The 57,671-nt window shown below is 45.9% G+C and carries 35 protein-coding genes and 1 pseudogene (1 of these 36 running past the window's edge); 19 read left to right on the forward strand and 17 right to left on the reverse strand.

Going from position 1 to position 57,671, the window contains the following annotated elements; genetic code table 11:
* From NDI48_24780 to NDI48_24790, 3 genes are all read left to right on the forward strand, one after another.
* Positions 1-702 (forward strand): lamin tail domain-containing protein (locus NDI48_24780; GenBank protein MEP0834383.1); only part of this gene is annotated, 702 nt, incomplete at its 5' end.
* Between the two features lie 64 nt (positions 703-766).
* Positions 767-1,108 carry a hypothetical protein gene (locus NDI48_24785; protein MEP0834384.1) on the forward strand — a complete coding sequence of 114 codons (342 nt, stop codon included), beginning with the start codon at positions 767-769 and terminating at the stop codon, positions 1,106-1,108.
* A complete protein-coding gene (locus tag NDI48_24790) occupies positions 1,090-1,269 on the forward strand; it encodes a hypothetical protein (GenBank protein MEP0834385.1) in 180 nt (59 codons plus the stop codon). Before NDI48_24785 ends, NDI48_24790 begins: the two co-directional genes overlap by 19 nt.
* A 109-nt stretch (positions 1,270-1,378) precedes the next feature.
* On the opposite strand, the gene NDI48_24795 is transcribed toward NDI48_24790, so the two are convergent.
* Positions 1,379-2,506 carry a site-specific integrase gene (locus NDI48_24795; GenBank protein ID MEP0834386.1) on the reverse strand — a complete coding sequence of 376 codons (1,128 nt, stop codon included), beginning with the start codon at positions 2,504-2,506 and terminating at the stop codon, positions 1,379-1,381.
* A gap of 186 nt (positions 2,507-2,692) precedes the next feature.
* Between NDI48_24795 and NDI48_24800 the strand changes: the two genes are divergently transcribed.
* Positions 2,693-2,833 (forward strand): hypothetical protein, encoded by a 141-nt coding sequence (locus NDI48_24800; GenBank protein MEP0834387.1) that lies wholly within the window; start codon positions 2,693-2,695, stop codon positions 2,831-2,833.
* 537 nt (positions 2,834-3,370) lie between these two features.
* On the opposite strand, the gene NDI48_24805 is transcribed toward NDI48_24800, so the two are convergent.
* The 8 genes from NDI48_24805 to NDI48_24840 all read right to left on the reverse strand — a co-directional run bounded on the left by NDI48_24805 (position 3,371) and on the right by NDI48_24840 (position 10,867).
* Entirely contained in the window at positions 3,371-4,837 is a 1,467-nt protein-coding gene (locus NDI48_24805) for an SAVED domain-containing protein (protein MEP0834388.1), read from the reverse strand.
* 15 nt (positions 4,838-4,852) lie between these two features.
* On the reverse strand, positions 4,853-5,323 hold the full coding sequence (locus NDI48_24810; protein ID MEP0834389.1) for a hypothetical protein: 471 nt from the start codon (positions 5,321-5,323) through the stop codon (positions 4,853-4,855).
* On the reverse strand, positions 5,310-6,386 hold the full coding sequence (locus NDI48_24815; GenBank protein ID MEP0834390.1) for a nucleotidyltransferase: 1,077 nt from the start codon (positions 6,384-6,386) through the stop codon (positions 5,310-5,312). The genes NDI48_24810 and NDI48_24815 overlap by 14 nt, the downstream gene beginning before the upstream one ends.
* Positions 6,387-6,815: 429 nt before the next feature.
* Positions 6,816-7,208: a hypothetical protein gene (locus tag NDI48_24820; protein MEP0834391.1), complete on the reverse strand. Its 393-nt coding sequence runs from the start codon at positions 7,206-7,208 to the stop codon at positions 6,816-6,818.
* A gap of 309 nt (positions 7,209-7,517) precedes the next feature.
* Positions 7,518-7,823 carry a hypothetical protein gene (locus NDI48_24825; GenBank protein ID MEP0834392.1) on the reverse strand — a complete coding sequence of 102 codons (306 nt, stop codon included), beginning with the start codon at positions 7,821-7,823 and terminating at the stop codon, positions 7,518-7,520.
* Between the two features lie 1,024 nt (positions 7,824-8,847).
* Positions 8,848-9,393, reverse strand: coding sequence for a hypothetical protein (locus tag NDI48_24830; GenBank protein ID MEP0834393.1), 546 nt, complete (start codon positions 9,391-9,393; stop codon positions 8,848-8,850).
* 26 nt (positions 9,394-9,419) lie between these two features.
* Entirely contained in the window at positions 9,420-9,968 is a 549-nt protein-coding gene (locus NDI48_24835) for a GNAT family N-acetyltransferase (GenBank protein ID MEP0834394.1), read from the reverse strand.
* A gap of 440 nt (positions 9,969-10,408) precedes the next feature.
* A complete protein-coding gene (locus NDI48_24840; protein ID MEP0834395.1) occupies positions 10,409-10,867 on the reverse strand; it encodes a hypothetical protein in 459 nt (152 codons plus the stop codon).
* Between the two features lie 583 nt (positions 10,868-11,450).
* On the opposite strand from NDI48_24840, the gene NDI48_24845 reads away from it, so the two are divergent.
* The 5 genes from NDI48_24845 to NDI48_24865 all read left to right on the forward strand — a co-directional run bounded on the left by NDI48_24845 (position 11,451) and on the right by NDI48_24865 (position 29,503).
* Positions 11,451-11,876, forward strand: a complete 426-nt coding sequence (locus NDI48_24845; GenBank protein MEP0834396.1) for a hypothetical protein — start codon at positions 11,451-11,453, stop codon at positions 11,874-11,876.
* Positions 11,867-12,415: a hypothetical protein gene (locus NDI48_24850; GenBank protein MEP0834397.1), complete on the forward strand. Its 549-nt coding sequence runs from the start codon at positions 11,867-11,869 to the stop codon at positions 12,413-12,415. The genes NDI48_24845 and NDI48_24850 overlap by 10 nt, the downstream gene beginning before the upstream one ends.
* Before the next feature lie 1,038 nt (positions 12,416-13,453).
* Positions 13,454-16,861: an amino acid adenylation domain-containing protein gene (locus tag NDI48_24855; protein ID MEP0834398.1), complete on the forward strand. Its 3,408-nt coding sequence runs from the start codon at positions 13,454-13,456 to the stop codon at positions 16,859-16,861.
* Positions 16,858-27,939, forward strand: a complete 11,082-nt coding sequence (locus NDI48_24860) for a non-ribosomal peptide synthetase (protein MEP0834399.1) — start codon at positions 16,858-16,860, stop codon at positions 27,937-27,939. Before NDI48_24855 ends, NDI48_24860 begins: the two co-directional genes overlap by 4 nt.
* A gap of 283 nt (positions 27,940-28,222) precedes the next feature.
* The gene (locus tag NDI48_24865; GenBank protein MEP0834400.1) at positions 28,223-29,503 is read left to right on the forward strand and encodes an MFS transporter; all 1,281 of its coding nucleotides are present in this window, start codon (positions 28,223-28,225) and stop codon (positions 29,501-29,503) included.
* Between the two features lie 52 nt (positions 29,504-29,555).
* Here NDI48_24865 and NDI48_24870 read toward each other — a convergent pair whose 3' ends face one another.
* Positions 29,556-29,759: a hypothetical protein gene (locus tag NDI48_24870; GenBank protein MEP0834401.1), complete on the reverse strand. Its 204-nt coding sequence runs from the start codon at positions 29,757-29,759 to the stop codon at positions 29,556-29,558.
* A gap of 804 nt (positions 29,760-30,563) precedes the next feature.
* On the opposite strand from NDI48_24870, the gene NDI48_24875 reads away from it, so the two are divergent.
* Positions 30,564-31,355: a sigma-70 family RNA polymerase sigma factor gene (locus NDI48_24875; GenBank protein MEP0834402.1), complete on the forward strand. Its 792-nt coding sequence runs from the start codon at positions 30,564-30,566 to the stop codon at positions 31,353-31,355.
* On the opposite strand, the gene NDI48_24880 is transcribed toward NDI48_24875, so the two are convergent.
* From NDI48_24880 to NDI48_24910, 7 genes and pseudogenes are all read right to left on the reverse strand, one after another.
* A complete protein-coding gene (locus tag NDI48_24880; protein ID MEP0834403.1) occupies positions 31,321-33,048 on the reverse strand; it encodes an IS1634 family transposase in 1,728 nt (575 codons plus the stop codon). The genes NDI48_24875 and NDI48_24880 overlap by 35 nt on opposite strands.
* Before the next feature lie 41 nt (positions 33,049-33,089).
* A pseudogene (locus NDI48_24885) lies at positions 33,090-33,350 on the reverse strand (ATP-binding protein).
* Between the two features lie 351 nt (positions 33,351-33,701).
* The gene (locus tag NDI48_24890; protein MEP0834404.1) at positions 33,702-34,964 is read right to left on the reverse strand and encodes a hypothetical protein; all 1,263 of its coding nucleotides are present in this window, start codon (positions 34,962-34,964) and stop codon (positions 33,702-33,704) included.
* 42 nt (positions 34,965-35,006) lie between these two features.
* Positions 35,007-35,909 (reverse strand): ParA family protein, encoded by a 903-nt coding sequence (locus tag NDI48_24895; protein MEP0834405.1) that lies wholly within the window; start codon positions 35,907-35,909, stop codon positions 35,007-35,009.
* Positions 35,910-36,319: 410 nt separating this feature from the next.
* Positions 36,320-37,321: an ATP-dependent RecD-like DNA helicase gene (locus NDI48_24900; protein ID MEP0834406.1), complete on the reverse strand. Its 1,002-nt coding sequence runs from the start codon at positions 37,319-37,321 to the stop codon at positions 36,320-36,322.
* Positions 37,322-37,767: 446 nt separating this feature from the next.
* Positions 37,768-38,124 (reverse strand): hypothetical protein, encoded by a 357-nt coding sequence (locus tag NDI48_24905; protein MEP0834407.1) that lies wholly within the window; start codon positions 38,122-38,124, stop codon positions 37,768-37,770.
* 104 nt (positions 38,125-38,228) lie between these two features.
* On the reverse strand, positions 38,229-38,504 hold the full coding sequence (locus NDI48_24910) for a hypothetical protein (protein ID MEP0834408.1): 276 nt from the start codon (positions 38,502-38,504) through the stop codon (positions 38,229-38,231).
* A 155-nt stretch (positions 38,505-38,659) separates the two neighbouring features.
* On the opposite strand from NDI48_24910, the gene NDI48_24915 reads away from it, so the two are divergent.
* The 9 genes from NDI48_24915 to NDI48_24955 form a co-directional block, all read left to right on the forward strand.
* Entirely contained in the window at positions 38,660-42,385 is a 3,726-nt protein-coding gene (locus NDI48_24915; GenBank protein MEP0834409.1) for a CHAT domain-containing protein, read from the forward strand.
* A gap of 114 nt (positions 42,386-42,499) precedes the next feature.
* Entirely contained in the window at positions 42,500-45,961 is a 3,462-nt protein-coding gene (locus NDI48_24920; GenBank protein ID MEP0834410.1) for a CHAT domain-containing protein, read from the forward strand.
* A 73-nt stretch (positions 45,962-46,034) separates the two neighbouring features.
* A complete protein-coding gene (locus NDI48_24925; GenBank protein ID MEP0834411.1) occupies positions 46,035-46,376 on the forward strand; it encodes a hypothetical protein in 342 nt (113 codons plus the stop codon).
* A 5-nt stretch (positions 46,377-46,381) separates the two neighbouring features.
* Positions 46,382-47,923 carry a hypothetical protein gene (locus NDI48_24930; GenBank protein MEP0834412.1) on the forward strand — a complete coding sequence of 514 codons (1,542 nt, stop codon included), beginning with the start codon at positions 46,382-46,384 and terminating at the stop codon, positions 47,921-47,923.
* Between the two features lie 161 nt (positions 47,924-48,084).
* Positions 48,085-51,183 (forward strand): CHAT domain-containing tetratricopeptide repeat protein, encoded by a 3,099-nt coding sequence (locus NDI48_24935; GenBank protein MEP0834413.1) that lies wholly within the window; start codon positions 48,085-48,087, stop codon positions 51,181-51,183.
* Positions 51,180-54,521, forward strand: coding sequence for a CHAT domain-containing protein (locus tag NDI48_24940; GenBank protein ID MEP0834414.1), 3,342 nt, complete (start codon positions 51,180-51,182; stop codon positions 54,519-54,521). The genes NDI48_24935 and NDI48_24940 overlap by 4 nt, the downstream gene beginning before the upstream one ends.
* Before the next feature lie 544 nt (positions 54,522-55,065).
* Positions 55,066-56,706, forward strand: a complete 1,641-nt coding sequence (locus NDI48_24945) for a helix-turn-helix domain-containing protein (protein MEP0834415.1) — start codon at positions 55,066-55,068, stop codon at positions 56,704-56,706.
* 476 nt (positions 56,707-57,182) lie between these two features.
* Positions 57,183-57,338 (forward strand): hypothetical protein, encoded by a 156-nt coding sequence (locus NDI48_24950; GenBank protein MEP0834416.1) that lies wholly within the window; start codon positions 57,183-57,185, stop codon positions 57,336-57,338.
* Positions 57,331-57,671, forward strand: partial view of a hypothetical protein gene (locus NDI48_24955; protein ID MEP0834417.1) — the start only. It continues 3,226 nt past the right edge of the window; the window shows 341 of its 3,567 coding nt (coding positions 1-341); its start codon is at positions 57,331-57,333; the stop codon falls past the right edge of the window. Before NDI48_24950 ends, NDI48_24955 begins: the two co-directional genes overlap by 8 nt.

Consider the following 57,671-nt stretch of genomic DNA (forward strand, 5'->3'; position numbering starts at 1 on the left):
GGTCAATATGGCAGAGGTCAGGAAAACTTCCCAGAATCGGTCACAATTTCATTTAAGTGGGATGCCCCTGATTATGACCGTGGAGGCACTCGACCCTTAACTAAACCGATAGGTGGTTTTTTTGTTGGATGCAGCGTTGAAGGACTCATGGCGATCGGGGCAGTCCGTGCTCATATTGGCGCACGGGCACCAAAGGAAGCTGTAATCAATGGTGCTAGATATGACCTAAAAATGTTCCGAAGTGAAAACAATCAAAATATTCGGACTTTTTACCCTGTATATTTGGGACCAGCAGGAGACAATACAAATGCTTCCTCAGGAGGGACAACACGCCCAGATGTTGAACAGCCACCCATTCCCATTACTGTAGATAGCCCAGTGAGGATTATTGCGGCGTTGGTCAATCCTTTAGGAGACGATGAAGGGAAAGAGACGGTGACTTTGATTAACACTGGGTCAGCTAACGTTTCACTTGAGGGCTGGTTTCTGTTGGATGCGATGAACAACCGATATGTATTATCAGACCAATCCAACGTAATGTCTCCTGCCGCTACAACCACCATCACCTTGCCTAAAAACTCAATTCAATTATCAAACAAAGGCGGTGAGATTCGTTTGCTAAACCGTGACGGCAAAGTAGTGCATAGAGTTAGTTACACCAAAGTACAAGCTCAAGAGCAAGGGCGTACCCTTATTTTCTAGAGAGAGTTAAGGGAGCTAGCCTCATGTCCTGCCAATAAAAACTTGGCTGGCTTCCCTTCCATATTTGTTTCCTGGTCGCTTTGGCGGACATTTCTTGCCTGATTCAGCCGACAAAGCTTTGAGAAAAGTCTGTAAGCAAGTCGGGTTGATTGGCGTCAGCAGTCATAGCTTTAGACAGTTTCCCCGGAAGCCGCTTCGCAAATTCAAGCTTTACAGGCGGAAAAAGCATCGAGGACTGCAATTGAGCGAAAAAATCGACTTGCAGATAATCTATGCCCTCAAAGCGAAAAGAGGAAACAGTCTATTTACAAAAGTGCCTGCATTGAGAAACGCTGCGATAACGGACGACAAAGGAAGAATAAAGGTTGTGATTCACACCCGCCCCCCATGCCGCCGCGATCGCTGATGGCCGTGAAATCTTACAAGCCAAATCTAACTCGATCGCAGATTCGGAACATCCTAACCTCAACCGCGCTGGACATCGAAGCTGGTGGTTACGACAAGGATTCGGGTTACGGAATTGTCATGGCAAATCGCGCCCTGCAAAAAGCTCAGCAAATGCGTTAATTTCCTGCATCGGTCAAGCTGCTAAATGGGACTTAGACATTGGTCAGTTGAAAGGGTTCAATACCCTAAAACTGACAAAAGCGACAAAGAGTGTGATTCCTACAGGGTGTTACTCAAGGCGTGGTGGCAGGGGTCTGTCGGCTCTTTTGAGCAACCGCTCAAACGCTTGTTGATGATGTTGATAGCTGAGCCACGCATGGTAAGTTTGGCTGTGAATCGTTGCCGAATGTCCCATTTGTTGCGCCGCTAAGGGGATGTCTAATCCATAATGTATACTTCTAATCGCCCAACAATGGCGCAAGTCGTAAGGACGAAACGGAAGGCGCTGGCGCTGGAAATAGCGGGTGACCCGATGCCCCAAGTCTCTATTGGTTTTCCCCGTACATTGAGGAAGTTTAATATCAGTTAAATTAAACTGCTCCACCCATTCGGGATGCAACGGCCAGATTTTCCGCATCCCCGTTTTTCCCGACAAGACGGTCAAAACCCCCTCACTTGTTTTGAACCCTTCCAAGTCCAGATGAAACAGTTCGTGAGGGCGCAAACCATAGGTAGCCAGCATTCCAAAAGCCCACTGCCATGCCGGGTTAGAGAGTTGGTGATACCACTCGACAATCTCAGAATCGGTTGGCAGAGAGCGCGGGGAAACTTTTGTGGGGGAGTAGTTCCCCATATACCTTTTAGCCTCAAATTCAACTCCCGCCATTTGCGCTAATTTATCTAACGCTAAACAGGTCTTTTGACGCATTCTTGTGTCAGGACGAGTCGAAGCGATCGCACCTTTTAAAACTTCAACAGTAAGGGGCTTATCATAGGGCAGACTCTTAAAGACTTCTTGATAGTTAGTATTCCATGTGGTAACAGATTCTGGCGTTCTAGCGCGTCGAGTAAAGTAATCGCGTTCTAATTCATTAATCCAATCCCTAGTCGTTTTTGGAGACGGTTGTCTTTCTTGAAGATGACGCAAATAAGGCTCCCAAGAGAATTGTTGATCATCGAGAAGTTCTCCTACCTTACGAGCTTCTTTTTCGGCTCGGTGCAGCCCTTCCACTGTCGCATATAGACCGATAGCAATTTCTTGTTGATGAGGTTTAGTATTATTACTTAGAGGACGTGGGGGAAACGTACCGCGTAAATATAACCGATTGCCTTTTTGTTTAATTGTGACTCGAACCTTATCCGTCTTGAGTCGGGTGTTGACCCGATTCAGTAGGTCGATTAACTCTCCATCTTTCATTGAGTTTTTGTTGTTCAACTCCTCTCTCTAATTAAGGTATAATCGGTAAGGACAGCCAAGATAGGTCGCTGGGTTCAGTCGATGGCAAAAGCCCGTACACCCCGTGGCTTCCAGCTCCGCTCCAGCGAGCTTCAAACCTAACGAGCATGGGCAATTGCTTTTACATCCCCTAGACCGGGGGCATCTGTGAACTATACAGAGGGTCGCCGTGACTCCTTTGCGGAAATCCTGGTGCGATCGATTCTCAATCTATCTGAGTTTACGACATTCACTGCCCCGTTGGATACAAGCTTCCCGTTGCCGATCGCTTCCCTAATTTTTCCCTAACTCTAAGGTCTAAGCAGAATTGCTGAAAAAGAGGCACGAGGTAAAAGTATAAAACGCTACCTTGAACACGGAGGTTTTGCTCGGGGTCGATCCACTGATACGCCCTGGTGTTCGCCCCCAATTAAAATGCCTCCCATAAGGGCAATAACTCTTCAATATTATGTGTTTAATAAAGGAAGAAGAGCGGTAAAATTTTAGCTGTTCTTGAACGGAAGTCTAGATAAAAAAGTAGGCAGAGAATGGGAAAGTGGCGGGTATGGGTGAAGGCGGCGCTCGCCTCTGACCTTATTTCCCACAGAATCAAGAGTGAGTTCGTCGCCGTTTTTTCTAGGGAAAACGAGTAGATAGAGATTCGGCGCTAGCAATTACTCAGATTTTAGGTTTACTGGGATACTCCATTTCCCAATAAAGAGTAATTAGAGCCTTCTAGCCTTGTTATTAATAGAAGCATTTTTTTTAAAATAATGTAGATAAAATCTGTCAGGCTCGACGGCTTGAAAGCGATAGCTATCAGTCAACAATCTTTCATAATTACTATCAAACTGAATGAGTTGTGCAGCGTCCTGAAAATAACTGGCAGGTTCGAGAATACTGACTACCGCCAACCCATCCGTAGCAAACAATTGGTGCTGTTGCATCTAGCCGATGCCCCAGAAAAAGGGCAAGGTGAGCAGGACCACCGTAAAACAGGTGAATTGTTCTACTGTCAGCGGACAGCAAGTTCTGAACAACGATCTTCTTCACGCTCCCAACAACGACATTGGCTTGCTCTGGTGAGGTAATGGGGTGTTCTCCTCGAACATCAAGTAACGGCGCGTCTAACAATCCAAACCTTTCCAAGTTAGCTTTCACCTCAGGCAGGATATTACGATAGATACTGATGCTAACAACGAGGCGATCGCCCTTATCCCCTAAAGTTTGGTAAGCCAAAGGATAGGCTGGAGTTCCAGCGGTCGGATGAGAGTTGGTTGCCCAAATCTCGCCACGGTAATCCATTTCAATGGCGTAGCCCCGAACGGCAGAAAATACAGAGCCAATCGCTAGGCAAGCTGACACGCGCCGATTGCCCAAAAGCCTAATACGCTTAGTGTTGCGGTAATTCTCAATCCACGTCCGAGCGTCTTGGAGTTCAATCAGTAGTCGATCCCACTGCTCAGATGGAGCGATCGCACGAGTTTCACCACCAGAAAAAGGCGTCCAATCAAAGCGAAGCCCTGGATGAGTTGGGTTATCTTCTGGTGAGATTGCTGTGTAAATCAGAATAGAGCGGAGTGCTGGTTGCTGATGGGAAGGAATTTTTTCTCGTAATTCCTTCTCTAGCTCTTTACGGGTGATAGTTCGATTTTTCTTGTGCCGCACGAATGTCGCTAGGTGGTTGTAGATATTATCGATAGTTTTGGCTGACAAATCTCCGTATTCTTCAAGGTGGTCAGCTAAAGATTGCTTAAACACTGCTTCGCCATAAGGTTTTGCAGTATTCCAGTCGGTTTCAACTGTCACCTTCTCCAAAAGAAAAAGAGCATCCTGCTCTGTACGTCCCTTAGTTTGAACGAGTCGAACATACTCCTGTGTAGAGTTACTTTTAACACCATCCTGCTCCTCGTAAAAATCCTGAGAGCCGCGAACCCGATTTAGCCCGTTAATTAATGGTTGCAGTTCTTTGGAAGCCCCTGTTCCAATGAGGGTAAAACTTCCGTATGTCTCTGGACTGCCAGCATCTATTTTCTGAAATCGTTTAAGTTCAGTCCAAAACTCGGAGGGTTGGAGTACATGATCCTTCACTTCAATCAAGTCTTTAACGAAGCCACGATTAGGAACGAAAAATTTGGCTTCAACATCGCCAATACTTTCCTTCACCATCGCTGTGAAGCCTTCCTGAGCCAGCCAGACAGGGATACGGGCAAGGATAATGTGATCTTGAAAAGAAAATCCACCCTCCGCTATATCACCACCCCGTGACTGGGGTTCCAGAAGAGAGGGAATTAAACGATCATCTTCAGCCATACGTTCGAGCGCAACTCAGCTAATTTTTTCATCGCCCTCATTAGGGTTAGCATACCCACCTTGAAGGTTAGGATCGGCCGCATGGGATGATGGACCCAACCACTTTCCTGTATCGAGCCATAGTTCATAGTAGTAGAGCCATAATGCCGTCCAGGGAAGGATGGTTGTAGCAATAAGCATATCGCGTCGCCAAGGATTTTCCTTTGGGTAGTACAGGCAGAGCGTTCTATCGCTCCATAAGTGCGGGGCTTTGGGCGCTAGAGCAGGAGAAATGACTTTAACGCTAGGATAGGAACTGAGTTTGTACCGCACAGCCACACGATATTTTGGGGAGAGGGGACGAGGCTGAAGCGTCCCTCGCCACACCGCTACTCCATGCTCTCGTCTGTAAGTAAATCCTGGAAACCGATGCAGGATATGTAGACTTTGGAGCGCCAGGTTAATTGTGGGTCTCAGTTGGGAATATTCAAACTCACTCAGCCCCATGAAACTTAGTCGCTTGAGTTGCTGTGTAAAGACCGGAAGCGGGCTGACTCGGCAGAATCAATCCGGTAGAGCTAACGTAAGACTTTCCGGGAAATCCTGCACTAGCGAGTGTGGAAGCTGCGGTTTCAACCTCTGACGGGAAGTATTCTTCGCCAAAAATCTTCTGCCAATACGCGATCGCCTTTTCACGATCATCCGTTTCTAGTGCCTTCGTTGCCCATCGTCGCCCGTCATCAATGCGCCGCATGAACGTCTCAAAATGGCTGCGATCCCAATTCCAGGAAACGTTATGTCCCAGCATAGGATCGGGGATATTGGGGGTCGCATCACTGCTTATCCAGAGCAAGTGATCGTACTGGCAGTAGATGGCATCGAGCAGATCGTGGAACAGCACCCCAAGATCTTGCGATGTGTCCAAATTGCCGGATTGGATGTGATAAACCAGTAGGGCACCAAGCCAGTAACTCTTGGGCTTACGGGTTTTCATCTGGTAATTGCGGAAATGCTTTAGGAGAATTCCGAGCGGCTTGACTTTGCCGTCATGTTCTTTTTGTAGCTCGTTGAGCAGGTTAATGTAGCCGATCGGATGTGAGGCAATCCACTCATTGAAGCCGCGATCAGGCACGTAGATAACCTCCTCGAAGCCATCGGGCGCAATGCACGGAACGAAATCCAGATGAAAATCTTTGTTTTTGAAATACACATGGATGGAGCGCCGTGCCCGTTCGATATCAATTTCGGCATATCCTTCGTCCTCCAGGTATTCTGGCAAGCCATCCAGCAGGTTTTTCAAGTCCAGAATCAGTTGCTTGGCTTCCGGCTCATTTTTCTCAGGATCGCCAGGGACGTGAACCAGCGTATCTACATCTTTGACATCACCTGCACCCATTTTCTGAGGGTAGGAACCTGCAAGGCGAGTATGCGGGTAAACGGTTGGAAACTCCTTGCTTTGCTTAATGTACTCGCGCACTAACGGGGGGAGTTCTTGGGCTGCTTCAATACGGTGTTGAGGAGGGCGAACATTCTTTAGGAGTTCATCGAAATAAGTGCGGAGAGGGAACACGAAATTTTCCTTATGCGAAGCTTTCAGATTTAGTGTACCCACAGCAATAGAGGAAAGACACTATTAAAATCTAAAAAAATTGTTTAGTCATTATTAATAACAGTTTGTATTAATGACATTGAGAGATAGAATTGTTTTGAGAAACGCGAGCGCTCTGAGCGGTACCACATGGCTGAAAATCGGGAGTTTTACAGGGAGTTGGGTCGTCGCATTCGGCAAGCACGAGATCTGTTATGGTGTTAAATTTGTAGTCCAACACATTTAGAATTTATTCAGGTAAGATACGCATCTCTTTGTTACAGGAATTGGGACTTGCGCTGAATCGTGAAAAAATTTATTATCAACTTGATCGAAATACAGTAATATCGACAAACGTTAGGACGCGATCTGCGTGGCTGTGCAGCGAAGAGCGTAGATCGCATCCTTTAATTAGGCAGAGGCAATTGATTCAATGCTTTCTTCTTTTGCCACTGCAATTTCAATATCTAACTTTTGGGCAATTGTAGGAATGACTAATTGCTCGTTGGATTTGAGGACTTTCTTAATAGTCGCTGCCATCAGCTCTTTGGTCAGTTCTACACCGTTTCGTTTTTGCTGAATTCCTAACGGCTTGCACAGCTTTCTTAGTTGTACTTTGGTGAGTCCGTTGATTACCGTAAGTGCCTGTTCATACGATGAGGGCGTTACAGTAGGGGGAGCCTGCACTGGTTCTAATACCACTGCTACTGGATTGTTGATTACTGGCACGTTTTCCACTTCATGAGCTGGTTCATGAGCTGGTTCATGAGCTGGTGCCAGGGCTTCTACTGATTCTTCTAGCATGATAAATAGCAATCTTTATGCGTCATAACACAAGAAAAATTGAGCGAGAACCCCCGCTCAACCCCTTCTGAAAGTCGTAATTCTTCATGTCAATGCGTATCGGTTTTATCAACCATAATTCAACTGCAACAGTGTTCTATGAAAACCTCGTGTCCTGGTAACAGGACATAACGTATTTTGACTTTATTCATCACGTTGTTAAAATCCAGTCGGCTGGATTTTAACAACAGCACTACCCTCAGCATATAAGGCATTCTCTATCAAGAGAGAATGCCTTAACTCACCGCATGAAAGTAGAATTGATAAGAGTTAGTCTTCGAGGATCGTCAGCGCGACATTTTTGGAGCTTCTGAAGTGGCTTTCTCCCGGCTGGATTTGGTACGACCAGTGATACCAAGAATGTTCTGTCGAAGGTTTTACGATTTCAGACGTGTTGAAACCGATATTTACGCGATCGAGTAATGATTTGAGCGCTGGCAATTCTTTTGGCTCTAGATACATGGGCTTGCCGTCGTAGTCTTCGCGATTTAGCACGGCATTTATTAAGGAGACGATGCCATAGTCAAAATTTGCTACGGGCTGATGGTTTGGGTCATACGCTGTGAAAGTTGCCATAATTTTAAGATGATTGCGACGTTTTTTCATCATCTATGAAGGCGTTAGCCGCTTATTCCATGACGTGCTTTTTACACTATTACATAGCAATCGCTCTCTTTGGTCTTAATTGCTTGCAAGTTGTTTTTTAATTCCGTCAATTCCCCCTAAAACTAAGGAGGCTCTCAGGTTGGGCGTTTGTCCGCCCATAACTAAGTCTGAATATGAGGGTTGGTTCATCTACAACACGCGGCGGTTCTTGAAACTATCTTGACAAATTGATGGTTACGTTCAACGGAGAATTGGGAATATATCGAATAGGAAAAGACAATTCGCGATCCTGGATATATTGACCGTCAGCCGCTAGAAAGTGAACTACCTACAGCGATTGATAACCTAATTTAGGTCAATCTAATTCGTTGTTAAAATCCAGCCAACTGGATTTTAACAAGAGTCGGGCGATCGCGCTTCGTGCCAGATGTTCACAACCAGAATGCTGTAGGAGAAATCCGTAAGCGTTGCTCCGCGCACGTACCCGTGCGACGAGTCTGGGAGAGGGTGTCCGGTCAAAGAACCTCCCGGAAGTAGATGAATCTAACGCCCAATAGCGTTAAATGAGTGCAACCGGGGCGCGGGACCACAAGTAGCGGCGGGTTCATTCCCTGGCTGCAATAATGACTCGCTGCTCTTAAGAATTGGCTTTGAGTTCCCTTGCGGATTCCTCGATCAGCCACAGAATACTATTTTCCTTCTAAAACCCTAGTTTCAAGAGGGAATTTCGCCGTTTTGCCTCGGTGTTGAAGAGCTGTTGGAGGCTCGCTCTCGTATTACGCTCTTGTTCCTCCGCGATACCGATTGCATCCTCAAAATTGAGAATATTGCCAAAGGAGTCGCGACTCCAGCCTCAAAACTGGACGAGAGCATCTACGCTCCCCCGCCTACTACCTTTTGGGGTCAGCCAATTCCGGATTCATCTTCTGCTGCGTAAGTGTTCTACTACATCCCGACTGACTCGAACCTGCATTGGCAGTTAAATTACTTGCTCTCAGGCTGAAATTTTGGCAGGATCACCACGATGCATTACTTGCATTCGTATGGAATTGGCTGCACTATTGGCAATCATCTCCCAATCACTTTCGGTTAATAACACTGTAAGGAGCGATCGCAATGTATTGTGGTCGGAGATAAACTCATCTTTGTACAATTCGTCCTGCCTTAAAATCCCTTGAAGTACATTGATCGCATCGGGTGTAGGGGTTTGCAACCGCTCTATCAATCTCGCCCTTGCACTGGTGAGAGCGCTGTTGGTACCAACCCCCAGGTTCCATTCCTCTAAGAGCAGACGTACTTCACGATTAAGCGAGACGCGCAACTGAGTCAGACGACCCAGTAGAGTGGGGTTTTGTATAAACTTTCTCAAATTCGACCCCCAATCGAGTCCCGCTGCCACATTGCAGTCAGCTTCGTCTTCGAGGCGAGTTGCGATTAGCAGTGATTCCGGAGCAAATAGCAAATCTATTGCCTCTGTTATATTGACTATATTGACGATGTCCCCAACCGACTCGCGATTATTTTCCTGCTGTTGACTCATGATTGCTACCGCTACCCCCTTTATTGTTATCGTTGCCGCAAGGCTCCGTATTCAAAGTATGTCAAATTGTCATAGTCTTCTTCCGCACCGTAGTTAAACATCCCTTGGTTTTCATAGAACCGCTCGGCACCCTGTAATGAGTGCAGTCCTACTCTTCCTTCATATCCCAATTCGACACTGAGTAGTCTTGCATACCTGAGTAGAGCCGAACCTACACCTTTAAATCGCGGTGGATTTTGGATTTCTTTACGGTTCCAAGGAGCCGATGTTAGGGCTTCAATATATACTAAACGTTTACCGATTAAATCGCGGGAACCATGCAACTGTGTCTCTACCATCATCAGCCCTTGAGTGAGATCGAAACATTCAATAGCATAGCCAGAATGGTTCTCTTGCCTTGTAATAAAATCAAGTTTAAATACCCAGTCCCAAAACTTATCTTCTGTCTGGAACGTCCGTAACGACTCGCGCCAAAGATTCTCGTAATCATCGATGTGCTTTTGAGTTAATTCAACTATATATGCCTCAACAGGTGAATTATCTTCGCTGCGAATTAATTGAACTTTTAGTCGCACAACCTTCCTTACTTTGAGGACAGAACTCTCTAGTGTGAGGGAAAAATTATCTTGTTATTAGAGTATATATAAATGTTACATATTTGTACAACTGAGCTAGAGTTTCCTGAATGATGTACTCAGGAGCAAGCCCTCGTCATCAAGACTGTTAGATTTGCGATAGCGAAAGCGTTGCGGTAGCGACGCTCAAGAGCGTCAGCGCTGCCGCCTACGGCAGATCGCGCGTTAGCGCTTGGAAGTGAAAATCGAGAGGCATTGGCTAGAAGCGATCATTCGCTTCGTCTAGTGAAAAAGTGGGGGTAAAAACTATAGTAAAAACCGCACCCTACTTGTAAAGGCTGCGGTATGGAAAGTTGTTGGAAGATTGATGGATGTAGGGAGATAGCTAACGGGAGAAAGGCTTGGAGTGCTTTATTTCGGCAATGTTGGCTTTTAATAAATTAGACGGTGAGGAGCATTTTTCCTTGACCGTTTGTCGATTCGTTGCTGCCCGTTGTGATTAGGTCTTCTGGAGAGTTAAAGTCAGTAGAGTGTGATTCTTCGTTTGTGGGTTGGGTCGTCTCGCTAGAGTCTTCATAGTCAGCTTCGGAGTGGGGGTGAGGTTTCTGGTATGGCTTGAATAGCGCTTCTAATTCCTCAAACAATTGCTGTTTGACAATCTCTAGGGAATCAGGATTGCTGCTAGCTGCCAGCTCTAGGACTTTAGTCACTCCTTTTTTGGATGTTTCTATGGCTTTGCCCAGTTCTTTATCTATCTTGACCATTACTTTTATTCCTTCATTGCAGGTGTCTAGCTGTTGTTGCAGTTGGAGCCGTTGAAGAGCTAAAGATTCGTATTCTTTGACTAAATACGAAACTTGAGGATTTGAATCATTATCTTGCTGATTTTTCCTTGCCATGAGAATTGTTAGCTGTTAAGTAAAAAGGATAATGGTGTAGATGGACTGCACTAATTCTTTGCGATGCTCTACCGTTGGTGTTTTTGTTGTCCTTATCAAAGCGTTATCTGTTTTTCCAGTATGTCTTTAAAGGAGCGATCGCTTCACTCAATCGTAGGGAGTAACTCATAAGTTAGAGAAAAAAATTAGCTTAGCAGAGCATCCTTTCAGTTATCACTCAGGAGGTTGTGTCTGCCTTAGGTTAGAGGTGAATCTTCTACTAATTCTTTTTTCAATGGCAAAATCTTTAAAGTACTTGAACCAAGGTGGTTTAATTTTCAACGGCTGTGACTTTACGACTGACTGCTGCTGACAATTCTTGTCCTTGTCCTGTTAACAGGACACGCACCCGCTTGCACGTATCAAATTCCGCTCTAGCGGAATCTGGCGTCTCGTCAATATTCAGATTAAAGTTTGTAACGTTATATCTTGTTGTTCAGCAAGACGCTTTATTTTTTTATACCGATCGGGGTTAGTCAGCGTAGTCCCGGTACGCGAACTGGGGCAAGGCGACTGACGCGATCGCTTTTGAACTATTACCGCTATGGCCATTATTAAAAAATCCAAACCAGCCAGTAGTTACATCCCTAAAGATCCACCCGACGATCGACCAATGCCACCGGGAGAATCTCGCAATGGCTCCTCCCGGAAAGACGCGCAAGGATTAGGGCTAAAGCAGCCCGGTATAGAACAGCAGCCCCCGCAAGAGTGTTTTGCCTGCCGATGTAATCCCAAAGATAATTTTGTTGAAGCCGTCCGCTGTCGCAGCCAGGAAGCAGCGATGGATATGTGCGCCTATTGGTTGCAATGCGATCCCAATAATGAAGAGCTGTTTGCCTATTGGGCTGAAGCTAACCAAGCTGGGATTTTGGCTGACATTCTCAGATTTAAACACCCGTGTCTGGATGTGCCACAATCAACAAGGGAGGAACGTTTCCGCATTATCAAGAGCAGGATGCTATGGAGTTAAAGTTCATAGACCACTGTGCATCCCTGACAGAAGCTGGGTATCGGATTAGTTCAGCTAAGTTATTAGTCCGGTTCCTGAATAATTTTCTGCTGTTGCGATCGCCGTTCGACCCCAGATGGAGCGTTCCACTAACCAGTCTTGGTGGCGTAGAGCCAACCGCCTATTGGGAACGTATAACTAGCGAGTTGCACCATCTAGGCGTGCAAACCCCGACGCTAACTGGCATTTTAGAGCCAGATACCTCGGCGTTTCCCAAAACAGCCAGCTTGCAACTCATTTTTACAGCCTCTAGTTCAGCCGTTACTGTGCCGTTTGGCTACTCATGGTTTTGGTACTGCCCGTGGAGCAGATATCCTGATTCTGAGTTATTGGGTTTTATCTTAGAACAACTGTTTGAGGTCGTCAGAAAATCGACGGATATTGACTACACCGGAGCGGCTTGTCCCTTACCAGACAATCCGAGGCTGGAAGTTTTTGAAGCGCCGTCTTCCTTGTGGTTGTGGAAAGAGGGCGGTGGTGGAAGTTACCAAAGATATTGATAGCAGTGCAGCCTTGCTTGTCGAGTCTTACTGAGGACTCTGCGCTCTCGCATAGACGCAGGTTCTTCAATCGTCTAAGTTTCGTATAGCCTAATGCTTCCGACTCCTTAAAGTTTTGAAGACTTCTAGAGCGCCGGCCCAGTAATCGCGATTGGGGTTAGAAATTCACTTTATTCTCTGTTCAAAAATATAATTCACGGAAAATTTACGTATTACTGGTGTCGTTTTATTGACATCCTCCTTAAGAAAGATGTTAGATTAGTAGCGTAGATGACCAACTCATAATTAGAGTTTGAAAAAAAATGCTCACTTTGAATTTGAGAGCAAATTAAATGTTGAGCAAAATTTATATGGAGTTGATTGTCTTTGCTTAAGTGGTCAACGACTTTTGAAGGAAAAGTTGGGAAGTTATAGATATCAGGCTACTATAACAGAAGTTTTGATATCGCCCGACCCACTATTTTTTTGCCGATATTCGTGCAACCTTAACTCGATAGTTTATGCAACATCCGACTTTTCCGACTTTATAATCCGACTTCTCCGACTGACAAGGGCGGGGGAGAGGAAGCATCATAGAGATAAGATGCAGTCTCAAAACTTTTTGAAGCAATTAACTTTCCTTCCATAACTTCTGAACGATACGGTTGTAATCAGGGATTAACGCTACAAGGGACTTCTACTGAATTACTACCACACTGTGCAGAGGGTGCGCGAGCGCACGTCTCAGCGAGATTACGGATAATTTTTAGCTCGTGAAGCGTGATATCAGTAAATTCCCTATGGGCGAATTGATATCAGGATGGATAAAGTAGCTCAAGAACTCTTTGTTCTAGAAGTGAATGTCAACTGTGGCATTTTTTCTCAACCTTTATCTACGTTTTTAAATCCAGATGAAACCCCAGTCAAATAACTACTGTTAAAAATTATTATCAGGGCTTTTGTTTGTGATAGATAAAGGTGTCTTGTTGTTAGTGGTTGACCTACGAATTTGATTCAAATCTTAAAGGTTATCTGTAAAACCCAACTGAACTAAATTCAATGATTGAATATTTTAACAATTCACAAATCCAGATTGCCAATTCACAACAGCAACTTGACGGTGAACAGCTTTTGACAGATACAGAAAAACATAAGTTATTAGTCGAATGGAATGAAACGACTAGTGATTACCCTCAAGATAAGTGTATTCATGAACTCTTTGAAGCGACTGTTGAACGAACCCCAGAAGCGGTAGCAGTGGTCTTTGAAGGGGAACAACTGACCTATCGAGAACTGAACGCAAGGGCAAATCAGCTAGCACACTACCTCCAAGCGCTGGGCGTTGGGCCAGAAGTGCTAGTAGGTATCTGCGTAGAACGCTCTCTAGAAATGATAGTGGGACTCTTGGGTATCCTCAAAGCGGGTGGTGCATACGTTCCCCTCGATCCAGCTTATCCCTTTGAACGGCTGGGCTTCATGCTGGAAGATTCTTCTGTACCAGTGCTGCTCACTCAGTCGAAGCTAATCGAGAAACTTCCCCCACACTCTGCACGGGTCGTTTGTTTGGACTCGGACTGGAAAGAAATTGATTTCTATAGCAAGGAGAACCCTAGCAGCTGTGTCACCCCCGATAACCTGGCCTATGTCATCTACACATCAGGGTCTACAGGAAAACCGAAGGGCGTCTTATTGGCGCACTCTGGGATATGCAACCTAGCCATATCAACGATTCAGCTATTCGACGTGCAGCCAAAGAGCCGCATTCTTCAGTTTGCCTCCTTTAGTTTTGATGTTTCGGTTGGGGAGGTTGTCATGGCTCTGGTGTCGGGAGCGACACTGGTACTGGCGAAGCAGAGTTCTTTAATGCCGGGGTCTGCTTTGATTGAGCTGTGCAAGAGCTGTGCCATCACGACTGTTGCCTTACCACCAACAGTTTTGGCGGTGCTACCTGCCGAAGAGTTTCCGGCATTGCAGACAATTATCGCTACTGGGGAAGCTTGCAACACCAACCTCGTGGCGCGTTGGGCACCAGGGCGTCGGTTCTTCAATGCCTATGGGCCAACAGAAGCCACTGTTTGGGCCACCGTCGCTCTTTGCAGTGACGCAAGCCAAAAGCCCTCCATCGGACACCCCATTGCCAACACCAAAATCTATATTCTCGATACTGAGAACCAACCCGTACCGATAGGCGTTCCGGGAGAACTCCATATCGGCGGTGTTGGTTTAGCCCGAGGTTATCTTAACCGTCCCGATTTAACCGAGCAAAAGTTCATCCCTAATCCCTTTAGCGATGAATCTGGTTCTCGCCTCTACAAAACAGGAGACTTAGCTCGTTATCTCCCAGATGGCAATATCGAATATCTTGGTCGCATTGACAATCAGGTAAAAATTCGCGGATTCCGTATCGAACTCGGCGAAATTGAGGCAGTGTTGTCTCAACACCCAGCAGTTTTAGAAACTGTGGTCGTGGCGCGACAAGATGTTTCAGACCGCAAATATCTGGCAGCCTACATTGTCCCCAGGGACTCCGGGGTGATTTCTCGCAACGACCTGCGGAGTTTTCTCAAAGAGAAACTGCCCGTTCACATGATTCCAGGAGTGTTCGTGATGTTAGATGCCCTGCCATTAACACCGAATGGCAAGGTAGATCGTCAGGCGCTACATGAATATGGTGAAACGATTGAGCTAAATCCATCAGAAACTAATATATCTAATCTAAAAATGGATATTAATTCCCCAACTAAACACAGAGATACCGGATTAAAAACTACACCCTCAGATAGCATTCGCTCAACCTTACGTTCTTTGGTAGCGAAGTTGCTTCAAATAGAGAGCGATGAAATAGATGCCGCTGCCACTTTTTTAGAACTAGGAATTGATTCACTCCTTATTTTAGAAGCGATGCGAAGGATTGAAACCACTTGGGGAGTTCAGGTCGAAGCCCAACAGTTTTTTGAAGAATTAGAAACCATCGACGCTCTAGCTACCTACATCGAGCAAAATTTATCCTCAAAACAAGAGTACAAAATCTCGCAACAGCCTGAGTTAGAGTTGAGCAGCGTAACCCCAAAGCCTGCTACAGAGTCTGGTAAATCGCCCCAGCTGTTCGCTCAAACAAAAAGCTTGAATGCTGCTGTATCAGTCCCCAAAAGTAAAGCAATGAATAGACCCAATGAGAACGTAGAACCTGAGACGAATGTAGAAAGAATTATCTCGCAGCAACTTCAATTAATGTCTCAACAGCTAGAACTTTTACGCACTGAGCAGCCACACAAAGAGCGATCACTTTTAGAAAAAACTACATTAACTGAGTTCGCCTCCCCCAAGTCATTCCATCAATCAGCCACGGTTACTAATCCATCTCCAGTGTGTTCTTACAATGAATGGGACCCACTTGAAGAGGTAATTGTTGGCATTGTCGATGGGGCGATGGTTCCCTCCTGGCATACCATCCATCGCGCTACCGTGCTTCCCGGTCAAGAAAAACAAATGGACAGCTTAGCCAAGCGGACAGAGAAACAGCCGCTCCCTTATCCAGAGTGGCTCGTTCAGGCTGCTAGCAAGTGCGTCGAGGAATTTGCTCATATTCTTGAATCGGAAGGAGTTATTGTTCGTCGCCCTGATGTTGTTGATTACTCTGCCTCTTTCCGCACACCTGATTGGGAAGTAATGAATGGCTTTTGTGCAGCCAATCCACGGGACGTTTTCTTGGTCATTGGGAATGAAATTATTGAGGCTCCAATGGCCGATCGCACTCGTTATTTCGAGTCGTGGGCTTATCGCTCCCTACTCAAGGAATACTTAAAGGCAGGAGCCAAGTGGGTCGCTGCCCCCAAACCACAGTTACTCGATACACAGTATGACCCGGATTACAAAACTTCCGCTCCAGGTGAGGAAATGCGCTTTGTGATCACTGAGTTTGAGCCGACGTTTGATGCGGCCGACTTTGTACGCTTTGGACGGGATATTTTTGTCCAGAAGAGTCATGTCACCAATAGCCTTGGGATTGAATGGGTGCGGCGACATCTGGGCGATGAATATCGAGTTCACGAGGTTCAGTCACTCTGCCCACAAGCCTTGCATATTGACACTACCTTAGTTCCTCTCGCTCCAGGAAAGGTGTTAGTAAATCCCCTGTTCATAGATGTTGATAATCTGCCTGACTATTTCAAATCTTGGGATATCCTACTCGCGCCTAAACCGAACCGAACGCCGATGACACTGTATGACACAAAAGTAATCAGTCAGTGGGTCAATATGAACGTACTCAGTCTCGACGAAGAGCGAGTTATTGTGGAGAAATCACAGGAATCCACGATCGCAGCATTGAAAGACTGGGGGTTTAAACCTATTCCTTGTGAGTTTGAGAGTTACTATCCTTTCTTAGGTTCTTTCCATTGCGCGACACTGGATGTCCGCAGACGTGGCGTACTCCGTTCCTATGAGATGGAGGAAGGCGCTCTATGAATCTCAATCAATTTTTAGCTGAACTTGCCCAACGCGGTATCAAATTGTGGTTAGAGGGTGATACGTTGCGTTTTCGCGCTCCCAAGGGGGTAATGACATCAGAAGATCGGGATTTACTGGTATTACATAAAGCAAAAATTATTTCGTTGCTGTCCCAAAGCAATACAAGCACGAACGATACTGAACTAACAATTGTACCCGTCTTAGAACAACGGGAGATACCTCTGTCTTTTCCTCAAGAACAACTGTGGTTTTTGAGCCAGTTAGACCCAAATAACGTTTCTTACAACGAACTATTCGCTCTACGATTCTTGGGCGTACTGAACATCGTTGCACTAGAGCAAAGCCTGAACAAGATCGTCGCTCGCCATGCAGCTTTACGAACCAACTTTGCGACGGTTGACGGGCAGCCCGTTCAGGTCATTGCTGAAAGCTTGATTTTGACAGTGCCAGTCATAGATTTAAGCAATCTACCTGCTAGTGACAGAGAAATAGAAGTTCAGCGATTAACAACGGAACAAGCCCAAAAACCCTTTAACTTAGTTAGCGACCCCTTAATCCAAGCGACTGTACTTAAGCTAACAGACACAGAACATATATTCTTGCTGAGAACTCACCACATTGTCTGGGATGGTTGGTCATTAGGCATCATGTGGCGGGAGTTAGCAGCTTTCTACAATGACTTATCCCAAGAACTACCTCCACTCCCGGCTGAGTATCCAGACTTTGCGGTTTGGCAGAAGCAGTATTTGACGGGTGAGGCATTAGATTCCCTACAAACTTATTGGCAACAACAACTATTAGATGCACCTCCTCTATTAGAACTACCCACTGACCGAGTACGAGGAGTCACACAAACCTTTCAAGGAAAACATTATAGATTTGTCATTTCCAAGCCGCTCACCGAGGCTCTGATCGGTTTAAGTCGGCGGCAAAAAGTGACTCTTTTTATGACACTCTTAGCCGCGTTTCAAACATTACTTTACCGTTATACAGGGCAAAATGATATTGTAGTCGGTTCGCCCATTGCGAATCGCGATCGCTCCGAATTTAAGGATTTGATTGGATATTTTGTTAATACGCTAGTATTACGCACTTGTTTGGCAGGAAACGCAAGCTTTGAGGATTTACTGTCTAGGGTGCGAAAAGTAACGCTCGGAGCATACGCTCATCGAGAGCTACCGTTTGAGAAATTAGTAGAGATATTGCAGCCAGAACGCTCTTTGAGTCACACACCACTGTTCCAGGTGATGTTCATGCTGCTCGATGAATTACCCGAAATCCAAATGGAAGGCTTAAGGGTAAGTCCATTAGCAGTAGAAACTGGCATAACACACTTTGATTTGGCTTTGTTTATAGAGAAGACTTCATCGGGACTAATTGGAGAATGGGAATACAATACCGACTTGTTTGATGATGCCACGATCGCTCGGATGACAGGTCATTTCCAGACTTTGCTGGAGGGAATCGTAGCCAATCCTATTCAGCCGATTTCACAATTGCCACTGCTGACAGAAGCCGAGCGACAGCAGCTATTAATCGAGTGGAATAATACCACAACAGACTATCCCCAGGATAAGTGTATCCATCAGTTATTTGAAGAGCAGGTGGCTCTAACACCTGATGCGGTGGCAGTGGTATTTGAAGGGGAACAACTGACTTATCGAGAATTGAATGCAAGAGCCAACCAGTTGGCTCACTACCTGCAAAGCTTGGGAGTCGGGGCAGAAGTTTTAGTGGGCATCTGCGTTGAGCGTTCCTTTGAAATGATTGTAGGACTGTTGGGCATCCTCAAAGCGGGTGGTGCTTACGTCCCTATTGATCCAGCCTATCCAACTGATCGCATCGCTTATATGCTCGATGATTCGCGGCTACCAGTTCTATTGACTCAACAAAAACTGGTCGCCTCGTTACCAAAGCATCAAGCACGGGTAGTCAGCTTGGATTGTGATTGGCAAGAAATCTCTGTGATGCCCGAACTTTCTCCCCAAAGTGATGTGACACCAGAGAACTTAGCTTATGTGATTTACACTTCCGGCTCAACCGGAAAGCCCAAAGGAGTTCTCATTGCTCACCGAGGATTGTGTAACCTAGCGCAGGCACAAATCAAGCTGTTTGACGTGCAGCCCGATAGTCGCGTTCTCCAGTTAGCAACATTCAGTTTTGATGCCTCTATCTGGGAAATTGTCATGGCTCTGTGTTCGGGGGCGCGGCTTTGTCTGGGAACGCTCCAGTCGCTGCAACCCGGACAACCTTTAGTGCGACTATTGCAACAGCACTCGATTACCCATCTTACTCTTGTGCCATCAGCACTTGCTGCTCTGCCGAATGAGGAGTTGCCAGCATTGCAAAATATCATCGTCGCAGGAGAGCCATGTCCGACTTCTTTGGTCGCTCAATGGGCAAAGGGACGGCGGTTCTTTAATGCTTACGGGCCAACTGAATCCACTATCTGCGCTACGGTTGCACAAGGCTTTGAAGGCATGGACGTGCTACCGATTGGTCGTCCGATTGATAACACTCTTGTTTATATTCTCGATCGCCATCTCCAACCCGTTCCTATAGGCGTTCCTGGGGAACTGCACATTGCCAGCGTCGGATTAGCACGAGGATATCTTAACCGTCCCGATTTGACGGCTGAGAAATTTATTCCCAATCCCTTTAGCAATGAGTTAGGTTCTCACCTGTATAAAACTGGAGATAAGGCTCGTTATTTACCAGACGGTAACATCGAGTTTTTGGGTCGCATTGACAATCAAGTGAAAGTTCGCGGCTTCCGCATCGAACTGGGAGAAATTGAAGCGGTACTCACCCAGCATCCCGGTGTGAGAGAGACTTCGGTTATTGCAAGAGTTAACAGTGCAGGTGACAACCAATTAGTCGCTTATATTGTGCCGCATCAGGAAAGAGTACCCACAATTAGTGACCTGCGCCGCTTCTTAAAAGAGCAATTGCCGGAGTACATGGTGCCAAGTGCTTTTGTTGTGCTGGAGGCACTGCCCCTGACACCTAATGGTAAAGTAGACCGTCGCGCCTTACCCGCCCCTGATTTGCCCAAAGAACTGGAAGAGTCTTTTGTCGCTCCTCGAACTCCAATTGAGGAAATGCTAGCTAGCATTTGGGGTAACATCCTCTTAATTGACTCTGTAGGCGTTCATGACAATTTCTTTACCTTGGGCGGACATTCCTTATTAGCCACCCAAGTAATTTCGAGGGTGCGCGATACGATATCCATCGAATTACCATTACGCAGTTTGTTTGAAGCTCCCACGATTGCCGAATTAGCCGAGCGGGTTGAGAATTCGCTCAAGAACGGACAATCTGTACAAGCTCAACCTCTATTACCGATTCCCAGGTCAGAGTCCATCCCATTATCCTTCGCTCAAGCAAGGTTGTGGTTCCTCGATCGGTTACAACCAAACAGTGCCTTCTACAACATCCCGCTTGCTTTGCGTCTTAGCGGTCAGCTCAATATAGCGGCGCTACAGAGCAGCATCAATACAATTATCCAGCGGCATGAAGCCTTACGCACCAACTTTGTAACCCAAGAAGGTCAACCCGTTCAAGTTATTGCCTCAACAAAGAATTTGAAACTGCTTGTTGTGGACTTACTTCATCTAAGAGAAAGCGAGCGAGAAATCGAGGCGCAACGATTGGCAAATGAAGAAGCGAATCGACCTTTTAACCTGGAACGAGAGCCTTTACTCCGAGGTACGGTACTACAGCTAGGTGAAACAGATTACGTCTTACTGCTCACCATGCACCACATTATTTCTGATGGTTGGTCGCTGGGCGTATTCGTGAGGGAATTAACTGAACTTTACAAAGCCTTCTGCACAGGAGCGCCTCCAAGTTTACCAGAGTTACCAGTACAATATGCCGACTTTGCGGTTTGGCAGCGGCAGTGGTTGCAAGGAGAAATACTAGTTCCCCAGCTTGACTACTGGAAGGAACAACTATTAGACGCTCCGGCTTTATTAGAATTGCCGACCGACCGACCGCGACCTGCTGTTCAAACCTTCCGGGGAGGATATTACTATACAGCCCTTTCTCTTGAATTGAGTGCGGAACTTACAGCTTTAAGCAAGCGGGCGGGAGTCACTCTGTTTATGACGCTATATGCAGCGTTTGGGACATTGCTCTACCGATACTCAGGGCAAGATGACATCGTAGTAGGAACGCCTGTCGCCAACCGCAACCGACGGGAAATTGAAGGGCTAATTGGCTTTTTTGTCAATACCTTAGTGCTGCGTACCGACCTATCGGGCAACCCCAGTTTTGAGCAGTTACTTGGCAGAGTGAAGGAAGTGGCGCTCGGAGCTTACGCCCATCAAGACCTGCCATTTGAGCAGTTGGTAGAGGCATTGCAACCAACGCGAGATTTAAGCTACACGCCTTTGTTTCAGGTGATGTTTGCCCTTGACGACGCTTTAGTGCCTGCTGTGGAACTGCCTGAGTTAGCGGTAAGTTCTTATCCAGTAGAAATCGGCACAGCCAAGTTTGATTTAACCCTATCAATGGAGAGTACTGTTGATGGATTGGTAGGAGTATGGGAATACAATACTGACCTGTTTGATGAGGTCACGATCGCTCGGATGGCCGGACATTTCCAGACTTTACTGGAAGCGCTCGCAGCCAATCCTATTCAGCCGATTTCACAATTGCCCCTGCTGACACAACAAGAGCGCCACCAGCTATTAGTCGAGTGGAATAATACCACAACAGACTATCCCCAGGATAAGTGTATCCATCAGTTATTTGAAGAGCAGGTGGCTCTAACACCTGATGCGGTGGCACTGATATTTGAAGGGGAACAACTGACCTATCGAGAGTTAAACGCCAGGGCAAATCAGCTAGCACATTACCTCCAAACACTGGGTGTAGAGCCAGAAGTTTTGGTGGGTATCTGCGTCGAGCGTTCCTTTGACATGATTGTAGGAATCTTGGGCATTCTCAAAGCGGGTGGTGCTTACGTCCCTATAGACCCCGCCTATCCGGGAGAGCGCATCGCTTATATGCTCGATGATTCACGGCTGCCAGTTTTACTGACTCAACAAAAACTGGTTGCCTCGTTACCAGAGCATCAAGCGCAAGTAACTTGTTTAGATTCTGATTGGGAAGAAATCTCTAAGGAAAGTGAATTTTCTCCTCTCAATAGCGTATCGCCGGAGAACTTGGCTTATGTAATTTACACCTCTGGGTCAACAGGGAAACCCAAAGGAGTTACTGTTCCTCACCGAGCAGTAAACCGTTTGGTACTTGATACAAACTACATCAACTTCCAATCAAAAGATGTAGTTGCTTTTGCCTCAAACTTCTCATTCGATGCGGCTACATTTGAGATTTGGGGAGCCTTACTTAACGGTGCAAAACTCGTTGTTATCACCAAAGATGTAGCACTTTCTCCTGATGAGTTTGCTGCTCAAATCCACTCGCAAGGCATCACCGTATTATTTTTGACTACTGCCTTATTCAATTTACTAGCAAGAGAAGTACCCTCAGTTTTTCAATCAGTGCGACACCTTCTATTTGGAGGAGAAGTTGTTGAGCCTTCAGGGGTCAAAGAGGTACTCAAGAAGGGTTCACCTCAGCGATTGCTTCACGTTTATGGACCGACCGAAAACACAACATTTACTACCTGGTATTTGGTAGAAGATGTTCCGGAAGAAGCTACAAGTATTCCGATCGGTCGTCCCATCGCCAATACACAGGTTTATTTATTAGATACTCAGTTGCAACCTGTTCCGATCGGTGTTTCCGGAGAAATATACATTGGTGGTGATGGACTAGCCAGAGGCTACTTGAACCGTCCCGATTTAACTGATGAAAAATTCATCCCCAACCCCTTTAACGATGAACCGGGTTCGCACCTTTACAAAACAGGTGACTTAGCCCGTTATTTACCAGACGGTAACATTGAATTTCTCGGTCGTATCGACAACCAAGTAAAAATACGCGGCTTCCGCATCGAACTGGGAGAAATTGAAGCGGTACTCACCCAGCATCCCGGTGTGAGAGAGACTGCGGTTATTGCTAGAGAAAACGCTACAGGCGACAAGCAATTAGTAGCTTATCTTGTCCCGCATCAGGAGCCAGCACCTACAAATAGTGACCTGCGCCGTTTCTTAAAAGAGCAACTGCCGGAGTACATGGTGCCAAATACTTTTGTGACTTTGGAGTCCTTGCCGCTGACACCCAATGGTAAAGTAGACCGTCGCGCCCTACCAGAACCCGAATTACGACCCGAACTCTCACTCACTTTTGTCGCCCCTCGCACTCCTATTGAGGAAATGCTAGCCAACATCTGGGCTTGTGTCCTGGGTATTGAACAAGTGGGCGTTCACGATAATTTCTTTGAACTCGGTGGACATTCCTTACTAGCGGCTCAAATTATCTCTAGAGTGCGCGATACAATGTCCGTCGAATTACCATTACGCAGTTTGTTTGAAGCTCCCACTGTCGCCTCCCTCGCTGAACACGTTGAGAATTCGCTTCATAGCGGGCAATCTATACAAGCTCAACCGCTATTACCGATTCCACGGTCAGGCAATATTCCATTATCCTTTGCTCAAGCTAGGTTGTGGTTCCTTGACCAATTACAGCCAAACAGTGCTTTCTACAATATCCCAATCGCGTTACGTCTTAGCGGTCAGCTCAATATAGCGGCAATAGAGTCCAGCCTCAACGAAATTATCTGCCGTCATGAAGTTTTACGCACAAACTTCACAAAAGTGTCGGGGCAACCCGTTCAGGTTATCGCCTCAACTCTGAAATTGAAACTGCTTCAAGTAGACTTACAAAACCTGCCTTTTTGTGAGCGAGAAGTAGAGGTGCAACGATTAGCAACGACGGAGGCACAGCGACCTTTTGACCTAGAGCGAGAGCCTTTAGTGCGAGCAAAGTTGCTACAGCTTGACGAGACAGAGTACGTCTTTTTGCTAACAGTACACCATATTATTTTTGATGGGTGGTCAACAGGCGTATTCTACGGAGAGTTAGCCGCACTCTATGAAGCCAAATGTAATGGTAAGCCAAAACTTTTACCAGAATTATCTGTACAATATGCTGACTTTGCGGTTTGGCAGCGTTATTGGTTAACTCCAGAGCTACTTGAAACGCAGCTTAACTATTGGAAGCAACAACTATTGGGCGCTCCGGCTTTATTAGAATTACCCACCGACCGACCCCGAAAAGTGGTTCAAAGTTATCGCGGAGCGTATCAATCCTTCACCCTTTCTCTTGAGTTGAGCCAAGCACTTGCCGAGTTGAGCAAGCGAGCGGGAGTCACTCGATTTATGACGCTATATGCAGCGTTTGTGACCTTGCTCTACCGCTATACAGGCTCCTCTGACATCGTAGTGGGTACGCCTGTGGCTAACCGCAATCGACAGGAAATCGAAGGGCTAATTGGCTTTTTTGTCAATACTTTAGCACTACGGACTGATTTATCAGCAAATCCGAGTTTTGAACAGTTGCTTCGTCGAGTGCGGGAAGTAGCGATCGGGGCTTACGCGCATCAAGACCTGCCCTTCGAGCAGCTAGTAGAGGCATTGCAACCAGAGCGTTCCTTAAGCTATACGCCCCTGTTTCAGGTGATGTTTGCGCTCGACGAGAAGAGTGTGCCTTCAATGAAGCTGCCTGACTTAACTGTAAATGAGTTTTCTTTTGAAACGGAAACGACCAAGTTTGATTTGACCCTATCAATGGAGAATACTGTTGATGGATTGGTAGGAGGATGGGAATACAATAGCGACCTGTTTGATGCGGCAACCATCGCTCGGATGGCCGGACATTTCCAGACTTTACTGGAAGCGATCGCAGCCAATCCTATTCAGCCGATTTCAGAATTGCCCCTGCTGACACAACGAGAGCGCCACCAGCTATTAATTGAGTGGAATAATACCACAACAGACTATCCCCAGGATAAGTGTATCCATCAGTTATTTGAAGAGCAGGTGGCTCTAACACCTGATGCGGTGGCACTGGTATTTGAAGGGGAACAACTCACATATAGGGAATTAAACCGACGCGCCAACAAATTAGCTCACTACCTGCAAAGCTTGGGAGTCGGGCCAGAAGTTCTGGTGGGCATCTGTGTAGAACGTTCCTTTGACATGATTATAGGACTCTTAGGCGTACTCAAAGCGGGTGGTGCTTATGTCTCTATAGACCCCGCCTATCCTCCTGAGCGCATTGCCTATATGCTCGATGATTCACGGCTGCCAGTTTTACTGACTCAACAAAAACTGGTTGCCTCGTTACCAGAGCATCAAGCGCGGGTAGTCTGCTTAGATTGTGATTGGGAAGAAATCTCTGTGATGCCCGAACTTCCTCCCCAAAGTGACGTGACGCCAGAGAACTTAGCGTATGTAATTTACACCTCCGGCTCAACCGGAAAGCCCAAAGGAGTTCTGATTCCCCACTCTGGGCTGCTAAATCTGATTGGCTGGCACCAACGCGCCTTTAAGGTAACATCATTAGACCGAGCCACTCAGTTAGCAGGAACCGCCTTTGATGCCTCAGTATGGGAATTGTGGCCTTATTTGGCAGCAGGTGCGAGTATTTACTTGGTCGAGCCAGAGATTCTTCTATCTCCAGAAAAACTGCGTGATTGGCTACTGGCAAAAGATATAACAATTACTTTTGTTCCCACCCCACTAGCAGAAAAGTTGTTGTCTGTGCAATGGTCGAAAGATATAGCTTTGCGAATCATGCTGACGGGTGGGGATAAGCTTCATCAGTATCCATCAGCTTCAATTCCCTTCAAGGTAGTCAATAACTACGGACCAACTGAGAACACTGTGGTCACGACTTCTGGGTTGGTTGTCTGCGATAGCACAGATAATACATCACCTCACATTGGTCGTCCGATTGATAACACTCTTCTTTATATTCTCGATCGCTATCTCCAACCCGTTCCTATAGGCGTTCCTGGAGAACTGCACATTGCTAGCATCGGACTAGCGCGAGGATACCTCAACCGTCCTGATTTGACTGAAGAAAAATTTATCCCCAATCCCTTTAGCAATGAACCGGGTTCTCGCCTCTACAAAACTGGAGATAAGGCACGTTATCTACCAGACGGTAACATCGAGTTTTTGGGTCGCATTGACAATCAGGTAAAAATTCGCGGCTTCCGCATCGAACTGGGCGAGGTTGAGGCAGCGATTACACAGCACCCAGCAGTGCGAGAAACTGTGGTCGTGGCGCGGGAAGATACCCCTGGCAACAAGCGCCTCGTAGCTTATGTCGTTCCCAAGGGAGAAGCTGTACAGGAGACAGTACCCCCCACTATCAATGAATTGCGTTCTTTCCTCAAAAACAAGCTGCCAGATTACATGGTTCCCGGAGCCTTTGTCTTTTTGGAAACCATGCCCCTAACTCCCAACGGCAAAATAGATCGTCGCACCCTACCCGCGCCGGATAGCTCCCTCCGGGAACTGGAAAATAATTTTGTCGCACCCAGCACCCCCACTGAAGAAACCCTAGCAGCTATCTGGGCGGAAGTTTTGGGACTGCAACAAGTAGGCATTCACGACAACTTCTTTGAATTGGGTGGGCATTCTCTTCTAGCCACCTCTGTTATTTCTCGCATCCAGGAAGCCTTTAAGATTGAACTTCCCTTGCGCCATCTATTTGAAGCACCCACCATCGCTTCCTTGAGCCAGGTGATAGAAACTGTTCGTCAAGCTGGGTTCATTGAGCAATTTTCTAGCAGTATGACACAAGATGTCTTACCCCCTCTTGTACCCACAGCGCGAGATACGCACATACCTCTATCTTTTGCACAAGAGTATATATGGTATGTACAGCAATTAAATCCTGACAGTTGCATCTGCAACAGTGGTGTTCCTTTACGTTTCAATGGTTCGCTTTCTCCAGAAGTGTTGGAGAAGAGCATCAATGAGATTATCCGCCGTCACGAGATTTTGCGTACTACCTTTACAGTTAAAGAAGGTCAACCGATGCAGGTCATCGCCCCATCCTTGACCCTACCGTTAAAGATAGTAGACTTACAAGACCTACCTGTTGCCGAGCGAGAAGCTTGTGCTCAAAGACTTGTTGCTGAAGAATTCCAGCACCACTTTGATTTAGCTAATGGTCCCCTAATCAAGACAACCTTGCTGCGGTTGGCTCGCCTAGAACATTGGTTGTTAATACCGATGCACCATATCATCACAGATGGCTGGTCAATCGGTATCTTTCTTCAGGAGTTAGAAACACTCTATAACGCTTTCTCAAACGGCTTGCCTTCTCCACTACCCGAAGTACCGCTTCAGTATGCGGACTTCGCTCTCTGGGAGCAAAAGCGGTTGAACGAACAGGTACTAGACAAGCAACTGTCTTATTGGCTTCAAAAACTGGCTGATAGTCCACAACCACAAAATGTCCTACCGTCCCAGCAGCTACAACCTACTACTAATAGCAGACAAGCATCTTTCTTTTCTCTAGTTCTGCCAGAAAGTCTAGTTGCATCAATCTCAGCCTTAAGTCGTACACACGGAGTTACTACCTTTGCCATCATCATTACTGCTCTAAAGATACTCTTGTTCAAATGGAGCGGACAAACTGAAATTCTCGTAGTTGCTACAACTGGCAATCGCAGTACACCAGAAATCGAAAGAATACTCGGTTGCTTTATCAACGATGTTATTTTGCGCTCGCTTCTCGCGGACTCTCAAACAGGACTTACTCTTTTAGAGCAGGTCAAAGAAACAGTCAATGAAGCTATCAATCATAAGGAGGTTCCCTTACAAAAAGTCATTGAAGCTGTTAGAAGCAAAAGAGAACTTACCCTAAGAGCAAGCGTTACTATGGAGCCTCCCGTACAGGGACTCGATGGAATGTCAGAGTGGGAATTCATACCAGATTCGCCTAAGTGTGAACTGTGGGATGAGGAGATTCCTCTAGAACTTTATGTTTCTTCCCCGACTGAAGATTCTCAAACCATCGAAATCGCTCTATTTTACAGTACAGAGTTGTTCACCAATGAAACCATAGAGCGCCTGTTTAGTTACTATCAGGAAATCCTACAGAAGCTTGTTGAATACCCCGAAACCAAGGTTTCTGAATTTTAGTGAGGTAAGGATAACTGATTTAAGGAGACGATTGAGTCATTCACGAAGAGACTCCTTGTGCAGGGGGAGGGGAGTTCTCGGAGCAGGGAGAAAGGGGGATGACGTTGATGGCTTTCATAAAGGATGTTGATAAAAATTCCCCTCTGCCTCCTGCCCCGTTCCCCCCTGCTTCTTGTTGAGTTGTGTTTTCGCACTCGCCTAGAGCGTCAAGTGGCATGAGTTGGGTGCAATCTCCAGAGCCAACTGCTGTTGTATAACTATGCGATTCCGTATATTCCGCGAAATGCGTGTTTTTCTTCTCGTCTGGGTAGGACAACTGGTATCCCTGACTGGATCGGGTCTGACTAGCTTTGCATTGGGAGTGTGGGTGTACCAGCGCACGGGTTCAGTCACTCAATTCTCTCTGATTTTGCTATCTGCCATGCTGCCCAGTATCCTGATTTCTCCAGTAGCAGGTGCCTTAGTTGACCGGATTAATCGGCGCTGGTGCATGATTGTTTCCGACTCCGGCGCGGGTATAACTACAGCAGCTTGTGCCCTATTACTCGCAACTGGAAGCCTGGAAATCTGGCATATCTACCTAGTCGTCAGCCTAAGTTCTGTCTTCAAAGCCTTCCAGTTGCCAGCTTACACGGCTTCAACCTCAATGCTTGTACCGAAAGAACACTTGCCGCGTGCCAGCGGTATGGTTCAGTCAGCAGAAGCTTGCGCCCAACTCATCTCGCCCCTGCTGGCAGGAGTCTTGCTAGGAATTGTCCAGCTTCATGGTGTCATGCTCATTGACTTTGTTACCTTCCTCTTTGCCCTCACAACCCTGTTGCTCGTTCGTTTTCCTGATGCTTATCAGGCTCCTGTCACAGAAGATGAGAAAAGTTCACTCTGGCGTGAGGCAATTGAAGGCTGGACTTATATTACTGTTCGACCCGGACTATTAGTGTTGATGATTGTATTCGCCATCAATAATTTTGTTTTAGGACTGATTGAGGTATTATTCACGCCGCTGGTACTAACATTCACTTCAGTTACCGTTCTCGGAACCATTCAGTCGATTGGTGGCGGGGGGATGCTGCTGGGCAGCGTAGTTATGAGTGTTTGGGGGGGACCGAGACCTTTAATCCGTGGCGTATTTGGTTTCGCGTTTCTTAGTCAACTGTGCATCTTAGCATTTGGACTACGCACAAATGCTGCACTTTTCGCCCTGGCTAACTTCTTGTTTTTCTTCAGCTTGCCTTTCGTCAATGGCTATTGTGATGCCATCTTGCTCCGAAAAGTGGCTCCTGACGTTCAGGGCAGGGTCTTTGCAACAATCAACATGATTTGCTGGTCGTGTATTCCACTCGCCTATATGGTTGCTGGCCCCCTAGCTGACAGAGTTTTTGAGCCTTTAATGGCAGCTAACGGTCTACTGGCAGGAAGCATCGGACAAATTATTGGCGTGGGGCCGGGTCGCGGTATTGGTCTGCTATTTATTGTGATGGAAGTGCTGGTTATGGTGGTAACTGTTGCAGCTTACCGATATCCTCGCTTGCGGTTAGTGGAAGATGAATTGCCTGATGTCGTTTAGCACTTTATTTGGAATAGCCGACATAACTTACTTGCTTGCCAAAATGGAGGTCTTACGTCAGGGAGGAGAAGAGAGCGATCGCGCCCTTGGAGAGGGTGCATGGTTGCGGTGAAGTGCGATCTGCCGTAGGCGGCAGCGCTTCGCTATCGCGTGAGCATGAGAGAGCGGCACTGTGCGCGATCACACCAAAGGGGTACGGCGAAGCGATCGCTTGAAACCTCACCCCCAGATACAGCCTACAACTCGCCCAGTCCAAACTGACTCCTTCATAAACCTTTACAAACAGTTGAAATTCCCTCTCGTTCTATCTGGAGTCTTTGTCTAGTCTTGACTTAAAGCGTCGTAATACTCAGCCCAAAAAGAAAATTTCGGTATTGCAAGCGTATTACCCTTGACATCCCCCAATAGGAAGAGGTTAGACTCGTTGCGAACATTACAAGCATGATAATTCGACTTTCATCTCACACCCATACTCAAACATTCTTATATCAGGGAGTAACAGTTATCGAGTTGGTCAAAAGTCTATAAACCAGGCAATGTCGGGTTTATAATCTTTTCCCAAGTAAGCTGAACTCATGTGCATCCTACAAGCTTTTGGTTCACCCTGCTTATACCTGGTGGGTGAAAATGCGAGAGCGCTTGCTTTTTGAGGTAAGTGTGGGGAAGCATCCCATTACAAATAGATTCCCATTATAGGACAGGCAATAGTATCTGTCGAGTCGATGTAGCTCAGGCTTTATTTTCCGTACTGGGCGAGATTTCTGCTGGCTAAAGGATGCAATTTGGATTCTAGAGGAGATGTTTTTTCAATTGTTTCCGACTCACCAATAAGATGATTTTACGTAATTTTACGGAAGACCAGCAAGGCTCTGGAGACTAATAATAGATGAGCTAATTGTTTGATAGACAAATTCCTTTGTCTATTCGATGTAGCTTCGGCAAGATTTGCTGTACGTCGGCGAGATTTTTGCTGACATTAGGATGCGATTTGGATTCAAGATAAGACGGTTTTTCAAAAGTTTTATTTTGCATCAATTGGGTTACTACCAGTTCAGGATTTATGTCAAATTCTCAAACAGTTAGTGCGTCATACCTGCGGGGTGGCTCTGAAGATTTAGGGAAAGGGTTTTGGCAGCAATGGCAGCAGTATCAAGATTATCTTTACCATTGCTGCATCAAGTGGATGGGAGGGAACCCGACGGATGCGGAAGATGCTCTGAGTCGAGCGATGCTCAAAGCTTGGGAAAAAGTACGAAATGGTGCTAGTATTATCACCAATTTCAGAGCTTGGTTGACTACACTGACTCATAACCTCTGCATAGATATGCACCGAGAGCGCAACCGAGGCGCTTATAGGATGGAAAGTTTGGAGGTAATAGCTGAGCGCGAAAAGGAGGAACTGGTTTCTGTGTACGATACGCCAGGAAGCGCTGCATTGCGAGGCGAACTGGAAACCCAAATCCACCGTGCTATTGAGGATTTACCAGAAAGACTGCACTCTCCGTTTGTCCTGCACTTCGTTCGGGAGAAATCCTATCAGGACATTGCTCAACAGCTTGCTATCTCTTACGACAATGTTCGCAAACGCATCTCACAGGCGCGGGCAATTTTGCGAAAGCATTTGTTCGGGTATCTTGCGGGAGTGGATAACGCAACGTTTGATTTGTCTCGAAAGCTGTTGAATGCTCCTCCCTTGCCTGATGCCTCCCCGTTCGCTCAATTGAGTGAGCCAGTAGCCAAATCAGTAGCCCAAAGAGCAGTAGGAGTAAGCAATACGGGGATTGAGGAGACTGTGGAACCAACGCTGGTTAGACTGATTATTCAGGAACCAAACAGGGCAGAGCGTAAATAGACTCACCAAAGCCCATCAATTTCAAAATCTGCTGCTGTAAACAATTGAGTGGACTGATTTCTGTTGAACCGTCTCGATGAAAATACAAGGTAACACCACAAAAAACTCTGAGCAGCCGTTCGGCTGTAGGACGATTAGTGGTACGCTTGGGATTGCCATCATACAAGCCAGCTAAAGACTGTTGTTGCTCACTCAACTGACGGCGCACAACATACTCCATGAGGGTGAAAACCCGCAAAGCCAGCGTCAGTAGAAACATTAATCCTCGAATACGCTCTTCATCTTGGAAATAGATAGGAAGTGCAGGGAGACGACCTCGTTTAAACAAATGGAAGGCTCGCTCAGGTTGCCACTGTTGTCGATAGTAGAACACCGATTCTTCTAAGCTCAGCCGTTCTGGGGGTGCGTTGGTGACATAGAGCCGCCAGCCTGCCAAGGTGTGAAATTCAGCTAGAGCCGTTTCTTGTCGCTGATAGGTTAAGGTGAGCGTGGTGTGTCGGACACGACGGAAAGAACGTTCAGTAGTAGGACGACCAGGAGTGGAATAGACTTTGGGATAACGAATCTGTTTGTTAATCGTGACGTTGAGATACTCCTTGACTCGATGAGCCTCTAGCAATTTGTCAACTTTTTCCTGTAAGGTTTGAGCATCTTGACCTGGTTTTGAGGCAAGTTTCGCCAAGGCTGTCTCGACTTTTTGAAGACGCTGCTCTAAGCCCTTAATCTGGCGTGCAGCTAGGGCAGGAGAACGAATCACCAACCACCGCTCTAACCACCGATGCCACTGTTGGTTCTTTGGGTCTAGCCATAGACTACCTAAAGGAATTTCAAATCCTTCGCCGACTGGTGTCTCAGTCGTTTCTTGTGTTGGTAAGAAGATATCTTGAACAGGAGTGGGGGGATGGAAAACCCAATCGTGCAACAGTTTGGGGCGATGTCCACTCATGGCAACCGGAAAACAGTAGATACCTCCGTCTCGGTCAATTTGTCCTCGGTTAGACCAACTACAAGCTTTGGAGTCAGCTAAAAACAGAAAGTCTGTATGACCAATAATCTCAGCTAGACGCTTCCAAGTAGGAACATACAGAGGATCATCGGCACCGTTACCTGGAAGGGTAGCACTGACTAAGGGCATTCCCATGGGGTCTAACGTAGCTAGCATTTGGCGGTACTGTAGCAAGTCGGGGCGGCGGTCTTTGCTATAACCAAAGTTTAGTAGGGGTGCAGATGTTTTTTCTTGTTCTGACTCCTTTTCACTTAGCTGATGATAGACCGAAAAGCTTGTCGTGTCGCTGCGGGCGGCATCGGTGGGTAAGGAGTAGGCTCGAATTAAGTGTTGTCCTAAGAACGTTTCGATGCTTTCGATCGCTTCGTGTTGTGATGAACCTAAAACACTCAATAAGTCAGCCAGTCGGTCATCTGTGGCATCTTTGTTGCCAATCTGCCATCCTGTCGCCACTTCTAGGGTCTGATGGTGCTGGTTTACCCAACTTTCCACCGCACACAATCGGTGATCGGCTTGAGTAATGATGTAGCTTAACAACAAGATCGCCAGTTGTCCATAGCTTAATCCCTGTCGATTGCCATGTGGTGGAGGCAATTCCTCGTCAATCAGCCGTTCAATACACATCTGGGATAGCCAGTGGATGACTACTGGCAGATCATCCACTCGTTCTGATTTTGTCTGGTTCAACTCAGCCCCCTGATAGTCTCCTCAATCCTTGAATTGCTTAGTTAGACTACTCTTTGGGCTGCTGATTTGGCTACTGACTTACTCAATTGAGCGAACGGGGAGACCAGAATTCTGAGACTCTTCAAATCGAGAGACTGTTCAGGCGTTCGCTCAGCCAGGTTCGCTTTCACTGGAGTTGGCATTAGCGGTAACCGGATGGTGAAGGTTGCGCCCTGCCCTTCTCCTGGACTTTCACCCCTAACTGTACCTCCATGCAGTTCGACTAAGTGCCGCACGATCGCCAGCCCTAATCCCAGTCCACCAAACTTTCTAGTCGTCGCCGCGTTAGCTTGGCGGAAGTTTTCGGTCTACTGACATTAAAACTTAACGATCACTACTCTTCCTAATGCAATCACTCCTCCCATCTGAAAGAAGCCATGCAAAACGCCAGGATAACGAGTGTGAGGACAAAACAGCCAGCATCTGACAGCAGTTGAGCGTAGGCTTCACCTTCGCCGCGCTGAGGCACGTATGGGGGATGCTTAGGGGTGTTCGCGGTCATTAAGATGTTGGCAGGGCATAGAATTTTGTTGCGAGTAGATGAGTTGGAGGTACTCATTAAACGCTTCAAATTCTAGGGCAACTGGATTGAAAGTAATATTCTCGTTCGCTGACTAACTAAGTTCTGATGAAGCTTTTAACAGCCGCTTAACTTCATTTAGCCTGCGGCTGAGTAGCTGCTGGCAAAGCTGCAATTCCTCAGCCTTCATCTTTGAAAAATCAGCTTTCTCCAGCCCACTTAATTCCTTGGGCACTTTGGGGTGTTCTGCTGCAACTTCAGGATTGCTTTCAACCAAAAGTTCTTTAGCCCGACGGCGAATATCCTCAGCACTCCATCCGGAAGCGATCGCTTCTTGAATCACTCCTGCCCGTACTACTTTAGCCTCATCTTCCGAGCGCTTTAGTGCCTTGGCATTAAGTTGATTGAGTGCCAGCAATTTTTCAGCATCTAAGCCCTCATCCCAGGCTGCCTGTTTCAAATCATCTGGCAACTTTAGAAGGGGGAAAATATGACGGAAAATTGAGGCAGGGTTTTGTTGATGGCTAAGGAGAACATCTAGCACCGCTCGTTCTACTTCGTTCTCAACCTCTGAGAGCCACCGCAGTTGCACCTCGCGATCGGCAGTAGTGATTTGGGCGATCTCGGCTGTCCGCCTCGCCCGCTTCATACGGCTCATGAAAGCATTTAGCGCACGCGGGTATGCCAGTTCAGGAGCATCTTCCAATAAACTCCTGGCAGATGGATAGCGATGACTAATCTGCATAACCAAAAACTGCGCCAACTCCAGCTTATGAAGAGCTTTCTGATGTAAGCTTGTGGAAGCTGCTTTCGATTGAAGTTCCAGCAAGTCTAAGGATTCTCGAACAGGCAGAATAACTGACTTTAGCCCTTCTAATTCTGCAATCTGCCCTGCTCGCCAACGCCGTTCTCCATCGAAGAGCAAATAAGCAGCATTAATATTGAACAGTGGTTGGTTAAGGTCAAACAATCCCTGTTGAGCATAGGCTGTAAGTTGATCTCGGTTTTGCTGTGTTAGTTCAATCAGCAGAACTGGCTCTAGCTGCCCTTCAAGTCGGAGAATATTTGCAAAAGCTTCTTGATCTGCTTTAGTAAAAATTAGCCTTGGCTGAAGTGGATTCCGCGTAATTTGCTCAAAGGCAATAATCTTAACTCCCTGCTTCTCAGATAACTCAGCAATGAGGGTTTGGATCTTAGCCTCTAGCTCAATTCGTTCATCAGCACCTAAATCACCCGCTTTTAGCTGTGCAATTTCTGCCTCTAGCTCCTCAATGCGTCCTTTCAACTGAAATACTTGCTGGCTCTTCCCAGCCCCAGCAAAAAGATCTGAGGCGTTAACTGATGCAGGTTTTCCCATATTCTGACTTTCCTACCAATCTAATTTCTGCAAATTTTGACTTTACTTTGCTTTTAATAGCTGAGTAACTTTAGCGACAATCGGATCGAAGGACTTTGAAACCTTATCCCCCGGTCGGTGTAGATGAACTGGTAAGCCCACACTACTAGCACTGAGAAAATAACCCGACTCACGGATTGGAGGGAAACAGTAAATTCCCATACTTTCAAGGACTTTAGGTAGTGTAGTACTGGCATCAATTTTAGGATTGGGCTTGCCGTCTTCCTTAAGTCCAAGCAGATTGCGATGTAAAGCCAAGCTAAGATCGACTCGTGAAGGGACAAAGCCCAAAATCTCAGGATGAGGCTTTAACCGCAGATCTTCTACTTTTTCATAATACCAACTCAACATATTTGCGGAACTCTTTGAGTCTTTCGGTTCTGGCTTAATTGCAACCAAAACATGCGTACAAGCAGCAAGAGCCAGTAACCCCATCGGTTCGAGTGAAGCGGGTGTATCAAAAATAATAATATCTGCCTCGATTGGATAGTCTTCCAAGCGATCGCGTAGAACTTCATAGGGTCTTGTATGTAAATGAAGCCCTCGAATTGCTGTATGAAGTGGAGGACCGCCCCGAATTACTTGAATTGTGCCAACGCGGTCTGTCCAAACGGGTAGCAGGGGATATTGACCCTTGAAGGAGCGCTCAAAAATGACGGCAATCGAATCCTGAACTTCATCAGATTCTAAGTCTGGAACTCCAGTGAATAGAGTAATTGAACCATTGGGATCGAGTTCGATCAAGACAACCTTGTATCCTTTACTTGCAAGTGCATACCCTAAATGAGTCGTTAAGGTGGTCTTACCACTTCCACCTGTGTTGGACTCGATCGCGATTCTGATTTGACGCATACTGCTATCTAGTATCACTACATTTTCTGAGAGGTTGGCGATGCCTAAATTCATTTAACAAGCTGTCACTGTTGACTTCTAGCAAATTCTTTAGCTAACTATTGCGGTAATTTTGTAGCGTACCGCAGCGCTGCGATACGGATAAATTAGTTCTATAGTACTGGGGAGTAGTTCATGTGAGTTAGCCCTTCTGCAATTTCAAGACTAATCTTAATGCTGAACTAGAGGAGCAAGGCGAAAAATAGTATCCTACAGGAGCTTTACCCAATTAGTATATTACGTACCGCAGTGCTGCGGTACTTTGCTGCTCAACCAATCCCCTAATGCCAGCAACTCTTGACTCATGGTGCTAAAAGTTCGCGTTTCTCCTCCATCTCTCCAGTACTGGCTGTAATTAGACAGCAAGCGACCACAGTCTTCTTGTGTACACCTAATCCGGTACAACGTGGATTGGTGACTTCCATTTATGGATTCAAAACGGCATCAATCGCCCGCTCGATTAAGTCCACCGCCTCAACTCCATAGTGGTAAGTCTTAAATCGCATTCCCTCCACAACTTCGAGTTGTTTCGACGGGCGATGTCCAAACTTATCTTCATAGAGCCGCAAAGCCAGACTGCCGATAGAAGTCATCTGCCCTTTTGTCGCCCCAAGTTTTCGCTCACGCAATCGGCTGGCAATGGTAACAAACTTTCCCTGTTTCCCTTGGCTCACTCCACCTGCTGCACCCAAGCTCCCCATCGCACCCGTCAAATCTTTTTCTTGTGTAAGCAGGAACTGGCTCAACTGCGTGTAGCAGCGAGCGGGTTTATCTGTCGCCACCGCCATTTGAAGCGTTTCGGGTTGTCCCACCGCAATAAACGTTCCAACCGCCCGCGTCATAGTGGTGTAAAGTAACTGATGGGTGAGCATCCTGCGGTTGGACTTCTGTAGAGGCATGATGACATATTGAAATTCACTGCCTTGAGATTTGTGGCAGGTCAGACAGTAGGCATGGGCAATCTGATCGAAGTTACTAGGTAAGTAGTCAACGCACGCACCGCCTTCAAATTCCACTGTCACTCGCTTCTGCTTTGCCTCCACGGCGACTACCCAACCACTCTCTCCATTCATCACCGCTGGAGTCATATCGTATCTATTCACTAACTGAATCATGCGATCGCCAACACAGTCGGCGACATCCATCCAAGATGAAAGCTCCTTAAACTGATGCAGTGCTGGCACCTTCCCAGAAAGTACTTCTTCGGCGGCGTAAATAATCGGGCTTTCGTACTGCTGCCCATAGATAGTCGGCAATTGAGTCGTGGGTATTAGCTCCGATAGTATCAAGTCCCGCAGCACCATCCCAGCTCCCACACTGGGAAGCTGGTTGGAATCGCCGACGAGTAAGATTCTGGTGGTCGGTTTTAAAGCTTTCAGCAAGGTTGTCTTCCCGTTCGTACCAGCGACAACCAAAACCACCAACATGCCAAATCACTCCGAACAGATCGCTCTGGCTTAATTGCTCAGCCCAGCGAGTATTCTCCTCAAAACCAGGAGTAGAATACGGGAACAGTCTGACTTCTTTTGCTGTGTGTCCTGCCAACAGGACACGATTTACCTTGTACTAATCTAGCACGTTGACAAATTCTAGCCGACTGGATTTTGTCAGCACTCACCATGAGTCAGGGGTTTGAACGTCTGGCTTCGGCAAGAACATACTTTAGATATCTCATCTCAGTTCGCTTTCAGAGAATTGTAACCCGTCAAAAAGGTGCGATCGCACCGCGCTAGCTCAATCGCAACTATTTTTCCCACTGGGTATCCCCAGCAAGCCTTTAGAGCGGCAGCGGCATTTTTGTTAGTTAGAGTATAATTGCTATGAAGCGCAAAGTAGATGAGAAGCGATCACACCCCGTTAAATCCCCTAGAACTCATTCATCCTCCCTTACCTCAAGCTGGTAAATCCTCAAGCTAGGATGTTCTGGCATCAACCGCCAGTAACAACCAATGGGAGGTTGTGAGGGTCGTTCTCCACACCGATAGAGAAAAACTGGCTCATCCTTCAGTAGTCTAGTGAGAGTCGTCTTCAATAAGTTTTGGTCGCCACTATCCCAAATGATATGAGAGCGACCGAAGTATCTGGCATGGAGCAAACTACTCATCAGCCATTCCATCACAGGTTGAATCTGTTCTAAAGAAAGACCAATGCTGGCTTGTCCATAGCTCTCAATAGTTGGCTGGGCTGGTGCTGGCTGCAACAGAGAACGGATAATGTTCAAGAGTTTCATGGGATAAGTGATGCACACAACTCAGTTTAGTGTTCCCAAGCTGAAGGGCGATCGCACATCAGAGTTCTAGGGGATTTATCCGAGGCGATCGCTTTCACGTTTTGTCAAATTGTAACTGACATGGCTTTGTGTGCATTTCCTTCAAGTAGCTCCAACTCAACTGAAGTTAAAGCTTTATTGCTCATTCGGCGTAAATCTTGCAACACTGGCTCAACATTATCAAATTTAAAGTATTCCGTTAATTTGCCGATTTTATAATTAAACTTCTGATACCTGTGCTTAAAGTACAGCTCCACATTTCCTCGATGCTCCCAAGTATCCATTAGTTGGATTTCCACTGATTTGTAGTGAGCCGCTAAATCTCTTTGGATTTCAGCCACTCGTTCCTCAATGGATCGCTTAGTAATAAAGAAAATGCACGTTAGTTATTTATTAAGATGCGGGACTCTCCTACCCATGTTCTCAAAAATTTTTGAGACCCGCTTCCCCACACTCTTGATCCGGCAGACGGCACAAATATCTTGTAGAGCTTGTAATGCAGACAACCCACGTTATTAAGTCAAGTAACATCTGTCTTCAAGGGTCAAGGACAAAGCTTACCCGCAAGCGATCGATAACCTATGGCATCATTAGTACTCTAGGTCGCCACAAATACTCGACGCAGGTTGATTTCTCCTTCAGGGCTGAGCAGTCAGTGACGGACATCAGCAGCAGTGCCAGAATAGAGCAACCAGTTAGCAGGGTTGGCGCGATCGGGCAAAAGACAATTAGCTTTAATCTTCAGCCTACATTACTAATCAAGACTGTGTTCAATGCTGCAAGTATGTGCGTAGCGTTCTCTGAAGGAGAAAGTTGTCTGTTTATGGATACAGAACACCAACAGGACTATTTGAAGCTGATTAATGCAGTTTTGAAAGCAACAGAAGACAGTAAAGACAATCCCCAAGTTGTGTATGCTCTGCTACAAGCTCACCTAGATCTACTAGATGATAACTTTGCTGTAGTTTTACGAAACTGGGCAACGGCAACTCTACTGGAAATGGAGCTAGAGCAAGCAAAACACACAGCAATAAACATTGGTAATTTCAGTGTCCTGATTTCAGATTTCCCGCTAGGTGAATGGGCTAGCAATCTAGAAATTGCCATTACAGGTTATGAAGTTGTTAGAACAGTCTTTACTCGCCAAGCTTTCCCTCAAGAATGGGCTACCACTCAAATCAATCTAGGCGCTGCATACCGTAACCGCATCCGGGGAGAAAAAGCAGAGAATTTGGAAAGAGCTATCTACTGCCAATTAACAGCCTTGGAAGTATACACTCGTCAGACCTTACCGCAAGAATGGGCTACTACAAAAATTTCTCTAGGCAATGCTTACTCTGAACGCATTAGGGCAGAAAGAGCAGAGAATTTGGAAGAAGCTATCCGCTGTTACTTAGCTGCTTTAGAAGTAAGCAACCGTGAAGTTATGGCAGAACTATGGGTATATGCCAAAATTGGTTTCGGTACTGCCTATCTTTATCGAATTCGAGGAGAGAGGGCAGAGAATTTGGAAACAGCTATCCAGTGTTATTTAGATGCCTTAGAGGTATGTACTCGTGAAGCTTTTCCTCAAAGATGGGCTGCTATCCAGATCAATCTGGGTCTTGCCTATAACGAACGTGTTTGGGGGGAGAGAGCAGAGAATTTGGAAAAAGCCATTGGCTGTCATTCATCTGCTTTAGAGGAATATACCCGCGAGGCTTACCCCGAACTATGGGCACGAACCCAACTCAATCTGGGTTATGCCTACTTCTACCGCATTCTAGGGGAGAGTGCAGAGAATTTAGAAATAGCAATCTGTTGCTTCTCAGATGCATTGAAGGAATATACACGCCAAGCCTTCTCGGAACGGTGGGCAGATACTAAACACAATCTAGGTCTTGCTTACACTTACCGCATTCGAGGGGAAATGGCACAGAATTTGGAAGCTGCAATCGGTTGTTTTTTAGATGCATTAGAGATACGAACTCGCGACGCTTTTCCTGAAAAATGGGCAGAAACCCAAATAAACTTGAGTCTCGCCTACCGTTACCGCCTCTGGCAAGAGAGGGCAGAAAATTTGGAAAAGGCAATCCACTGTTTATTAGAAGGATTGGAGGTTAATACCTACAACGCCTTTCCCCGAAAATGGGCTATTAGCCAAATCAATTTGGGTTCTACTTACTGCGGACGAATTAGAGGTGATAAGGCAGAGAATCTGGAAACAGCAATCCACTGCTACTTAGCTGCCTTAGAAGTAATTACCCCTAACACCTTTCCCCAACAATGGGCTGAAACACAGAAGAATCTCGGTAATGCCTACCGTGAGCGGATTCAAGGTGATAAGGCAGAGAATTTGCAAACAGCAATCCACTGTTACTTAGCTGCCTTAGAAGTAAGTACCCGTGAAGCTTTTCCTAAAAATCATGCAGTAGCTCAATTCAATCTTGGTCTTGCCTATCAATCGGCTCAACAGTTGCCCAATGCCTACAGTGCCTTTAGATCCGCTATTGAAACCGTAGAATTCTTACGAGGAGAAATCTTATCGGGTTCTGGAATAGAAGAGGACAAACAAAAACTCGCTGAACAATGGAATGAACTCTATCAAGGCATTGTCGAAGTTTGCCTAGAACTGGATAACCTCACTGAAGCAATAGAATACATCGAACGTAGCAGAACCCGTAACCTTGTCGAACTCCTTGCTAGTCGTAACCTCTACCCCAAAGGCGAGATTCCCCAACCTGTCCTTAAGCAACTAAATCGCCTGCGCCGAGAAATAGCTGCTCAACAGCGACAGATTGAGCCGAGTGGCAGAATATCAGACCAGCAGAGGATTAGGGGAGATGAACAGAATCGCCCCATAGCTGCAATCCCAGACCACAGCCGCTTAAACGCCCTCCGCGAACAACTGGATAACCTGATAATGCAGCAAATTCAGCCCATTGACTCCACGTTTTCGCTCACCCAACGAATCGAACCTATCAGCTATCAGCAGATCCGGAACTTGTTACCCGACGATCAAACTGCCCTAATCGAGTGGTACATCACAGGCAATACCTTCATCACTGCCATCATCACCCGCGACGCAACTTCTCCCCGCATCTGGCAATCCACCTCAGATGACTTACAAGCCTTGCTTAATTGGCTCGATCAATATCTTACCGACTACTCCCGACAAAAAGACCAATGGCGCGAGGGCTTGGAGAGCCGCCTCAAAGAACTTGCCGATATTCTCCATGTAGATCAAATCTTCTCCTATCCCCAACTGGAGAACTGCGAGCGCCTGATTCTCATTCCCCATCGCTTTCTGCACCTGTTACCCCTTCATGCCTTACCTTTAGCAAATCGGGAATCGGGAAGGGAAAATGGGGAGGAAGAATCTTCCTGTGTTCCCCTGCCTTGCCTCCTCGACAGATTCTCTCGCGGAGTCAGCTACGCCCCCAGTTGTCAACTGCTGCAACTGACACAAAACCAAAAACGCCCCAATTTCACCTACCTATTTGCCATCCAAAACCCCACAGGCGACTTGGACTACACCGATATTGAAGTCGCAACCATCCGTCAGAGGTTTTACCCATGCGATCGCGTTTTAGTCCAAGACGCTGCCAAAAAAGCCAGCCTTGGCTCCCATCGCCTGGAAGATGCTAACCTTGCCCACTTCTCCTGTCACGCCTATTTCAATTTTGAAGACCCCCTCCGTTCGGCACTGCTGCTAGCTGATTGCCAGATTACCCCCGCACCTGCTGATGCCAACCCACCCCGGTATCTACCCTTGAAAGATGGCTCAGTCCTTGACTTACAAGGGTGTCTCACCTTGGGGGAAATCTTTGCCCTGGAGCTGTCTCAATGTCGTCTAGTCACCCTTAGTGCTTGTGAAACGGGCTTAACGGACTTTAGAAACGTTAGCGATGAATACATTAGCCTGCCTGCGGGCTTTCTCTATGCAGGCAGTCCGAGTGTGGTTGCTAGCCTTTGGGCAGTCAACGACCTGTCCACGGCGTTGTTGATGATTAAGTTCTATGAGAATCTCTTTGACGATACCCCTGTTGCCGTTGCCCTCAACTCTGCCCAACTGTGGCTGCGGGATAGTTCCCAGACAGAATTGTTGAAGTGGACACAGCAGCTAAATTTGAATAAGCATTTCCAGCAACGAATCCAACAGGAACTAGATTGGTTTGAAGGGGATGAACAACCTTTTAGTAATCCTGGGTATTGGGCGGCATTTTGTGCAGTTGGAGAGTAATGAACCAACAACGACAGCAAGATTATCTAAATCTGATCAATGCAGTACTGAGTTGTCCCAATGGCGAGGGAAGCTACCAAGTTATAGCCAAAATTTTCTACTCAACCAATTGCAATGGACACTTTCGATACCTACACTGATTTCTTACTTGAGGTACTAAGGGCGATTCATGATAGCAACGGTGATTCGCAGAAAGTGTACCCACTTCTGCAAGCGAATCTGGAAAAACTAGATGCTAATTTAGCTCAATCATTGCGAGGCTGGGTAAAACGCTACTTTTCCAAAGGAGCTGCGAACCAAACAGAACCAGTTGCCGAACTAATTGTTCGTTTCAGCGATCTGATTGAACAGCTTTCGACAGGGAACAGAGGTAACAATCTGGAGATTGCAATCATTGGATATCAGAGCGCTTTGCAGGTTTATACTCATGGGACGTTCCTCAACCAAAGCGAGGGAAGTTCAGACTACGTTAGGGCTATTGCCAGCCGAGGAGAAACCTATCGTTTAGTAAAACGGTATGACGAGGCATTAGCCGACTTTGACCGAGCTATCGAGCTAGATCCTAACTACGCTTTTGCTTTTGCCAGTCGAGGGGAAACCTATCGCTTACTAGGACAATATGACAAAGCGTTAGCTGACTTCGATCGAGCTATCGATTTAGACTCCTATTACACTTTTGCTCTCGCTAGTCGAGGCTGGGTTTATATGGCACTAAATTGCTACAACGAGGCATTAGCTGACTTCGACCGAGCTATTGAGCTAGACCCTAACTACGTTTTTGCCCTCAGCAATCGAGGCGAGATTTATCGTTTACTAGGACACTATAACGAGGCATTAGCTGACTTTGATAAAGCTATTGCCGTTTATGAATCAGCCTTAGAAGGCTACACATTGGAAGGGTTCGCAGAACAGTGGGCGGCAATCCAAATCAAGCTGGGTAATACCTACCAAAAACGCATCCAAGGCGAACGGTCAGAAAATATCGATTTTGCTATCCAATGTTACGAAAAGGCTCTACAAGTCTATTCTCAAGAAGCCTTTCCAGAGAAATGGGCAGAAACTCATAAGCATTTAGCTAGTGCCTATGTAGGGCGTATCAATGGAGAGAAGGCGGAAAATCTTGAACAGACAATCACTTACTGTGAAAAGGCTTTGCAAGTTTTTACCCGTGAAGCCTTCTTACACCAATGGAGCTCGATTCAAGTTTTCCTGGCAGTTGTGTACAGAGATCGCATTCATGGTAACCAAGCAGAAAATATTGAAAAAGCAATCGCTTGTTGCCAAAATGCGTTGCTGGTTTTTACCCGCGAAGCGTTCCCCGAAGAGTGGGCTATTAACCAAGTGCTTCTGGCAAGTGTTTATTGCGATAGCATTGGTTTTGAGCAAGCAGAAAATATTGAAAAAGCAATCGCTTGCTGCCAAAATGCCTTGCAGGTTTTAACTCGTGAAGCGTTCCCCCAAGATTGGGCTACAACTCAACAGACTTTGGCTGAGGCTTATCTCAATCGTACTATTGGTGTTCCCGAAAACAACCGGAAACAATCAATTGCCTATTGTCAAAATGCCTTGCAAATTTATACATTTGAAACTTCCCCCCAAAAATGGGCAATAACCCAAAACCTCCTGGGAGGTGCTTATATCGATCTCACAAGAGGTGAGCGAGCAGAGAATATAGAAAAATCGATTACCTCTCATCAAAATGCCTTGAAAGTTTACACATCTGAAGCTTTTCCCCAAGATTGGGCAGGAACCCAAAACCTCCTTGGAATTGCCTATAGAGAGCGCATCTGGGGTGAGCGTTGTGAAAATCTTGAAAAAGCAATTACCTGCTATGAAAACGCCCTACAGGTTTACACGTTTGAATCTTTGCCAACAGCTTGGGCTATAACTCAAACCAATCTTGGGAATGTTTACGGTGAGCGCATTTGTGGTGAGCGGTCTGAGAATCTTGAAAAAGCAATTACCTGCCATGAAAATGCTTTGCGGGTTTTTACTTGTGTAGCTTTCCCCGAAAATTACTTAGAAGCTTCATTCAACCTGGGCATCGTTTACTTAATAGCAAAACAGTTTGGTAAGGCTTACAACGTCTTGGAATCTGCAATTGAAACTACAGCAGATTTGCTGAGTTTGGAGCAGTGGATGTACGATATATTACCCAAAACCAAGGAATTGACCTCAAAGTATCCTGATAATATTCAAGTTTGGAGAGCCGGGGAATTTATATATAAGAAGATTCTCTATGGCAAGCGAACTCAAGCTAAGAGGGTATCAGCGGAGAGATGGGCTAGGCTCTACTCCAGCATGGTCGAAGTTTGCCTAGAACTGGCTCCTGCTGAACCGCAATACTATGCGAAGGCTATTGAATATGTTGAGCGCAACAAGACTCGCAACTTGGCACAACTCCTTAATTGTACGTTGAACACTCCACAAAAGGTTGCTCCCATCTCCTTTAAAGAGATTCAAGACCTTTTAGATGAAAGGACTGCTATTGTAGAATGGCATATTGCGCCTGAAAGATTTCAGACGTTTATTGTTACCCACCACAGGTCTATCCCCGTAGTCTGGCAATCTGGTTCTGAAGAGTCTCAAGCCTTGATTAGCTGGATTACCGAATATTTCGACTATATCGGCGACAAGTCCCATTTGCAAAAACAACTCACAGACCGCCTCAAAAAACTCAGCGAGATTCTACATCTGGATCAGATCCTGGACTTGATACCAGAAACCTGTGATCAAGTGATTCTGATTCCCCATTGGTTCTTGCATCGGCTTCCTCTCCATGCCTTACCTTTGCCTGATGGCTCTTGCGTCATAGACTGCTTTCCCCGAGGTGTGCGCTATGCCCCTAGCTGCCAGTTGTTACAACTAGCTCAAAACCAGCACCGCCCTGACTTCAGCTACTTCTTTGCTGTTCAAGATCCCAGCCAAGACTTAGCGTACTCTAATCTTGAGGTGGAAACTATTCGTCACTACTTTCAACCAGCTAATCATGTTCTAGTCAAAGATGCCGCAACAAAAGAAGCTTTAAACAAATTTCCTTACGTAGATCACCTGCGCTCTGCTCACTGCATTCACTTCGCCTGTCACGGTTCCTTTGACTTTGTATTCCCTCTACAATCCCATCTGAAATTAGCTGATAAACCGCTTTTCTTGAGAGAAATCTTTAACCTCGACCTCAATCAATGCCGCTTAGTCACTCTCTCAGCCTGTGAAACGGGCTTATCGGATATCACTATCAGCGATGAATACATTAGCTTACCTAGCGGCTTTTTGTATGCTGGTGCTGCTAGTGTCGTTAGTACCCTCTGGACGGTGGACGACATAGCATCGGCATTACTGATGATCCGGTTCTATGAGAATCTCCAGACCGACTTAACCGTTGCCGTTGCCCTCAATATCGCCCAAACCTGGCTCCGAGATGCCACTACAGCCGAATTACAGGCATGGGCAGATCACTTAAAATTAGCATCAGAGCTATCTCAACAGATTGAGGAGGCCCTAGACTGGTTTGACTCTGACGAAAAACCCTTCCAAGCTCCATACTATTGGGCAGCCTTCTGCACCATTGGGCAGTAACTTTTAGGCTCTCAATTCTACAAATTTAACCCTCCTAGGAGCATCACCAGTAAACCTCTAATACCAAAATCGCATGATCTCTGACCCCCTGCTTCAAGCTCTCCCCGTCCTCCTGGAAACCAAACCCGAACTGTTTTCGGCTGCCGACCTCCAAAACTTGCAGCAAACGTTAGCTCCCTTAGAGAATGACCTTCCAGAAAACGCCGACGAGATTCTCAGGGAGTGGTGTAAAGCACGACGCTCCATCCGAGATGCACTGAGAAACTTAGCAAGCGATCGCAAAGAACTCGGTAAAATAGCTTCCAATCAGTCTGACCAGGACAAGCGCGTAACCAACTTTTTCCAAGAGTTACGCCAACAAGTGCAAGATACACTTAACAAAAAATCTAATCAGGGAGAAACCCCTAACAAATAATACCAATGTCTTCCCAAGTCTATGCTCCCAATGTTCATTTATTTGCCTTTCATCTGAAGAAAGAGCGCCAGACAAGTAACTCAACAGCCAATTCAGACGACGAGAAATTACTTTGGGACAAATGCGAAAAAATCCTAGAAAGATTCGAGAGTTCTAAGAAAAAATTTTCCGTTGAGGATAAAGAGGAGTATCGGGTTGATCTACTAAAAGATAAACCCGACGATGATGATGCGGCTCTTCCCTTTGAGGGGAAAGTTTATCCAGATAACACGTCATTACCAATCGCTGGACGCGCTTATCCACTTAGGATTCACGATACCTATGCCTTAGCACTAAATATCCGCCGTCCTGAAGAAGAAGTTCAGAAAAAGACAAAACCTGTCCCTCTTAGCTTTCTGGGACTCTTAAACCCCAATGGCTGCTTAATGCCCCATGAAATAAAGAGTTCTTTAGGGCAAACTCTCCTATTAACTGTATGGTACACCGCAGAAAAACAATGGATTCCCTGGAAATCACAAAAAAATCGACAAGAATTAAGACAACTAGCTGACGAGTGTTTGAGAGAGTTCGTTCCTAAACCCTTACCTGTTCCTAAATTTAATAAGGAAGGTGAACTATTCAAAAGCCCTATCTATGAATATGGCAGCTTTAGCCAATTAGGAGAATCGTGCCATATTTTAGTTTGGATTTACTGCGAACCAGAAACCAGCGAGAATTTCATAGATTACTATAACTACTTTATTAACTTATTTTGCTATCGACATAAAGTCATAGGTGCTTACCAACGCAGCCGTAAAATACAGCAAATTGTTTTTCAGGAGTATAAAAGTAGTGAGCAATATATTGATGAAATATTACCTCAAGTTACAGTTAATAATACCTTGAACCAAGATGATCTAGATAAATTTAAAAACCATCTAAAACAAATTCCAAAAAAACATTTAGAATATTCCCGTTTAATCCGTGACTTAGAGCATTATCGGCTGACAATTGAGATTAACGCCCAAAACTATCAGAGAGAGCTGAGGGACATCCAGAGCCAACTTCCTGGCGAAAATCTCAGCTTCCTAGAAACTTTTTTATCAGAAGACTGCCGTCTATTTACCGAACAGATTCAAGCTGACTTAGGTTATTTTGGGCATGGTGTCGGGTTGTTAGAAAAAACTCTGACAGCCATCCAGGGACGGGTGGGAATTGAACAAGCAGAACGTGATCGCGCCTTGCAAAACACTATCCAAGCAGTAGGCTTTGGTATAGGTGCTGCTGGAGTAGTAGCAACTGGTGTTCCCTACTTATGGAAGCAACCAGACAAGCAACCAGAAACCCTAACCCCCTTCATCTCAGTTGTGCTGTTAAGTTTGGTTGCAGGCTTAGTAACTTGGGGTTTAGTTAGTGTAGTGATGAACAGCAAACGCCTGATAACAGGAGTCAAGCAGCGGCTGCCACACCGCATCGGCACAGCAAGAAACCAAGCTAGCTTGCCGAGTTCCCAAAATCCAGAAATTTCGCCTGTTTCTCAGCAAAAGGAAAAAGATCGATCACATTAAACCCCGAACACTACCCAAGCACATTTGTTGCAGTGGACATATCTAAAATTAGCTGAACATTTCCAGTAACAAATTCAAAAGTAGCTAGATTGGTTTGAACCAGATGAACAACATTTCAGTGAATTGTTCTGTTGGGCGGCTTTTTGTGTAGTCGAACAAGGATGAATCAACAACGTCGCCGAGCCTATCGAAATCTAATCAAAGCACTGCTGAATTGTCCCAGTGGTGATGAACCGACAATTTTGAAGGCGAACCCAAACCTCATAGATGCTGATTTAGTGCAGACCATGCTAGAGATAGCGGCTGGTTTGATAGTTACAGGTAAGCTGGACGCTTCAGATTTCTTAATGAATGTCGCTGGTTACCTGTTAGGAGTGTACAGTAGTACGCCAATAAAGAGATTGTCAAGCAAAGATGCACCAAGAGCAGTTGGTATCGGCAACTCGTTTGCAGTAATCCCGGAAAAGTATGCCAGTTTCTCATGTGAATTAATGCAGGCAACTTTAGATAACAGAAGGAACCTAAAAGGGGTATACCCTCTCCTGCAAGCTAACTTGGACAAACTAGATGATACCTTTGCTCAAGTGTTGCGTGACTGGGCAACTTCGCTCTTATCGGAAGTGGAGCCAGCAGCAGCAGAAAACCTTGCGGCAGATATCGGCAATCTCAGTTTTCTGGTTCAGCAATTCTCACTAGGCAACAAAGCTAGCAACTTAGAGATTGCCATTACAGGCTACGAAGTCACTGCCACCGTTTTTACCCCTGAGGGTTTTCCAGAAAAGTGGGCAAAGACTCAGAATAATCTGGGAGAAGCCTACCGTAACCGAATTCGGGGTGACAAGGTTCAGAATCTAGAAAACGCGATCGCAGCTCTCCAAAACGCCCTGCTAGTCTACACCCCCAAAGATTTTCCCCAACGGTGGGCAATGATCCAAAACAATTTGGGTCTTGTCTACAGGGAGCAAGGGCAGATTGAGCAGGCAGTCGCGGCACACGAAGACGCCCTAAAAGGCTATAGCTATCAGGAGTTTCCAGAAGAATGGGCAGATACCCAAAACTATCTAGGTATTGTCTACAGCGACAAGAGCGACAAGGGGGAAATTGACAAGGCAATCGTAGCTTACAAAAATGCTCTTAAAGTCCGTATTCCTGGGACAGATAAGTGGGCAGAAACCCAAAACAATCTGGCAATCCAGTATCGCGAAAGTGGGCAGATTGCTCAAGCGATCGCAATCTACCAAGACAACCTGCGAGTTTACACCTGCGAGGCATTTCCAGAACGCTGGGCTATGACCCATTACAATCTGGGTCATGCCTACAGTGAAGCAGGACAGATTGAGCAGGCAATTGAAGCTTATCAGTCAGCTCTCAAGGCGTACACACCTGCTGCTTTTCCCCTCGAATGCTTGCGCTGTGGAAATAACCTCGGTCACCTAGCGTTCGATGCTGGGCGTTTGAAAGAGGCTATCGAGGCGTATGGCGTCGCTATTGAAGCTGTTGAGTACAGTTGGGCTTGGGCAAGTACCGATGCGCGGCGTCAAGAGATTCAAACAGAAGCGATAGGTGTCTACATCGGAATTGTAAAAGCCTACATCAAGAGCAAGCAGTGGAAGAGGGCAATTGAATACGTTGAGCGCAGCAAAGCCCGCAACTTGGTACAACTCCTGGCTAATCGCGACCTCTATCCAAAAGGAGCTTCAGAAAGTGACTGCAATCAACTGAAACACCTGCGTCGGGAAATTGCGGCGAAGCAACGGCAGTTAGAGGGTGAACAGATAAATTTCTCCACTGACACCCATGAAAATAAACAACCCCTAGACCACGCCTATGCTGAGCAATTGCGCCAAGACCTGGATAAGTTGCAGCAACAATTGAATCAGTTGCTCGAACAAATCAAGACCCTAGACCCCAACTTCAGCTTGACTCAACGGGTCGAACCCATCTCTTTTGAGAGGATTCAGGCATTGCTACCCAATGATAAAACTGTCCTCATCGAGTGGTACGTCTTAGGTGAAACTTTTCTAACCTTTATCGTTACCCGCCAAAGCCCTGGCATTACTGTTTGGCAATCCTCTCCAGAAGACGATCGAGCTTTAGTTGACTGGCTTAGAGAGTATTTTCGTGACTACGAGCAACCCTCAAAGGAAAATGGGAACAACCAGCTAGAGTTCAAGCTTGATCGCCTTGCTCAAATTCTGCATTTAGAGGAAGTCCTCTCCCATATTCCAGATACCTGCGATCGCGTGATTCTCATCCCTCATTTCTTACTCCACCTGCTTCCCCTTCACGTCCTGCCACTCAGTTCTATGGATACGTCTCTTGTCCAGGATAGAAGCCTGCTAGCAAAGACGAGCGAATTGGATGCTGACCCCACAAGACAAAAATGCCTCCTTGACCGATTTCCTAAAGGTGTGAGTTATGCCCCTAGCTGCGGACTATTGCAGCTAACTCAAAACTCGCAACACTCTGAATTTAGCTATTTCTTTGGCATCCAAAACCCCACTCAAGATCTGACTTACGCCGATATTGAAGTCGAAACAATCAGGCAGAACTTCTGCCCCAACGATAGAATCCTCGCTAAAGAGGCTGCCACGAAACAAGCCATCTACAACCAGCAACTGCATCTTGCCCACTGTATCCACTTTTCCTGTCACGGCTATTTTGAGCCTCAAGCCCCCCTGCGTTCTGCCCTCCGCCTCGCTGATGCCACGCCAGCAGAAACAGAAACGTCCCAGATGGCAAACCCAGAGCGCTATATTCCTTTAAGAGAAGGTAGCACCGTTAATCTGGAAAAGTGTTTGACATTGGGAGAAATTTTTGGGCTAGATCTTAGCCAATGTCGCCTTGTCACTCTCTCCGCCTGCGAAACAGGCATAACCTCTCCCAAGGGTTTGATCGATGAGTACATTGGCTTACCCAGCGGCTTCCTAGTTGCTGGCAGCTCCAGTGTCGTTAGTAGCCTGTGGCGGGTTGATGACTTGGCAACGACTTTGTTGATGATTAAGTTTTATCAAAACCTCCAGACAGGCTCAAGCGATCGTCCTTCCAGCCATGAATTATCAGTAGCTTTTGCCCTCAATTCTGCTCAATTGTGGCTGCGGGACAGCACCCAGGCAGATTTATTGAAGTGGACATATCAATTAAATTTGGCTGAACATTTCCGGCAACGAATCCAACAACAGCTAAATTGGTTTGAATCGGATGAACAACCGTTCTGTAATCCTCAGTATTGGGCAGCTTTCTGTGCCATTGGACAATGATAAACTCACAACGACAGCAAGACTATGCAAATTTGATTAGCGCCTTGTTGAGGTATCGGAGTCCTCAAGGAACTAACCAGATTTTGAATGCTAACCGGGGTTTGGTTGATGCGTGGTTAGTACTGACAATGGCAGAAGCAGCAGAAATGTTGAAACAAAGAGATGACAAGGAAGCTTCTAATTTTTTAATGAATCTCGCTCATCAAATCACTAATGAACTGCAATTGTCATCATCAACATCCACTTCTACTGTTATCCCGACTCTTAAGTTACAGCTTGCCTTCTTTGTTCAGGTTTACCAGGTGATTGAGCGAAGTCAAAGTAACCCAAAAGCCGTATATTCTCTTCTCAAAGAGAACTTAAACCTAGTCAATGGTTTCTTTGCTGCTGTATGGAAAGACTGGCTAATGGCTATGATACCGGACTTGAAATCAGAGCGAGCACATGGCGTAGCAGCAGTTATTAGCAATTTTAGCGTCCTAATTAACGACTTCCCTCTAGGAAATCGGGCTATCAATCTAGAAATTGCCATTGCTGGTTACGAAGTTGCTGCGATAGTCTTTACCCGTTCAGCTTACCCCTTTGAATGGGCAAATGCTCAAAATAACCTGGGAACTGCTTACTGCGAACGTTTCCGAGGCAGAAAAATAGAGAACTTGGAAAGGGCTATTCGCTACTTCTCAAAAGCATTAGAGATAAGAAATCGCGAAACAGACTCCGAAAAATGGGCAGAAACCCAAAATAATCTAGGAATTGCTTATAACCACCGTATTAGAGGAGAAAAAGCAGAGAACTTGGAAGAAGCAATCAAGCATTTCCAAGCTGCTTTAGAAATACGAACGCAGAATAATTTTCCGAAGGCATGGGCACAGACCCAATATAATTTGGGATCTGCTTACCAGGAGCGTATCCGAGGGAACTTGGCAGAAAATTTAGAAAAAGCAATTGACTGCTACTTGGCTGCATTAGAAGCCTATACCCAACAAGATTTCCCCCAGTACTGGGCAGATACCCAAAACAACTTAGGAAATGTCTACGTCGAACGTATCAAAGGAAAGAAGGTTGAGAATTTAGAAAAAGCAATTAAATATTACTCAGCCGCCTTAGAGGTATATACCCATGAGGCTTTTCCTGAAAGATGGGCATCACTGCACAACAATCTTGCTAATGTCTATTTGCATTACATCTGGGGTGACAGAAAAGAACATTTAGAAAAAGCAATCCGCTATTGTAAAGCAGCGTTGCAAAAATACACGCAATTAGGATTTCCGGAACAATGGTCATTGATTCAAAACAATTTGGGTAATGCCTATCTCTATCGGCTCGAAGGAGATAAATCAGAAAATTTAGCAATAGCAATTTCTCACTACCAAGCGGCTTTAGATATACGCTCCCGCGAGGAATTTCCTCAAGATTACGGAACTACTCAATATAATCTTGGTCTGGCTTACAAAGAAGCCAAACAATTCCATAAAGCCTATAGTGCTTTTGCTGCCACTAATGAATTGATAGAGTCTTTCCGGAGTGAAATTATCTTTGGCTCTGGGATAGAGGGAGATAAGCAAAAACTTACTGAGAAATGGAATAACCTCTTTTCAGATATGGTGGAAGTCTGCATAGAAATTGGTAATCTTCCTGAAGCCATTGAATACGTTGAGCGCACCAAATCACGAAACCTCGTTGAACTTCTAGCTGCCTCAGAACTCTACCCCAGAGGTGCGTCAGAAGAACTCAAACAGCAACTTCGTCACCTACGCGGTGCTATCTCATCCCTACGGCAACTACTCACACAAGCAGAAAATAGGCAGAATTTAAGCGGCATAGAACAAAAACTAGCAAGACCAGAAGATAGAGAAAATTTACGGGGTGGAAACATACAATACTCAGGAATTTCTGAGGCTAATCGTGAATACATCATCCAACAGCGCCAACTCTTGCAAGATTACCAGCGCCAACTTGATCGAGTCTTCGCTGAGTGCCAAAAACTTGACTCCGCCTTCACCTTAACCCAAAAGGTTGAACCGATCTCTGTTGCTAAAATTCGCACCTTGATTGACCCCCATACGGCAATATTAGAATGGTATATTGGCACAGATGGGTTCCAGACCTTCATTATCACAAAAAACAATCTGGACGTGGTGCAGTTTGGCAAAGCTGAATTAAAAAAGCTGCGTACTTGGAATCAACAGTATCTCCAGTCCTTGTTCAATGACACCACTACCTGGAAAGCCAACCTCGATCAGTGGCTCCATACTCTTTCGGAGATATTGCACTTGGATGAGATCATCAGCCATCCTGCTCTATCCAACTGCCATTCTCTAGTACTGGTTCCCCACCGCTACCTGCATATAATCCCGCTTCATGCCTTACCTGTAGGGAGGGGGGAATCAGAGATCGGGAAGGGGGAAGCATCAAACCCAACTCCTTGCCTGCTTGACAGATTCCCTGGCAGAGTCAGCTACGCCCCTAGCTGCCAACTGCTAGAACTGGCCCAAAAGCGCTCTCGCCCAGAGTTCTCTCACCTGTTTGCTGTTCAAAATCCCACAGACGATCTCATTTATACCGATTTGGAAGTGGAAGCGATCGCCAATCACTTCCACTCCAGAGAAGTCCTTGTCAAACAACAGGCGAAAAAGTCGGCTATCGATGACCAGCGACTTGGCAGAGCACATTGCGCCCATTTTTCCTGTCATGGTTACTTCAACCTAGAAAATCCACTGCTTTCAGCACTGCTGTTGGCAGATTGCCAAGTTTCCCCCACACCTGCACAGCATAACCCACTGCAATATCTGCACCTGAAAAATGGATCAGTTCTGGATTTGAGTCGATGCCTCACCCTGGCAGACTTGTTCAGCAAAGATCTGAGTGCTTGCCGCCTAGTCACGCTTTCGGCTTGTGAAACGGGCTTAACGGACTTCACCAGCCTGACAGATGAGTATATCAGCTTACCGAGCGGCTTTATCTATGCAGGTGTTCCCAGTGTCGTCAGCAGTCTGTGGCGAGTTTATGACTCAGCGACAGCGCTGTTGATGATTAAGTTCTATGAGAATCTACAAAGGGCTTGTCATGAGGCGATACAATCCGAAGTTCCACAAGCTAGAGTTCTGGATGGGGAAGGCGCTTCTAGCCAGACAGTATCAGTAGCACGGGCACTAAACGCTGCCCAAATCTGGCTGCGGGATGCCACCAAAGCCAAATTACAAGCATGGGCAAGTCACTTGAAATTATCATCAGAGCTAATTCAACAGATTGAGCAGACCTTAGACTGGTTTAACTCCGACGAACAGCCTTTCCAAGACCCCATGTACTGGGCAGCCTTCTGCGCGATTGGACAGTAGGCTTTTGTTCTCACTTTGTTCTACGGAAGGCTTTTGCTGCCATTTTGGACTTTTGGAAAATTTATGATGCTAGTGTAGGCTGGCAGACATAATCTAACTCGTGAAATTCTCCCCCTCTTCTCTTGGCTAAAGAGTCGAGACTACAACAGAATGATTCTCCAACCATACCCAACCTACTGCGTGCTTATATCCTCGTCACTTACAAAGGAGTGGGAGAGAGGCAGCTCCGGGTAAGCAAGAACGTCAAAGTGGCAAACATCGAGAACGCAGCCAGTCTGATGACAGTAGTGTTTGAGGAGTTTCAGTTTAGTCTCGACGATTTCCTAACTCTCCATAATCTGGTAGGCTCTTTCCCAAATTAAATCTTACACAAATTCCGCCTATTTCTAAAGGCAAAGTGTCAATTGACCTCCTCGATCAAAAATATAGTCACAGCTTGATTAAGCTATAATTAAGAAGTTTCTATATACTTTTAAAGCGTAACTTTTATCAATTAATTAAGGTTTAATCTATTTTATGCCATCTCGAAAGAGCCAATCAAACTATGGCAGATGTCACTGAATCAAACACATATAACCAATCTATTTTAGGTATTAACTTAGATGGGCTTAACTACCTTGAAGGTGAAAATTTGCTTTCAGAAATAAATTCCATCTTCTTTCAAGCAATAGAGAATGGAATCAAGAAATATTATAAAAACGAAGAATTAAATGCTCTGGAAGAGCTAGGTAAAAGGATAATAAGAGATATTTTCAAAGAGCATCTTTGTCTAACTAAAGCACAAGCTGATGCACAAGAGCTAGAAGAAGTAACTACCAAAGTATTTCAAAAATTTCAAGCCTACTTAGAAAATCGCAATAAAGCGGATGTCAAAACTGTAGACCAGCTCGACGAAACAATACTACATGTAGAACCACGACTTCCTCCCATAACGCCTATTCCTTCATCAGTAGTAATGTTTTCAAGCATTGAAGCTTATACCAGGAAAGACCGATGGCAAAAGAACGAACAAGGAATAGCCTGCTTACAACACAGAGCTAAAGGAAACCCCCAAAATTATATTGAGCATTACATCACCAACCCTAGAGATATTACCCTATTACCTTGGGATGAGGCACAGCAAATTATTGATAAGTTTGGGTTTACAACAGCTAAACTACACTTAGTTTTTGCTGCTCATGCCATAAAATCACAAACCCCTTGGGAAAGTAAATTTAATTTGAAAGCTAGCGAGATTATTCGGGAATTTGGTTGGGAAAAAAATCATAAAAAAAGCAAACCAGAAAAACTGCTAGAAATTGCTAACACAGCCTTTGCTCTTGATTGCCTCCTAGTTAAAGCTTTTTGGGTTGAGGGAAAGAATAAGAAAGGACAAATCATAGCTAGTGCTCCTGTAGGGAGAATGTGGAATGTCTATATCAAACCTATCGGTCAAGTTGACATTCAAGGAAAAATAGACCAGCCTGACGAAGTTTACATTACAGTGCAGCCCGGATTATGGACTCAAGATTTTTTGAACCGAGCTGGAACTAAATCAAGAGAAGCTTTATATCAGTTTGGCTACTTAGCTGAGCAAGTTTTGAAAATCGATCCCTACCATGATGAACTCGCACTAAGGTTTGCTATTTACTTAACCTTGGATAGCCGAGTTCGCCCTACGGGAAACTACAAAGTCCAGGAGTTATTAGAAATTGCACTACCCCAATCAGTTATAGACAAAGCTCGGTCAGACTGCCGCAAAGCTTATGACTTAAAACAGCGTTGGGACAGCGCAATAAAGTTACTGCTCGAACTGGAGTGGCAGGTTACGTTTGATGCGGAAACTTATCCTGCATGGCTAAGACCAGACGCAAAAGGTAAGAAGCCTAAAGGTTACCTAGATAAGCTCCTGGAAGCCAAGCTGACTATTAAACCTATACCCCCTATTCCAGAACTTCTAGCCTGTAAGGTAAAAGCTAGGGCGAAATCCATAAAGCCCAAGAACAAGTTGAAGCCAAGTCCTCCTAGCAGCTTAACCAGCAGCCAAGTTAGAGAAGCTCGTCAAGCTAAAGGTTGGACTCAAGCCAAACTGGCAGGTTTTCTCGGCGTATCCCAAAAGCTCGTATCCCTGATCGAGTGTGGCAAGCGCACGGTCAACCAAGAGCTAGATCTCAAGATACGAAGGCTTCTAGATATCAAAGATTAATATCTCGCTCTGTCCGTTCGTGCATCAAGAAACTAATGCAACCTGAAGCCGCTGGCAACAGGGCGTGACACCTCGTTACTCGACATCGGGTGGACTTGATCGCCTAACGCACCTGTTCTTTGTTCTAAGTACAGGCATTTTGTTCTAAAAAATTTTACCCCTAAAAATTGGCATCAAATCTTTGCCATATATAGCTTTCAGCTTTAGAACAAAGCCTTCCACATCCCCCGATAAAACTTTCCACATCCCCCGATAAAACTTTCCACATCCCCCGATAAACCGTTTTAAAAATCCTTACTCCATAAAGCGTTCAGCTTCTTAGAACAGCTCCGATCAAAGATTAAAGATCACTTGGCAAATCCCAGTCTCAGGAGTCTGGGAGGATTAGGGTCGCTACTCTACTCCTATCAGGGCAACCGTGAGTCAATTCAAGCATCACACCCCAACCAAAGCGCGACTGAGAAACCCTAAATCCGTTGAACGCCAAGCAAGCTATCGCACAAGGCGCATCACTTTACCTGACTCACCGCTATCCGGTGTCAGCAGATATCTCAGAACTGAATGCTTTTCAAACGATTGGCTGCTTCAGAACAACGGCAATAGCCAAAGTTGGGGGTAGTCTGAATGTCTAAAGGCTATACCTACGCAAGCAAACGGAATACCTGCCCTCATTGCGGTCACGACAGCGGTTGTAAAATTTTTGATGATGGCAAGATTTGGTGTCTTAGGGTTAGTACCCAATCAGATATAGCTCCTGACTACCGTTTGATTGGATGGCTCGGTAATGGCATGGGAGCTTCCTTGGTTGCCAGTCCTACTCATCTGAGTAGCTCCCTTGACAAAACCGAGTATGAAAACCGCCGCCGTGAATGGGAAAAGCAGCGGAAACAGGCAAAGCGTCACCGACTCGGTATTGAAGACCGAAACGCCCAATATCGCCAGATTGCCCAACGTCTCGATCTCTC

Source organism: Microcoleus sp. AS-A8 (assembly GCA_039962225.1).
Lineage (GTDB): Bacteria > Cyanobacteriota > Cyanobacteriia > Cyanobacteriales > Coleofasciculaceae > Allocoleopsis.

Coding starts and splice junctions, on each gene's coding strand:
- NDI48_24920 (MEP0834410.1), top strand. CDS start 42,500: ATGGACACTTTCGATACCTACACTGATTTCTTACTTGAGGTACTAAGG.
- NDI48_24810 (MEP0834389.1), bottom strand. CDS start 5,323: ATGGGGCTGAGTGAGTTTGAATATTCCCAACTGAGACCCACAATTAAC.
- NDI48_24850 (MEP0834397.1), top strand. CDS start 11,867: ATGGAGTTAAAGTTCATAGACCACTGTGCATCCCTGACAGAAGCTGGG.
- NDI48_24890 (MEP0834404.1), bottom strand. CDS start 34,964: ATGGGAAAACCTGCATCAGTTAACGCCTCAGATCTTTTTGCTGGGGCT.
- NDI48_24930 (MEP0834412.1), top strand. CDS start 46,382: ATGTCTTCCCAAGTCTATGCTCCCAATGTTCATTTATTTGCCTTTCAT.
- NDI48_24935 (MEP0834413.1), top strand. CDS start 48,085: ATGAATCAACAACGTCGCCGAGCCTATCGAAATCTAATCAAAGCACTG.
- NDI48_24855 (MEP0834398.1), top strand. CDS start 13,454: ATGATTGAATATTTTAACAATTCACAAATCCAGATTGCCAATTCACAA.
- NDI48_24940 (MEP0834414.1), top strand. CDS start 51,180: ATGATAAACTCACAACGACAGCAAGACTATGCAAATTTGATTAGCGCC.
- NDI48_24830 (MEP0834393.1), bottom strand. CDS start 9,393: ATGAGTCAACAGCAGGAAAATAATCGCGAGTCGGTTGGGGACATCGTC.
- NDI48_24915 (MEP0834409.1), top strand. CDS start 38,660: ATGCAGACAACCCACGTTATTAAGTCAAGTAACATCTGTCTTCAAGGG.
- NDI48_24845 (MEP0834396.1), top strand. CDS start 11,451: ATGGCCATTATTAAAAAATCCAAACCAGCCAGTAGTTACATCCCTAAA.
- NDI48_24790 (MEP0834385.1), top strand. CDS start 1,090: ATGCCGCCGCGATCGCTGATGGCCGTGAAATCTTACAAGCCAAATCTA.
- NDI48_24825 (MEP0834392.1), bottom strand. CDS start 7,823: ATGGCAACTTTCACAGCGTATGACCCAAACCATCAGCCCGTAGCAAAT.
- NDI48_24900 (MEP0834406.1), bottom strand. CDS start 37,321: ATGTTGGTGGTTTTGGTTGTCGCTGGTACGAACGGGAAGACAACCTTG.
- NDI48_24860 (MEP0834399.1), top strand. CDS start 16,858: ATGAATCTCAATCAATTTTTAGCTGAACTTGCCCAACGCGGTATCAAA.
- NDI48_24805 (MEP0834388.1), bottom strand. CDS start 4,837: ATGGCTGAAGATGATCGTTTAATTCCCTCTCTTCTGGAACCCCAGTCA.
- NDI48_24795 (MEP0834386.1), bottom strand. CDS start 2,506: ATGAAAGATGGAGAGTTAATCGACCTACTGAATCGGGTCAACACCCGA.
- NDI48_24925 (MEP0834411.1), top strand. CDS start 46,035: ATGATCTCTGACCCCCTGCTTCAAGCTCTCCCCGTCCTCCTGGAAACC.
- NDI48_24905 (MEP0834407.1), bottom strand. CDS start 38,124: ATGAAACTCTTGAACATTATCCGTTCTCTGTTGCAGCCAGCACCAGCC.
- NDI48_24875 (MEP0834402.1), top strand. CDS start 30,564: ATGTCAAATTCTCAAACAGTTAGTGCGTCATACCTGCGGGGTGGCTCT.
- NDI48_24895 (MEP0834405.1), bottom strand. CDS start 35,909: ATGAATTTAGGCATCGCCAACCTCTCAGAAAATGTAGTGATACTAGAT.
- NDI48_24945 (MEP0834415.1), top strand. CDS start 55,066: ATGGCAGATGTCACTGAATCAAACACATATAACCAATCTATTTTAGGT.
- NDI48_24865 (MEP0834400.1), top strand. CDS start 28,223: ATGCGTGTTTTTCTTCTCGTCTGGGTAGGACAACTGGTATCCCTGACT.
- NDI48_24820 (MEP0834391.1), bottom strand. CDS start 7,208: ATGCTAGAAGAATCAGTAGAAGCCCTGGCACCAGCTCATGAACCAGCT.
- NDI48_24840 (MEP0834395.1), bottom strand. CDS start 10,867: ATGGCAAGGAAAAATCAGCAAGATAATGATTCAAATCCTCAAGTTTCG.